The sequence below is a fragment of the Streptomyces sp. NPDC107765 genome (assembly GCF_055657085.1).
Genome location: NZ_JBVKBL010000028.1, coordinates 1 through 54,212 on the forward strand (window position 1 = coordinate 1; position 54,212 = coordinate 54,212).

The 54,212-nt window shown below is 69.4% G+C and carries 56 protein-coding genes and 5 pseudogenes (1 of these 61 running past the window's edge); 35 read left to right on the forward strand and 26 right to left on the reverse strand.

Annotated features, from left to right (window positions below):
- Positions 1 to 149 (reverse strand): annotated as a pseudogene (locus ACZ7MX_RS38700) (IS701 family transposase); the annotation flags it as partial.
- Positions 150 to 511: 362 nt separating this feature from the next.
- On the opposite strand from ACZ7MX_RS38700, the gene ACZ7MX_RS38705 reads away from it, so the two are divergent.
- Positions 512 to 784, forward strand: coding sequence for a hypothetical protein (locus ACZ7MX_RS38705; RefSeq protein WP_472139289.1), 273 nt, complete (start codon positions 512 to 514; stop codon positions 782 to 784).
- Between the two features lie 305 nt (positions 785 to 1,089).
- Complete coding sequence (locus ACZ7MX_RS38710; protein WP_472139290.1) at positions 1,090 to 1,563, forward strand: GbsR/MarR family transcriptional regulator; 474 nt, start codon at positions 1,090 to 1,092, stop codon at positions 1,561 to 1,563.
- A 45-nt stretch (positions 1,564 to 1,608) separates the two neighbouring features.
- Here ACZ7MX_RS38710 and ACZ7MX_RS38715 read toward each other — a convergent pair.
- Positions 1,609 to 1,877: pseudogene (locus ACZ7MX_RS38715) on the reverse strand (transposase); the annotation flags it as partial.
- Positions 1,878 to 1,917: 40 nt separating this feature from the next.
- Positions 1,918 to 2,133 carry a heavy-metal-associated domain-containing protein gene (locus ACZ7MX_RS38720; RefSeq protein ID WP_472139292.1) on the reverse strand — a complete coding sequence of 72 codons (216 nt, stop codon included), beginning with the start codon at positions 2,131 to 2,133 and terminating at the stop codon, positions 1,918 to 1,920.
- A gap of 414 nt (positions 2,134 to 2,547) precedes the next feature.
- Between ACZ7MX_RS38720 and ACZ7MX_RS38725 the strand changes: the two genes are divergently transcribed.
- Positions 2,548 to 3,183 carry a hypothetical protein gene (locus ACZ7MX_RS38725; RefSeq protein WP_472139294.1) on the forward strand — a complete coding sequence of 212 codons (636 nt, stop codon included), beginning with the start codon at positions 2,548 to 2,550 and terminating at the stop codon, positions 3,181 to 3,183.
- 401 nt (positions 3,184 to 3,584) lie between these two features.
- On the opposite strand, the gene ACZ7MX_RS38730 is transcribed toward ACZ7MX_RS38725, so the two are convergent.
- A complete protein-coding gene (locus tag ACZ7MX_RS38730; RefSeq protein WP_472139296.1) occupies positions 3,585 to 3,827 on the reverse strand; it encodes a zf-HC2 domain-containing protein in 243 nt (80 codons plus the stop codon).
- Here ACZ7MX_RS38730 and ACZ7MX_RS38735 point away from each other — a divergent pair.
- Genes ACZ7MX_RS38735 through ACZ7MX_RS38750 form a run of 4 tightly spaced genes read left to right on the forward strand, consistent with a single transcriptional unit; the run spans position 3,826 to position 6,861 of the window.
- The gene (locus ACZ7MX_RS38735) at positions 3,826 to 4,587 is read left to right on the forward strand and encodes a sigma-70 family RNA polymerase sigma factor (RefSeq protein WP_472139298.1); all 762 of its coding nucleotides are present in this window, start codon (positions 3,826 to 3,828) and stop codon (positions 4,585 to 4,587) included. The two genes, ACZ7MX_RS38730 and ACZ7MX_RS38735, sit on opposite strands and share 2 nt — an antisense overlap.
- Complete coding sequence (locus tag ACZ7MX_RS38740; RefSeq protein WP_472139299.1) at positions 4,587 to 5,225, forward strand: metal ABC transporter ATP-binding protein; 639 nt, start codon at positions 4,587 to 4,589, stop codon at positions 5,223 to 5,225. Before ACZ7MX_RS38735 ends, ACZ7MX_RS38740 begins: the two co-directional genes overlap by 1 nt.
- Positions 5,222 to 6,091 carry a metal ABC transporter permease gene (locus tag ACZ7MX_RS38745; protein WP_472139301.1) on the forward strand — a complete coding sequence of 290 codons (870 nt, stop codon included), beginning with the start codon at positions 5,222 to 5,224 and terminating at the stop codon, positions 6,089 to 6,091. The genes ACZ7MX_RS38740 and ACZ7MX_RS38745 overlap by 4 nt, the downstream gene beginning before the upstream one ends.
- The gene (locus tag ACZ7MX_RS38750) at positions 6,043 to 6,861 is read left to right on the forward strand and encodes a metal ABC transporter solute-binding protein, Zn/Mn family (protein WP_472139303.1); all 819 of its coding nucleotides are present in this window, start codon (positions 6,043 to 6,045) and stop codon (positions 6,859 to 6,861) included. The genes ACZ7MX_RS38745 and ACZ7MX_RS38750 overlap by 49 nt, the downstream gene beginning before the upstream one ends.
- A gap of 90 nt (positions 6,862 to 6,951) precedes the next feature.
- Here ACZ7MX_RS38750 and ACZ7MX_RS38755 read toward each other — a convergent pair whose 3' ends face one another.
- Positions 6,952 to 8,628, reverse strand: coding sequence for a class I adenylate-forming enzyme family protein (locus ACZ7MX_RS38755; RefSeq protein WP_472139393.1), 1,677 nt, complete (start codon positions 8,626 to 8,628; stop codon positions 6,952 to 6,954).
- A gap of 95 nt (positions 8,629 to 8,723) precedes the next feature.
- Positions 8,724 to 10,523: a CoA transferase gene (locus ACZ7MX_RS38760; RefSeq protein ID WP_472139305.1), complete on the reverse strand. Its 1,800-nt coding sequence runs from the start codon at positions 10,521 to 10,523 to the stop codon at positions 8,724 to 8,726.
- A 281-nt stretch (positions 10,524 to 10,804) separates the two neighbouring features.
- Between ACZ7MX_RS38760 and ACZ7MX_RS38765 the strand changes: the two genes are divergently transcribed.
- Complete coding sequence (locus tag ACZ7MX_RS38765) at positions 10,805 to 11,929, forward strand: acyl-CoA dehydrogenase family protein (protein ID WP_472139395.1); 1,125 nt, start codon at positions 10,805 to 10,807, stop codon at positions 11,927 to 11,929.
- Positions 11,930 to 11,974: 45 nt separating this feature from the next.
- Here the strand turns inward: ACZ7MX_RS38765 and ACZ7MX_RS38770 are convergent, their stop codons facing one another.
- The 3 genes from ACZ7MX_RS38770 to ACZ7MX_RS38780 form a co-directional block, all read right to left on the reverse strand.
- Entirely contained in the window at positions 11,975 to 13,066 is a 1,092-nt protein-coding gene (locus tag ACZ7MX_RS38770; protein WP_472139307.1) for a sugar ABC transporter permease, read from the reverse strand.
- A gap of 20 nt (positions 13,067 to 13,086) precedes the next feature.
- Positions 13,087 to 14,295 (reverse strand): MFS transporter, encoded by a 1,209-nt coding sequence (locus ACZ7MX_RS38775; RefSeq protein ID WP_472139397.1) that lies wholly within the window; start codon positions 14,293 to 14,295, stop codon positions 13,087 to 13,089.
- Between the two features lie 352 nt (positions 14,296 to 14,647).
- Complete coding sequence (locus ACZ7MX_RS38780) at positions 14,648 to 14,857, reverse strand: hypothetical protein (RefSeq protein WP_472139308.1); 210 nt, start codon at positions 14,855 to 14,857, stop codon at positions 14,648 to 14,650.
- 256 nt (positions 14,858 to 15,113) lie between these two features.
- Between ACZ7MX_RS38780 and ACZ7MX_RS38785 the strand changes: the two genes are divergently transcribed.
- The 4 genes from ACZ7MX_RS38785 to ACZ7MX_RS38800 all read left to right on the forward strand — a co-directional run bounded on the left by ACZ7MX_RS38785 (position 15,114) and on the right by ACZ7MX_RS38800 (position 19,015).
- Positions 15,114 to 17,198 carry a SpoIIE family protein phosphatase gene (locus ACZ7MX_RS38785; protein ID WP_472139310.1) on the forward strand — a complete coding sequence of 695 codons (2,085 nt, stop codon included), beginning with the start codon at positions 15,114 to 15,116 and terminating at the stop codon, positions 17,196 to 17,198.
- A gap of 18 nt (positions 17,199 to 17,216) precedes the next feature.
- Entirely contained in the window at positions 17,217 to 17,525 is a 309-nt protein-coding gene (locus ACZ7MX_RS38790; protein WP_472139312.1) for a hypothetical protein, read from the forward strand.
- 140 nt (positions 17,526 to 17,665) lie between these two features.
- The gene (rpmF, locus tag ACZ7MX_RS38795; RefSeq protein ID WP_006601600.1) at positions 17,666 to 17,836 is read left to right on the forward strand and encodes a 50S ribosomal protein L32; all 171 of its coding nucleotides are present in this window, start codon (positions 17,666 to 17,668) and stop codon (positions 17,834 to 17,836) included.
- Positions 17,837 to 17,845: 9 nt separating this feature from the next.
- A complete protein-coding gene (locus ACZ7MX_RS38800) occupies positions 17,846 to 19,015 on the forward strand; it encodes a GTP-binding protein (RefSeq protein WP_472139314.1) in 1,170 nt (389 codons plus the stop codon).
- Between the two features lie 158 nt (positions 19,016 to 19,173).
- Here the strand turns inward: ACZ7MX_RS38800 and ACZ7MX_RS38805 are convergent, their stop codons facing one another.
- The 4 genes from ACZ7MX_RS38805 to rpmB form a co-directional block, all read right to left on the reverse strand.
- On the reverse strand, positions 19,174 to 20,364 hold the full coding sequence (locus tag ACZ7MX_RS38805; protein ID WP_472139316.1) for a GTP-binding protein: 1,191 nt from the start codon (positions 20,362 to 20,364) through the stop codon (positions 19,174 to 19,176).
- An 11-nt stretch (positions 20,365 to 20,375) separates the two neighbouring features.
- Complete coding sequence (locus ACZ7MX_RS38810) at positions 20,376 to 20,756, reverse strand: hypothetical protein (protein ID WP_472139318.1); 381 nt, start codon at positions 20,754 to 20,756, stop codon at positions 20,376 to 20,378.
- Between the two features lie 94 nt (positions 20,757 to 20,850).
- Entirely contained in the window at positions 20,851 to 21,156 is a 306-nt protein-coding gene (gene rpsN / locus ACZ7MX_RS38815) for a 30S ribosomal protein S14 (protein ID WP_472139320.1), read from the reverse strand.
- On the reverse strand, positions 21,156 to 21,392 hold the full coding sequence (rpmB, locus tag ACZ7MX_RS38820) for a 50S ribosomal protein L28 (RefSeq protein ID WP_472139322.1): 237 nt from the start codon (positions 21,390 to 21,392) through the stop codon (positions 21,156 to 21,158). Before rpmB ends, rpsN begins: the two co-directional genes overlap by 1 nt.
- 67 nt (positions 21,393 to 21,459) lie before the next feature.
- Between rpmB and rpmG the strand changes: the two genes are divergently transcribed.
- The 4 genes and pseudogenes from rpmG to ACZ7MX_RS38840 all read left to right on the forward strand — a co-directional run.
- A complete protein-coding gene (gene rpmG, locus ACZ7MX_RS38825; protein ID WP_472139324.1) occupies positions 21,460 to 21,621 on the forward strand; it encodes a 50S ribosomal protein L33 in 162 nt (53 codons plus the stop codon).
- 34 nt (positions 21,622 to 21,655) lie between these two features.
- A complete protein-coding gene (locus ACZ7MX_RS38830) occupies positions 21,656 to 21,910 on the forward strand; it encodes a type B 50S ribosomal protein L31 (RefSeq protein WP_472139326.1) in 255 nt (84 codons plus the stop codon).
- Positions 21,910 to 22,038: pseudogene (locus ACZ7MX_RS38835) on the forward strand (cobalamin biosynthesis protein CobW); the annotation flags it as partial. The gene ACZ7MX_RS38830 and the pseudogene ACZ7MX_RS38835, both read left to right, overlap by 1 nt.
- Positions 22,039 to 22,245: pseudogene (locus ACZ7MX_RS38840) on the forward strand (DUF6445 family protein); the annotation flags it as partial. It abuts the pseudogene before it with no gap.
- 702 nt (positions 22,246 to 22,947) lie between these two features.
- Here the strand turns inward: ACZ7MX_RS38840 and ACZ7MX_RS38845 are convergent.
- Positions 22,948 to 23,112, reverse strand: coding sequence for a hypothetical protein (locus ACZ7MX_RS38845; RefSeq protein ID WP_472139327.1), 165 nt, complete (start codon positions 23,110 to 23,112; stop codon positions 22,948 to 22,950).
- Positions 23,113 to 23,259: 147 nt separating this feature from the next.
- Between ACZ7MX_RS38845 and ACZ7MX_RS38850 the strand changes: the two genes are divergently transcribed.
- The 6 genes from ACZ7MX_RS38850 (at position 23,260) to ACZ7MX_RS38875 (ending at position 28,187) form a co-directional block, all read left to right on the forward strand.
- Positions 23,260 to 24,441, forward strand: a complete 1,182-nt coding sequence (locus ACZ7MX_RS38850) for a helix-turn-helix domain-containing protein (protein ID WP_472139329.1) — start codon at positions 23,260 to 23,262, stop codon at positions 24,439 to 24,441.
- A gap of 110 nt (positions 24,442 to 24,551) precedes the next feature.
- Complete coding sequence (locus tag ACZ7MX_RS38855; RefSeq protein WP_472139331.1) at positions 24,552 to 24,932, forward strand: DUF6415 family natural product biosynthesis protein; 381 nt, start codon at positions 24,552 to 24,554, stop codon at positions 24,930 to 24,932.
- Positions 24,929 to 25,318, forward strand: coding sequence for a recombinase family protein (locus ACZ7MX_RS38860; protein ID WP_472139333.1), 390 nt, complete (start codon positions 24,929 to 24,931; stop codon positions 25,316 to 25,318). The genes ACZ7MX_RS38855 and ACZ7MX_RS38860 overlap by 4 nt, the downstream gene beginning before the upstream one ends.
- Before the next feature lie 991 nt (positions 25,319 to 26,309).
- Positions 26,310 to 26,582: a glycine-rich domain-containing protein gene (locus ACZ7MX_RS38865; protein ID WP_472139335.1), complete on the forward strand. Its 273-nt coding sequence runs from the start codon at positions 26,310 to 26,312 to the stop codon at positions 26,580 to 26,582.
- 43 nt (positions 26,583 to 26,625) lie between these two features.
- Positions 26,626 to 26,772, forward strand: a complete 147-nt coding sequence (locus ACZ7MX_RS38870) for a hypothetical protein (RefSeq protein ID WP_472139337.1) — start codon at positions 26,626 to 26,628, stop codon at positions 26,770 to 26,772.
- A gap of 311 nt (positions 26,773 to 27,083) precedes the next feature.
- A complete protein-coding gene (locus ACZ7MX_RS38875; RefSeq protein ID WP_472139339.1) occupies positions 27,084 to 28,187 on the forward strand; it encodes a methyltransferase domain-containing protein in 1,104 nt (367 codons plus the stop codon).
- Here the strand turns inward: ACZ7MX_RS38875 and ACZ7MX_RS38880 are convergent.
- Entirely contained in the window at positions 28,184 to 28,654 is a 471-nt protein-coding gene (locus ACZ7MX_RS38880; RefSeq protein WP_472139341.1) for a helix-turn-helix domain-containing protein, read from the reverse strand. The genes ACZ7MX_RS38875 and ACZ7MX_RS38880 overlap by 4 nt on opposite strands.
- A gap of 256 nt (positions 28,655 to 28,910) precedes the next feature.
- The gene (locus ACZ7MX_RS38885) at positions 28,911 to 29,930 is read right to left on the reverse strand and encodes an Lrp/AsnC family transcriptional regulator (protein WP_472139343.1); all 1,020 of its coding nucleotides are present in this window, start codon (positions 29,928 to 29,930) and stop codon (positions 28,911 to 28,913) included.
- A gap of 184 nt (positions 29,931 to 30,114) precedes the next feature.
- Here ACZ7MX_RS38885 and ACZ7MX_RS38890 point away from each other — a divergent pair, with 184 nt between their 5' ends.
- Positions 30,115 to 31,854: an MFS transporter gene (locus ACZ7MX_RS38890; RefSeq protein WP_472139345.1), complete on the forward strand. Its 1,740-nt coding sequence runs from the start codon at positions 30,115 to 30,117 to the stop codon at positions 31,852 to 31,854.
- 108 nt (positions 31,855 to 31,962) lie between these two features.
- A complete protein-coding gene (locus ACZ7MX_RS38895) occupies positions 31,963 to 32,718 on the forward strand; it encodes an alpha/beta hydrolase (RefSeq protein ID WP_472139347.1) in 756 nt (251 codons plus the stop codon).
- 412 nt (positions 32,719 to 33,130) lie between these two features.
- On the opposite strand, the gene ACZ7MX_RS38900 is transcribed toward ACZ7MX_RS38895, so the two are convergent.
- Complete coding sequence (locus ACZ7MX_RS38900; RefSeq protein WP_472139349.1) at positions 33,131 to 34,093, reverse strand: diacylglycerol/lipid kinase family protein; 963 nt, start codon at positions 34,091 to 34,093, stop codon at positions 33,131 to 33,133.
- A 50-nt stretch (positions 34,094 to 34,143) separates the two neighbouring features.
- Entirely contained in the window at positions 34,144 to 34,824 is a 681-nt protein-coding gene (locus tag ACZ7MX_RS38905; protein WP_472139351.1) for an HdeD family acid-resistance protein, read from the reverse strand.
- A gap of 692 nt (positions 34,825 to 35,516) precedes the next feature.
- Here ACZ7MX_RS38905 and ACZ7MX_RS38910 point away from each other — a divergent pair.
- The 4 genes from ACZ7MX_RS38910 to ACZ7MX_RS38925 are packed head-to-tail and all read left to right on the forward strand — an operon-like array spanning position 35,517 to position 39,477.
- Positions 35,517 to 35,735: a ferredoxin gene (locus ACZ7MX_RS38910; protein WP_472139352.1), complete on the forward strand. Its 219-nt coding sequence runs from the start codon at positions 35,517 to 35,519 to the stop codon at positions 35,733 to 35,735.
- Complete coding sequence (locus tag ACZ7MX_RS38915) at positions 35,732 to 37,132, forward strand: NAD(P)/FAD-dependent oxidoreductase (RefSeq protein ID WP_472139354.1); 1,401 nt, start codon at positions 35,732 to 35,734, stop codon at positions 37,130 to 37,132. The genes ACZ7MX_RS38910 and ACZ7MX_RS38915 overlap by 4 nt, the downstream gene beginning before the upstream one ends.
- 60 nt (positions 37,133 to 37,192) lie before the next feature.
- Positions 37,193 to 38,416: a cytochrome P450 gene (locus ACZ7MX_RS38920; protein WP_472139356.1), complete on the forward strand. Its 1,224-nt coding sequence runs from the start codon at positions 37,193 to 37,195 to the stop codon at positions 38,414 to 38,416.
- 23 nt (positions 38,417 to 38,439) lie between these two features.
- Complete coding sequence (locus tag ACZ7MX_RS38925; protein ID WP_472139358.1) at positions 38,440 to 39,477, forward strand: NAD(P)-dependent alcohol dehydrogenase; 1,038 nt, start codon at positions 38,440 to 38,442, stop codon at positions 39,475 to 39,477.
- 39 nt (positions 39,478 to 39,516) lie between these two features.
- On the opposite strand, the gene ACZ7MX_RS38930 is transcribed toward ACZ7MX_RS38925, so the two are convergent.
- Positions 39,517 to 41,340, reverse strand: a complete 1,824-nt coding sequence (locus ACZ7MX_RS38930; protein WP_472139360.1) for a glycoside hydrolase family 15 protein — start codon at positions 41,338 to 41,340, stop codon at positions 39,517 to 39,519.
- A gap of 595 nt (positions 41,341 to 41,935) precedes the next feature.
- Here ACZ7MX_RS38930 and ACZ7MX_RS38935 point away from each other — a divergent pair.
- From ACZ7MX_RS38935 to ACZ7MX_RS38955, 5 genes are all read left to right on the forward strand, one after another.
- Positions 41,936 to 42,184 carry a hypothetical protein gene (locus ACZ7MX_RS38935; RefSeq protein ID WP_472139361.1) on the forward strand — a complete coding sequence of 83 codons (249 nt, stop codon included), beginning with the start codon at positions 41,936 to 41,938 and terminating at the stop codon, positions 42,182 to 42,184.
- A gap of 91 nt (positions 42,185 to 42,275) precedes the next feature.
- Positions 42,276 to 42,644, forward strand: coding sequence for a hypothetical protein (locus tag ACZ7MX_RS38940; RefSeq protein WP_472139363.1), 369 nt, complete (start codon positions 42,276 to 42,278; stop codon positions 42,642 to 42,644).
- A 389-nt stretch (positions 42,645 to 43,033) separates the two neighbouring features.
- Positions 43,034 to 44,632, forward strand: coding sequence for an MDR family MFS transporter (locus tag ACZ7MX_RS38945; RefSeq protein ID WP_472139365.1), 1,599 nt, complete (start codon positions 43,034 to 43,036; stop codon positions 44,630 to 44,632).
- A gap of 68 nt (positions 44,633 to 44,700) precedes the next feature.
- Positions 44,701 to 45,549, forward strand: a complete 849-nt coding sequence (locus ACZ7MX_RS38950; protein WP_472139367.1) for an SDR family oxidoreductase — start codon at positions 44,701 to 44,703, stop codon at positions 45,547 to 45,549.
- Positions 45,550 to 45,806: 257 nt separating this feature from the next.
- Positions 45,807 to 45,986, forward strand: a complete 180-nt coding sequence (locus tag ACZ7MX_RS38955) for a hypothetical protein (RefSeq protein ID WP_472139369.1) — start codon at positions 45,807 to 45,809, stop codon at positions 45,984 to 45,986.
- Positions 45,987 to 46,147: 161 nt separating this feature from the next.
- Here the strand turns inward: ACZ7MX_RS38955 and ACZ7MX_RS38960 are convergent, their stop codons facing one another.
- Together ACZ7MX_RS38960 and ACZ7MX_RS38965 are read right to left on the reverse strand one after the other, a co-directional pair.
- Entirely contained in the window at positions 46,148 to 46,507 is a 360-nt protein-coding gene (locus ACZ7MX_RS38960; protein ID WP_472139371.1) for a nuclear transport factor 2-like protein, read from the reverse strand.
- Positions 46,508 to 46,532: 25 nt separating this feature from the next.
- The gene (locus ACZ7MX_RS38965; RefSeq protein ID WP_472139373.1) at positions 46,533 to 47,315 is read right to left on the reverse strand and encodes an SDR family oxidoreductase; all 783 of its coding nucleotides are present in this window, start codon (positions 47,313 to 47,315) and stop codon (positions 46,533 to 46,535) included.
- A gap of 160 nt (positions 47,316 to 47,475) precedes the next feature.
- Here ACZ7MX_RS38965 and ACZ7MX_RS38970 point away from each other — a divergent pair, with 160 nt between their 5' ends.
- Both ACZ7MX_RS38970 and ACZ7MX_RS38975 read left to right on the forward strand, forming a co-directional pair.
- A complete protein-coding gene (locus ACZ7MX_RS38970) occupies positions 47,476 to 47,931 on the forward strand; it encodes a winged helix-turn-helix transcriptional regulator (RefSeq protein WP_472139375.1) in 456 nt (151 codons plus the stop codon).
- A gap of 101 nt (positions 47,932 to 48,032) precedes the next feature.
- The gene (locus tag ACZ7MX_RS38975) at positions 48,033 to 48,161 is read left to right on the forward strand and encodes a hypothetical protein (RefSeq protein WP_472139377.1); all 129 of its coding nucleotides are present in this window, start codon (positions 48,033 to 48,035) and stop codon (positions 48,159 to 48,161) included.
- 366 nt (positions 48,162 to 48,527) lie between these two features.
- On the opposite strand, the pseudogene ACZ7MX_RS38980 reads toward ACZ7MX_RS38975, so the two are convergent.
- The 5 genes and pseudogenes from ACZ7MX_RS38980 to ACZ7MX_RS39000 all read right to left on the reverse strand — a co-directional run.
- Positions 48,528 to 49,624 (reverse strand): annotated as a pseudogene (locus ACZ7MX_RS38980) (IS110 family RNA-guided transposase).
- Between the two features lie 499 nt (positions 49,625 to 50,123).
- Positions 50,124 to 50,963, reverse strand: a complete 840-nt coding sequence (locus ACZ7MX_RS38985) for a hypothetical protein (RefSeq protein WP_472139379.1) — start codon at positions 50,961 to 50,963, stop codon at positions 50,124 to 50,126.
- 4 nt (positions 50,964 to 50,967) lie between these two features.
- Positions 50,968 to 51,498 (reverse strand): hypothetical protein, encoded by a 531-nt coding sequence (locus tag ACZ7MX_RS38990; protein WP_472139381.1) that lies wholly within the window; start codon positions 51,496 to 51,498, stop codon positions 50,968 to 50,970.
- Positions 51,499 to 51,542: 44 nt separating this feature from the next.
- Entirely contained in the window at positions 51,543 to 52,856 is a 1,314-nt protein-coding gene (locus ACZ7MX_RS38995; protein ID WP_472139383.1) for a hypothetical protein, read from the reverse strand.
- Positions 52,853 to 54,212, reverse strand: the 3' portion of a protein-coding gene (locus ACZ7MX_RS39000) for a polymer-forming cytoskeletal protein (RefSeq protein ID WP_472139385.1). The gene runs 80 nt beyond the window's last position; only the last 1,360 of its 1,440 coding nucleotides appear in the window; its start codon lies beyond the right edge, outside the window; the stop codon is at positions 52,853 to 52,855. The genes ACZ7MX_RS38995 and ACZ7MX_RS39000 overlap by 4 nt, the downstream gene beginning before the upstream one ends.

Here is a 54,212-nt window from a genome sequence, read left to right on the forward strand (position 1 = left end):
TGCATCGACTTACGTCGGCCCTCCAGCAGCAGCCCCCTCAGATACAGGGCGCCCTTCTCACGCTGATCCCGCCGCACCAACGGCGCGAACACCTCTCCAGCAAACTCCTCCAACCGGCCCCGACACGCAGCAAGTTCCCCAGCCCTCATACAACCAGCGAACTACCACACACTCACCGTGACAAGGCCACGTAACAAAGCACTACTAGGTGTGTCCGACGGGTCGGGCACCACAACCCTCGGTCGGGTGGTTTTGGAACCGACACTTCGCTGGGACGTAGAGCTGACCGGAAAGATCAGGTCTGCTGATGCCGTCGGGAGGGACGTCCGACTCGGCGGGACCAAGGGAGGAAAACGTGGTGGGAAGGAAATGGTCTGTCGCTCCATGGGGCGTGGGGCTGGCCCTGGTTGCCGTCATGGCATCTGCGGCAGCGCCAGCAGCTGCGCACAGCCAGACACCGCACCAAATGGCCGGGCGCGTTACTCTCACGAACGCGGACAATGGCAGGACCGTGGCCGCGCATACGGGCGACGACATCGAAGTCACTCTCACCGGCTCTCGCGAACACGGGCTCATCTACTCCTGGAGCGTCCCGGTGAGCGACGCCGCCGTGCTCCATCGGACCGCGGGCGGCACGACTCCTAAGGGGGATGCCACGGCGAGGTTCCATGCCGCGAGGGACGGCATCGCCGTTCTCAGCGCTCAGCGACACTGCCGCGCCGACCCCGGCCACCTCTGCCCTCTGGTCGTCACGCCCTGGAAAGTCAGGGTAGAGGTGAAGTGACCGATTAGCGGGGCCAATCTTCGTCGGCCACCCGACCCAGCAGACACGACCTAAGAACTCCTCACGCAACTTGAGTTGCTGTGACCTCGGGGGGAGTTCGGCGGTTGGTGGCGCTTCCACCCATCCGCGGCATGCGCGGTCGTCCCCGTCGGCGACGGAATGGGATCTATGTCGATCGCGGCTAAGACCACGACCGCTACCGTCACGTCCGGTTCACCATGGGCGGGGAGGCGGATCAAGGCGACATCGACGACTGAGACACCAACAATTTGTGATATCTCAGTCGTCTGTGTCATTGGGGGGGCATGGACGATCACACCCTGGCTTACACCGACCGCATGGCCGCCTTCTACGCTCGTGAATACGGCTTCCCGCCGGTCGCCGGGCGTGTGCTGGGCTACCTATTGGTCTGCCAGCCGCCGCAACAGACGATCGCGCAGCTCGCCGAAGGACTGCTGGCCAGCCGTAGTGCGATCGTCGGGGCCGTCGATCTGCTGGCTGGGCATCATGCGGTGCGGCGCACCCGTTCGGCCGGGCAGCGCGCCGACTACATCGGTCTCGACCCGCGTGCGCTGGAGCCGCCCGGGTTCGAGGGCGCGACCTACCGGCAACAGGCGGAGTTGGCCCGCGAGGCGCTGCGGCTGCTGGACGAGGGAGAAACCCAACGGCGCTCGATCATCGAGGAGGCCGCGGCCTTCTACGACTTCATGGCCGAGCGCATGCCCCGGCTACTCGACGAATGGCACGCCCAGCGCGTCCGACTGCGCGAGCACGATTGACCCCCTGAACCGCATCTGCACGGACGATGAGAGGTCCCACATCCCTCGCTGGCGGGGCCAACCTCGGTTGCCGCGGATAGGCGGAATCGCCGCCAATAGCGGCATGAGCTGGGTGACGTCATTGCGGTTGCCACCCGTTAGGGTCACGGCCAGCGGGATGCCGGTGGCTTCGCAGATCACATGGTGTTTGGAGCCCGGACGGCCTCGGTCGACCGGGCTCCGTCCGGTTTTGGGCCGCCCTTGAGCGCCCGGATATGGGAACTGTCGATCACCGCCTTAGAGAGGTCCAAGCGGCCTTTGGCCCGGGTGGGGGCGTCCGCCGTTGCCGGTGTGCGATGCGCCGGGCAGCTCAGGTCAGGCGGCGTCAAGATCGCCGACGCTGTAGCCGGCCTCGACGATCGCGGCGATCACCCGCTCGTCGTCCACGGAGGCTCCGCGTACGGTCACGGTGCCGGCAGAGAGGTCGACACTGACGTCGGAGACGCCGGGCACCTGGGACACCTCCTCGGTGACGCTGTTGACACAGTGCTGGCAGCTCATGCCGGTGACGGCGTACTGCTTTTCAGCCATGACGGCTCCCTGTCCTGGTGTGTCTGCGGCGGGCCGCGGTTGATCGGTCGGCTTGGGATACGTGTCGGGCGGCCCGCCCGTTCATCCGGCATCCGGTATCCGGTATCCGAAGCAGCTGACAACTGATGAGTCGGGGTGGCGGAGGGGGGAGTTCCGGCATGGGATGTGAGGTGGGTCACGGCGTTTGGTGGCTTGTGTTGCGCAGGCCGCCGTTGCCGTCGCAGAGGGGCCGTACGGGCTCATTCCCGCCCTGAGTGGCGGTGGTGGCAGGGCGCAGGCAGGAATGAGTGGCCTTCCACGGATGCCGGAAACCAGCGCATGGTTGCGTCAGTCGGGTCGGACGAGAAGGAAAGCTTCCGTCCGGTCGGATAAGTCCTGCCCGGCACCCCGGGCCGGATGGCAGCATGGCGGGCTGTGTCCGCCGAGTCGCTGTCGAGAGGGGTGCGCGCCGCGCTGTTCGCCGCGGTGTGCGTCGTGCTGTCAGCGATCGGCCATGTGTGGATGTCCGGCTCCGATATCGCCCCGTGGGCCCTGGCTGCTGCGTTCTTGATCACGGGGGCCGGTGCCTGGGTGGCTGCGCGTCGGGAGCGCGGCCCCGTGGCGATTGTGGGCGGGCTGCTGGTGGTGCAGGCAGTGCTGCACCATCTGTTCGTGGGGGCCCAGCAGCGGCCCATGTCGATGCAGATGCCGATGGGCATGGGGCATGGACCGGCGATGGGGAGCATGGGAACCGGCTCGCCCCCCATGGCGCATGGCGGGCACAGCGTCCTGGGGATGGCTGCCGCCCATGGACTGGCCGCCGTGGTGTGCGGGTTGTGGCTGTGGTGGGGCGAGAGCACCGTCTTCCGGCTGCTCCGCTGCCTGGGTGCGTTGGCCGTGCTGGCCGTAGGGGTGCTCAGGCTTCTGGTCATCGTCTGTTTCGTCCCCGTGGAGCGGCCGAGCCTGTGGTCCGTATCGCGTGGCGGGCGTCCCGTCGACCGGTTGCGGGCGCCGTTGCTGTGTCATGTGCTGTCGCGGCGCGGGCCGCCGCGGGGGTTGGCGTACTGCTGAGCGTCCATCGCGGGCTGCCGGGCTGACCTGGTGGTCCGGCGGTGACGGGTGTCCGTGCAACTCCCCTCCGGCCGCTGCCGGTCGGCGAGCTGCTGACACCTGCCCGAGTGTGATGGATGCCCGCCATGAACCACCGTCGCGGTGCCCGTGATCGAGGCGCGGCGGGAACTTCCCTCCTTACGGTCCTCGTCCCGGCCCGCCACCGGAGAGGTGGTGCTGACCGTCATCGGACGACGGCCGTCCATCCGCCGTGCTGGTGTCGTTGAGCACTGGCACGGCCGTGCACCGAGGACTGATCCCCGATGACACGAATACATCCTTGGCGTGCGCCCGAGCGCACCGCCGTTCGCCGGTCCAGAACCCCCCGATTCCCCTGTGGTTGCCTGCCCGAGCGCACGAACTCAGCGACTGCCTGGCCTCTCGCGGCGGGCGGCCAGCTCGGTCAGCAACCGGTCCGTCCATGGCAGGGCGAGGCCGAGCGCCGTACGACCGACCGCGCGCAGGCGCTCGGCGTCGGCGGCCCGGCGGCGGCAGTTGGCGCACCGGGCGAGATGGCGGTCGAGGGGCTCCGACGCGGGGTCGGCGGCGGCGAGTTCGCCGTCCAGGCGAGTGGAGAGCGCGGCGCGGTGGGGGGCGCACGTCATGACGCCATTGTCGCCCCGGAACAGCCCAGATGTGTCGCCTCGGACCGGCACCCGTCCTGTATCTGCCCGGACCCGGGAGCGCGCGGTGGACGATGAGCAGGTGACGGCCCTGGCGATGGCGGCACGGGACGGCGATCCATCGGCGGTGGAGGCGTTCATACGGGCCACCCAGCGGGAGGTGTGGCGGTTCGTCGCCCACCTGACGGAGCCGCAGTCGGCGGACGACCTCGCCCAGGAGACCTTTCTGCGTGCGCTGGGCGGCCTTTCCCGCTTCGCGGGCCGCTCCTCGGCCCGTACGTGGCTGCTGTCGATCGCTCGCAGGGTGGTCGTGGACCGGTACCGCGCCGCCTCGGCGCGGCCGAAGACGGCGGATCTGGCGGAGTGGGAGAAGGCCGCGGAGCGGTGCCAGCCGCGTGGCCTGCCGGGGTTCGAGGAGCGGGTCGCGCTGGACGAACTGCTTGCCGGCGTCCCGGTCGAGCGGCGGGAGGCGTTTGTGCTCACCCAGGTGGTGGGCCTGCCGTACGCGCAGGCCGCGCAGGTGGCCGGGTGTCCGGTGGGCACGGTGCGGTCGCGCGTCGCACGGGCCCGGGGCCAGCTGATCACCATGCTGCGGGCCGCCGAGGACGCCGCGGAACGTACCCCCGGGTCGATGGGGGAAGGGAGCCGGGAACCAAAGGCGTCCGGCGTCCGACAGCTCTCTTTGGCCGGGGCACGCACCTCCGGCCTTCGGCACGCAGCGACTGTGGGGAGGAGGGTCTGATGGAGGGGCTCGGCATACGCATGGCCGAGGTCTCCTGTCGTCACGGGCGGCAGGAGGTGGTCCACGAGGTGGATCTCGATATCGCCCCCGGCGAGCGGGTGGCGCTCACCGGAATCAATGGATCGGGCAAGACGACGCTGCTGCGCGCGGTGTTGGGCCTGCACCGCAACGTCGGCGGGCAGATCGCGGTGGGCGGCCGGCCGGCCAGGACGGCGGCCGAGTGGGCGTGGCGACGCCGGGCCTGCGCCTGGATTCCGCAGCGCCCGGCAGCGGGCCGCTTCCCGTTGCTGGTAAGGGAGTTGCTGGCCAGCAGCGGGGACGGGGAGGAGGCCGGGCAGGCGGCCGACCGGCTGGGCGTCGGCGAGCTGACCGACCGGCCGTTGCACACGCTGTCCGGCGGACAGCTCCAGCGGGTGCATCTGGCGCGGGCGGTCGGCTGTGTGGCGGCCGGTGCGGGGGTGCTGCTGGCCGACGAGCCGACGGCCGCGCTGGACTTCGACGGGCAGTCGGAGGCTGCAGAGGTGCTGACCGGGCTACCGGTAACGCTGGTCGTGGTGACGCACGACCGCGGGCTGGCGAAGCAGTGCGACCGGGTCCTGGAGATGGCCGCCGGGCGCGTGCGGGAGGTCGCCGCATGAACGAATGGACCCACCTCGGAGATCTGCTGAGCCTGGTCCCCGTGCAGCGTGCCGGGCTCGCTCTGCTGCTGGCGGCCGTCGGGCTGCCGGTCGTGGGCGTGGTGATCGTCGGGTTGGACATCATGCCGGTCCGCTTCGCGATGATGCACGTCGCCCTGCTGGGCATCGCCGTCGGGCTGCTGACCGGACTCGATCCCGCCGTCTGCGCGATCGTCGCCTGCGCGCTGGCCGGGGCCGGGATCAGCCCGCTGGCCCGTACCCCTGACGGGTTGTCCGGGGCGATGGGCCTGCTGATGAGCCTGGCCATCGCGGCTGCGCTGCTCGTACTGGCGGTCTCCGGGGTCAATGCCGCCGGGGCCTTCGCTCTGCTGTGGGGCTCGATCCTCTCGGTGGGTGACGGGGACGTGGCTGTCCTCGCCGCGCTGGCCGTGGTCGTCCCCGGGCTGTTCTGGTGGCGGCGGCGCCAGGTGGCGCTGTTGCTGCACGACCGCGAACTGGCGCTCTGCGCCGGGGTGCCGGTGCAGCGGCTCACCCTGGTGCTGCTGGTGCTCGTCGCGGTCGCGGTGGCGGGGGCCATCCGGCTCACCGGTGCGCTGCTGGTGGACGCCCTCACCCTGCTGCCCGCGCTGGCCGCCCGTCGGCTGGGCCGTTCCCTGGGCTCGATCGTGGCCTGGGCGGTCGGCATCGGCCTGGCCGTCAACCTCGTCGGCTTCATGGCGGCCCTGGCGCTGGATCTGCCGCCTGGTCCGATTCTCGTCCTCGTGGCCGGGGCGACCGCCCTGGCCGCTCATCTCATCCCCGAACGGAGAAACCGCTCATGGCACGCCTCCGCGTCCTCTTCCGCCTCGTCCCCGCCCTTGCACTGACCACGGGTCTGTCCCTGCTCACCGCCTGCTCGGGCGGCGGTACCGACGACTCCGCACACGCCGGGTCCCACGACAAGAAGGGCGGCGGTCCGGTGGTCGTGGCCACCACGACGTGGGAGGCGGCCTTCGCACGGGCCGCCGGGGCGAAGGACGTCAAGGTCATCGTCCCGCCGTCGGTGCAGCACGCGCCCGACTACGAGCCCAAGCCCTCCGACCTCGCCGCGGTCGCGGATGCCGACTATGTGCTGTACGCGTCGTTCGAGCCCTTCGCGGGCAAGATCAAGGAGGCCGCGGGCTCGGACGCCCAGCTCGTCGCGGTGAACCTGGACAACACCGCCGACAAGGCCATCGCCGAAGTGACGAAGCTGGGCAAGAAGTTCGGTACCGAGAAGACCGCCGCGGCCTGGACGAAGTCCTTCCATACCGAGTACGGCAAGCTCTCCGCCAAGGTGAAGAAGGCGTGGCCGGGCGGCCATCGGCCGACGGTGGTGGCCCAGGCGTTCTCCACCTGGGCCGCGAAGCTGGCGGGCGCGGAGGTGGTCGGTACGTACGGGCCGGACCCGGTGACCCCCAGCCAGGTGTCCAAGCTGTCGGCGAAGAAGCCGTCGCTGGTCCTCGACAACGTCCACATGTCCACCGGGACGGTCCTGCCGGACTCCGGTACCAAGCAGGTGGAGATCGCCAACTTCCCCGGCAAGGACCTGGATCTCCTGGCGGTGTACCGCACTGCGGCGAACGCGGTGGAGCAGGGGCTGGCCAAGAAGCAGTGACGCCGGGCCGGTACGGGCGGGCTCGGTAGCCGGCTGAAGGGCCGCGGCGACAACCGCCGTGGCCCTTCGCCGTTGCCCGGGCCGCATGGTCTACCCGGCGTTCGTGTGGTCGGCCTCGGCAAGCCGTTTGCGCATCGCCGCCCGGTCCGGCTTGCCCGCCGGGGTCAGCGGCAGCTCGTCCATGAGCAGCAGCGCCTCGGGGTGCTTGCGGCGCTCCAGGGCGCGCTCGTCCAGGTGGCGGCACAGTTCCTTCAGCGTCAGTGCCTGTCCCGGTAGATCCTGCCCTTGTCTCGGCACCACGCAGGCGGCCAGCCGTTCGCCCATCAGCCGGTCGGGTACGCCGACGCAGACCGCCTCCCGTATCTGCAGATGTGTCAGGAGGTGCTGCTCAACCTCGCTGGGGCTGATGTTGGCGCCGCCCCGGATCACGATGTCCTTCAACCGTCCCATGACGCGCAGCGTGCCGTCGCCGTCCAGCATGCCCAGGTCTCCGGTGCGCACCCAGCCGCCGGGAGCGCGATAGCGGGCGTCGAGTTCGGGGGCACCTACGTAGGACATCGGGGTCATCGGGCCGCGGGCGACGATCTCGCCCGTGACACCCACGGGTGCCTCCACGATGTCGTCGCGCGGGGCGTCCAGGTCGGCGATGCGGATGTCGGCCACCCGCGGATCCGGACGTCCGACCGCGATGCCGGGCCCGTCGTCGGGCTTCGGCTCCTCGGTGCCCGTATGGCAGTTGACTCCGTCGGCCGAGCCGTACAGGTTCACCACCGCGCAGCCGAAGGCGTGCCGGGCCTCGGCCGCGGTGCCCGGATCGAGGGGCGCGCCGCCCAGCACCATCGCGGTCAGTGACGAGGTGTCGGTGGGCGTCCGACCGAGGTGCTCAAGGAGCATGCGGACCATGGTCGGTACGGCGAAGAGGTGCGTGGGACGGTGTCGGCCGATCGCGGCGAGGGCGGCCTCGGCGTCGAAACGGTTGAGCAGCACCATGGCGCCGCCGTGGCGGGCCAGGGTGACGGCGGTGCCGCTGCTGCCGAACGCTGACGCCAGGGGCACCAGGTAAAGGTTGCGCGGCGGCCGGCCCTCGGCCAGCAGGGACGCCATGACGTTGCCGCGGCCTCCGGCCAGCGCGTTGTGCGAGTAGGCGACCATCTTGGGTTCGGCCTCGGAGCCGGAGGAGACCAGGATGCGGACCGCCGCATCGGGGTCCGGGCGGGCAGGGGTGAAGGCCGCGCCGTCGGCTCGCAGCAGCTCGTCGAAGGAGAGGCAGCCGTCCGGGGTGTGCCCGGGTCCGGCGGCAACTACCGTGCGGAGTGCGGGGAGTTCGGGGGACAGGGCGCGCAGGTTCTCGGCGTGGTGGTTGCCGCGGTGTTCGGTCGCGGCGATGACGGCGACCGCGCCGGAGCGGCCGAGCAGGGAGGCGGCCTCGCATCTGCCGCGGCCGACGGGGAAGGGCAGGACGACCGCGCCGAGGGCCGCCACGGCGAGGTCGGCGATGACTGCGTGACGTCCGCCGGGAAGTTGGACGCCGACCACGTCGCCGGGGCGAATGCCGGTCTCGGCGAGCCCGGCGGCCAGACATCGCGCCTGCCGGTCCAGTTCGGCGTAACTCACCTCTCCCCGCGGGTCAATGACAGCGGTCCGGTGGGGGTCGGCACAACGGCGGGCGCGGAAGAGTGCGTACAGGTCGAGGTCGGGGCAGCTGCCGTCGGCCGCCCAGTGGCGGCGCAGCGCGGCGGGCACCAGATCGCGGATCGGCTCGTGCACGTCGGTCACCTCGGCTTCGTAGGCTTCGCGGGAGGTATCGCGTACGTCGGTTGCGTGCGTCGCGGGTGCGTCGGTCGCATCGGTCACGGTCACGGTCACGAGAGGCTCCAGAGAGCCGGGACGGCGAGTGCGCCGTGGTCATCGCGGTTGAGGGCTCCGGCGAGCCGGGGGTCGTCCGGCAGGGCGGCGAGGTCGGTGGTGACGGCGGTGGCCACCAGCCCACGGGCGCGCAGCTCGGCGACGGCTTCGGCGGTGGGCAGCTCCCGTATGCGCTCCGCATGACCGGTAGCTTCGGCGGCGCAGACGTCGGCCGGTGCCAGCCAGCCGTCAGCGGTCCGCAGCGGATGGCGGAAGCCGACCGGGCGCCGCGGGTCGCGCCCCGCCGCGGCACGGCGCAGAGCGGGCGCGGTGAGTACATCGGCCGCGCCCAGCAGCGAGGAATCGACGCGGATGCCCCGCCCGGTGCGTTCGCGGGCGAGCAGACCGGCGAGGACGGCCTCCGCGCCCAGCAGTCCGCCGAGGACGTCCAGCAGCGTCATCAGGGAGGGGGCGGGCGGCTCATCGGCGGGCCGTGCGGCTTCGCCGACGCCCGTCCTGGCCTGCACCATGAAGTCGGTGCCCATCGGCGCACCGGGCAGCTCCCGGCCGGCGAAGCCGCTGGTGTAGGCGTAGACGAGGCCGGGGTTGGCGGCGGACAGCGCCTCGGTGTCCAGGCCGAGCTGCTCGGCCTTCCCAGGGGCCCAGTTGTGGAGGAAGACATCCGCCTCGGCGGCCATCTCCCGCAGCCGGCGGCGGTCGGCCGGGGACTTGATATCGATCTCGACAGCCTTCTTGCCGCGGTTGAGGGCCAGCCAGCGCGCGGAGAGACCCGAGCAGGTGGGCGGCATGCCGCGCAGCGGGTCGCCGCCCGGGGGCTCGACACGCATCACCTCCGCGCCGAGCAGCCCGAGCAGATGCGCGGCCAGCGGTGCCTGGATCCGGCGCCCGGCCTCCAGGACGACCATGCCCTCCAACGGGCGAGCGGACGGCGGCACCTGTACCGGGGCGGGGCGCGGCGACTCGGCACCCGGCGCCAGGGCCCAGGGCGCATCCGCCGCAGCGCCCTCCGCCACCCGCTCCGCGAGCGGGTGGAGCCGGCAGACGTCCGCCCCCGAGGTGTCCGCGGCGCGGCAGATGTCCGCCCAGCTGTTGGCGCGGGTGACGGCGTGCAACGCGTCGGGCAGCGGCGCACAGGCCGTCGCGTACCGGAACTGGAACGGCCGCCAGCCGGCCCGTATCGCCTCCTGCGGTGCACCCAGCGCACGCCAGAAACCGGCCCATATGGCAGGTTCCAGGGCCTCCAGCTCGAAGCGCGTGCCGTCGGCCGCGGTGAACGGCGGCCCGCCCGCACCCGTCGGCGCCGCCTCGCCCTCCTCGGCTCCGGCAGCGGCGACGTACTGGGAGACCGTCAGCAGCGCCGCCCGGTCGACCGCGGTGGACACCGAGGCCACCGCACCACCGCGCGCCTGGCCGATCAGCGCGGCGAGCATGCCCTGGACCGCGAGGACGCCGGCGGCGGTCGCCGCATAGTCGACGGCCAGTCCGCGCGGGCCTCCGTCGCGCTGCCCATGGACGGACATCACGCCGCAGACCGCCTGCGCGGTCACCTCGTCGCACACCTCCTGGGGTGAACACACGCCGGCCCAGGCCACCTGAGCCGGTACCGGCGCATGCCCCTGCCCGGCCAGCACGAGACGCACATCGCCGGCCGCGCCACCGTCCTCCTCCCGGGTGGGCCGAGCGCCGAGTGCCCGCAGATGGCCAACGGCCGTACCGGCCAGACCGGGTGTGCCCGAGACACTCAGCTCCAGCCCGTCGAGTGGCAGGACCGTCTTCGTCGTCGTGGTGTGTGCCATGGCTGCTGCTCTCTCTCCGGCGGCGCTGGCCGCCACGTCGGCACCGGACTCGTCGCGGGAACCCGAAGGCGGCCGGATCCGACTTCTCTCCCACGAGCCCAGCAGTCGGATGGCGGGACCACCTGGTTCCCGGGGAAGGACGGAGAATGGCGAGGGAGTTTCCGCGATCTGCTCACGCGGACGGAACGGAACCCTGCGGGGACGTCAGTCAGCCGCGACCGAAACAGGAATCCGTCACCGTGGCCGCGGTGCCGGCATGCCGCCCGGCATCAGGGGATGAGATTCGTGAACGCGTGACGGAGTTCGTCACCCACCGCGTGATCCCGAACGAGCCCGAGCTCGACGCCGGCGGCCCGGCGGCCGCCCGGATCCTTGCCGCGCTACAGGACGAGGCCAAGAAGGAAGGACTCTGGGCACTCCCCCTACCGGTCGAACTGGGCGGCCAAGGGCTGCCGCTGACCTCGTACGCCCCTATCGCCGAGGCGGAAGGCGCCAGCGACCACGGCCCCGCCGCACTCGGCTCGGCCACCCTCCTGGACGCCCGCATGCTCCACCGGTACGCCGCGCCCCGCGTCCGCGACCACTACCTGGAGCGGCTGACCACCGGGAGCATCCGTTCCGCGTATGCCATGACGGAGCCCGAAGTACCGGGCAGCGACCCGCTCCTGACCCAGACCCGTGCCGAGGCCGGGCCCGACGGCTCCTGGACGCTGTCCGGCCGCAAATGGTTCACCACCGCGGCCGCCGAAGCCGACCTCGTGACCGTCCTCGCCCGAACCGACGGCGAACCGGCAGACCGGCACGGACTGTCCCTGCTGCTGGTCCCCACCGACACCCCGGGCTTCCGCATCGTCCGGGAGCTGCCCGTCCTGGGCACCGGAGGCCAGTGGGAGATCGAACTCAACGACGTACGGATCCCCGCCGACCACCTCATCGGCGAACGCGGCAACGCCCTGACCATCGCCGCGCAACGACTGCAACTCGGCCGCACCCTGCGCTGCCTGCGCTGGCTCGGCCAGGCCGAACGGGCCTTCGCGCTCATGCGCGGCCGCGCCCGCGAGCGCACCCTGCGACGCGGGCCACTGGGCGACCAGCAGCTCGTCCAGCAGCACATCTTCGAGGCGCTGCTGACCATCCGCTCCACCCGCTCCCTCGTCCACGAAGCCGCCCGGCTCATCGAGGCGGGCGGTGACGCCCCTATCGAGGTCGGCCTGGCCAAGGTCGCGGCGGCGCGGATGCTGCAACAGGTCGCGGACTCGGCGATCCAGGTCCACGGCGCCGCCGGCCTCGGCCCGGACACCCCGCTCCCCGGCCTTTTCCGCATGGGCCGAATGGCCCGCCTTCTCGACGGGCCGGACGAGTTGCACATCACCTCCGTGGCGCGACGGGTGCTGAAGGACGGGTGAGGCGGTGCGAAGTCGGGTGAGGTGGCGTGGCGCCCACGGCGAAGGTCATACGTCGTGGGCGTCCACCAGCCCCGTGAGCAGCGCGAGCCCGAGGGCAAGGAAGAAGTCGCCCCACACCAACTCGTGCCGGACGGCGATGCCACGGTCGAGGTCGTAACAGCCCTCGAGCAGCATGCCGGGCGGCCGGCCTGCCCCCGGAACCGTCAGGTGCGTGGTGACCAGACGCTCCACGACCATGGCGGCCCGCCCCCGCAGCCGTTGCGCCTCGGGCGCAGTGGCGGCAGCCGCGAGCTTCAGCAGTGCGACCGCCTCGATCGCGGCTGCGGAGGTGTCCACGGGCCCTTCAGGTGCCCTCGCCTCAGCCGGCGGAACGAGCACGCCCGCTGCTCCTACGTCCCGCCCGAGCAGGCCCCGGGCCCTCTCCGCGTACGAACCGTCGCCCCACCACAGGACGGCGTCAGCGAGAGCCAGCAACAACCACGCCCGGCCCCGGCTCCAGCCCGGCGCCGGTTGCCGACAGCCTGCCCACCGGCCCTCCGTGGTCCATTCCCAGGCCGGGCGCAACGGATCCTCGCCGAGGCACAGTGCGAGATGCCGGTCGAGATGGGACCGGGCGGCACGCCGTCCGTCAGAACCCCCGGCCGTCGCGAGCAGCGGCACCATCCCTGGAACCCCGTCCACCCGCGCCACCAAACGGGGACCACCGAACGCGGCGCCCCACGGCACGATCCCCAACTCAGCATCAAAGGCGTCGTCCAGGCATCCGCGAGCTGCCTGGCCACGCAGGCCCATCGCGCCGGAATCCCCACCGGGCCCCGCCCCCAACGCCGTCCCGTACCAGAAGATCAGCCCACGGGTCGCCGTATCGGCATCCAGCCAACCGGCCAGCCGCCCAGTGCACTCGGCTGCTCCCGCCCGGTCCCCCACGTCGCCGGTGTGCAGGGCCCGCAGCCACCGCAGCCCCGCCCAGAAGCCCCCGGTCCAGGACCCGCGCGAGGTCGTGGTCCACCGCCCGGTGACCGGGTCGGCGTACAGCGGGAAGCGGTCGCCGACCTCCGCGGCCGTCGCGGCGACCCGGTCCAGTACCAGAGCGAGCGCATCGCCCGCCCAGTAGCCCGCTGTAGCGGTGTCCGTCATGGCATTCGTACGCTGCGGTTTCATCCCAGCTTCCCGCCGGAGCAGCGCCGCTCCCGCAACGCCCACGCGGCCGCGACAGCCCACGCAGCGGCGAACTCCACCGCCACCAGCAGCCATCCCCGGCCATACCCGGACGCCTCCACCACAGCACCGAACACCGGTGGCCCTACGGCGAAGCCGGCGAAGAAGCCCGCGGACACCAGCGCGGAGTCCTGCCCGGCGCGGCCCGGTGCCGCCCGCTGGATCACCAGCACCATCGAGACGGCATTGCCCGCGACCGCGAACACCCCGACCGCCACCGCCGAAACCCACACCAGCGCAGGGACCCGCAGCGCCGCGACGAGCACCAGACCAGCGACGACTGCGCCTCCCGCCAGAGTTGCGGGCAGCACCACCGCCCGGCCGGGACGCCCGGCGACCCTCGACCACCCCATCCGCCCGGCGATCCCGGCCAGTCCCAGCACGGCCACCAGCACACTCGCCGCTGTGTGAGCGAACCCGAGCCGCTGCACCCCGAACAGCGCCAGATACGTATTCACCGAAGCGATGCCCGCGCCAAGCAGCAGGGAGAACACCGACAGCCACCCGACCACAGACCCCGCGGGCGGGGCGGCCCCCTCATCCGCCTTCCCCGCCGCACGCTGAGCCGGACCGGCAGGCCCCACACCCGCATGCCCCACACCCGCATGCCCCCCATCCGCAGGCAACACCCGGGCCGCCCATGCCGCCGCGACCGCAGCCAGGGCCGCAGCCACCCACACCGCCCCGCGCCAGCCGACCCCACCCGCCAGCGCGGCCAGCGGCAGCCCGGCGGCAAAGGCCCCCAGTTGCACCCCCGACTGCTTCGCGCCGGTCACCGCACCACGCCGCGCCACCGGAACGGCAGCCACAATCACCTTGTTGGTAGCCGGATTGGCCAACGCCTGGGGAACTCCTCCCACCGCTACCGCCGCCAGCAACACCCCGTACCTCTGAGCCGAAGCGATCAGCCCAAGCGCCACACCGACGAGCAGCAGCAACGCGATCAGACAGCGCCGCGGTCCGGCCCGGTCCACCAGCCGCCCCGCCACCGGAGACAACGCGGCAGCGGCCCCGAACCCCGCCGTCGTCGTCAACCCCAACATGGCGCGGCTCATCTCCAGATCCGCCACCAGCCGCGGACCGAACGCCCCGACCAGAAACAGCTGCAGCATGGAAAGAGCCATCGCCGAGGTCAGCAACAGGGTCACCACCGGCCCCGCACCCCGCTCGGAGCCCGCACCACCCGTACTCCCGGCGGCCGATATCGAGGACGGCAGGGACGACCGATCTGCGTGCACGTGCACTCTCCCTCCATGCCGGACCACGCACCGCACGAGGCCCGCCGCAGAGAGTCGTACGAACACGCCCGTTGGTTCCCGCGCCCCGTCATCGTCCCGGGCCGCCCAGAACTACGTCTCGACTCACAACGAGGACCTTCGCGCCACGGCAAGAGGCGCCGCTCATGGCTTTGCCTTATGCGCTCAACCTGCTTTCGCCTCCGCTCGGGGTGGGGAGCACGCGCCGCTCGGTCGGAGCGTGCTCCCCACCCCGTCTCGTTGCTCAGCCGAAGAAGCGGCGCAGCGGAGCGAGCCGGCGGATCACCAGCCGGTCCAGCGTCAGGATCAGCAGCATGGAAATCCCGGCGAGGGGCATGGCCACCCCGAGGACCAGCATGATCAGCGCGACGCCGCGGGTCACGCGGGCGTCCTGGGCGCGGTCGGGTGCGCCCTTCGGGCCCTGCGGCAGGGTGACCGTGAAGGTGCCGGGCACCCGCGCGTGGTGGGCGAGGTGACGGCCCGCTCGATGGACAGGCCGGCGGGCGCGGCGCCGCTTCCACCCTGGCCACCCATGCTCACACGAATGATCAAGGGGGGAAAGGGGTGGGGACCATCCTGCTCCAGTGCGTGAGCGGTCGGCCGCTCCAAGGTGGACCATGGAAGCCAACGCACTCCATGGGTACGGAGCAAGGCCGCGGGCCGGCGCGAGCAGAGGCCCTTGTGGTCCGGCGTATGGAAGGAGTGCCCGTGTGAGCACAGCCGATGGGCGTCCGGCTGGCACCGGTCAGCCGGAGGGGCGATCCGCGCTGCCGAGTGGGCTGATGGACCTTCTCGGCCTTGCTGCGGTGCTGCTGGATGCCGAGGGGCGGATCGTCTTGTGGAGTCCGGAAGCCGAGGAGTTGTTCGGCTATACCGCTGAGGAGGCGCTCGGGCAGTACGCTGCGCCGCTGCTCGTTCACGAGCAGCACTGGGATCTGATGATCAAGGTGTTCGACGAGGTCATGGGTACCGGGGAGCGGTGGGCGGGGGCGTTCCCCGTCCGGCACAAGGACGGCAGCACTCGCTTGGTGGAGTTCCGCAACATGCGGTTGCTGGACGACCTCGGCGACTTCTACGCCCTTGGCCTGGCCACCGACAGGTCAAGGCTTCGGGAGGTCGAACGGGACCTCGCCCTGTCCACCCGGCTGATCTCCCAGTCCCCCATCGGGCTGGCGATCCTCGACGCCGATCTGCGGTACGTGGCCGTCAACCCCGCTCTGGAGCGGATGCACGGGATTCCCGCGGAAGATCATCTGGGCCGGCACTACCGCGAGATCATGACCTCGGCGAAGTTCGAGGGGCTGGAGGCCGGGATGCGGCAGGTCCTCAAGACCGGGGCTCCCCTGGTCGACGAGTACACCATCGTCGGCCACACCCCCGCCGACCCACACGTGCACGCCTGGTCGATCTCGCTGTACCGGCTGGACGATCCCCAGGGACGGGTTCTCGGCGTGGCTGACCTGGTGGTGGATGTCACCGACCGCTATCAGGCGGCCACGGAGGCCGCCGAGGCCCGCCGGCGTCTGGCGCTCATCGCCGACGGCTCCGCGCGCATCGGCACCACCCTGGAGGTGGAACAGACCGCCCGCGAGCTGGCCGGTGTCACCGTTCCCGAGCTCGCCGACATGGCCACGGTCGACGTCCTCGACTCCGTCCTCGACGAGCACCGGCCGCCCCTGGGTGAGGGCCCCGCGCTCTTCCGCGCCCTCGCGGTGCACGCCGCCTACGTCACCGAAGCCGTCCAGGCCACGGACCCGCCTGGCCAGATCGCTTCCTACGACGCCGACCGGCTCCCCACCGAATGCGTACGCACCGGCCGACCGATCCTGATCTCCCACATCGACGACGCCGCCCTGGCCCGCATCGCCCGCGACGACCGCGCCGCCACGCTGCTGGCCCGCGCCGGCGTGCACTCCTACATGCTGCTCCCGCTCACCGCCCGCGGTCAGATCCTCGGCTTCCTGGGGCTGAGCCGCGCCCGCAACCCGCAGCCGTTCAGCGAGGACGACCTCGCCCTCGCCGGTGAGCTGGCCTCCCGCGCCGCCGTGTGCATCGACAACGCCCGCTCGCACCAGACGGTGCGCAACGCCTCCGAGACCCTTCAGCGCAGCCTGCTCCCGGACCACCCGCCCCACCTCCCCGGCTTGGACGTCGCCTCCCGCTACCGGCCCGCACAAGCCGCCTACGAGGTCGGCGGCGACTGGTACGACGTCCTCCCGCTCGACGGCGACAAGACCGCACTGGTCGTGGGCGACGTCATGGGCAGCGGCATCGACGCCGCCGTCACCATGGGCCGCCTGCGCACCGGCACCAGCGACTTCGCCGACCTCGATCTCGACCCGGCCAAGGTCCTCCAACACCTCGACAAGATCACCTCAGGGCTTGAGCAGTACATAGCCACCTGCGTCTACGCCGTCTACGATCCCCACCGCGCCGAGTGCCACCTCGCCACCGCCGGCCATCTGCCCCCCGTCCTGGTCCGCAGCGGGCAGCACCCGGAACTGCTCGACCTGCCGACCGGCACCCCACTCGGAGTCGGCGGCATCCCCTTCGTGACCACCACCTTCCCCGTCGGCCCTGGTGATCGGCTGGTCCTGTACACCGACGGCCTCGTCGAAGTCCGTCATCACCCCATCGACGAACGCCTCAACACCCTCCTGCGCCTGCTTGACACACCCGACCCCACCCTGGAAGAGACCTGCGACCGGCTCCTTCACGAACTCCGGCTCCCCGCCGACCCGGACGATGTCGCCGTGCTCATCGCACGCATGCAGCCCTTCGCGACCGACTCTTGAAATACGGCCCGGTCGAGCTTGTCACCGAGCAGTTGGCCGGCACCGGCGAGATGGGCCGTCCTCCCCGTCTGTGCCTCGGCGCTGGCCTGGCAGCCCGGCGCGGGAGACCTGCTCGCGACCGCGGGGGCCGACTACACCGTCCGGCTGTGGCGCGCCGGACCCAACAGCCCGAAGAGCAGCGGCACCTCACTCGCCGCAGGGCATCTGACCAACCCCGCCACATCCCTTGCACGGATAGGGCGGCACATGCTCGCGGTGGCGGAACGGGGAGGACGTCTCACACTCCTGGACATCAGCGGTGACACCCCACCGCGGCTCGAAGGGTGACGGAGGAACGGACGGTGGCTGGGCAGGGAGCCGGGGTGCTTGAGCGGCCCGGCAGCCGCTCACGCACCCGCCAGTTTGGAAATGGGAGCCATTTTCAATTAGGCTGTTGCCCGTCACCTACTCGTGCAGGAGGTTCGGCCATGGCCGTACCCAAGCGGAAGATGTCCCGCAGCAACACCCGCCACCGCCGCGCCCAGTGGAAGGCGACCACACCGCAGCTCGTGCCCGTCACCGTCGACGGCACGCCCTACCTCGTACCGCAGCGACTGGCCAAGGCGTACGAACGCGGCCTGCTGCGCCCGGAGAGCTGAGACCACCGCATGACGCACAACCGACTGCCCGTCACCGTCCTGTCGGGCTTCCTCGGCGCCGGCAAGACCACTCTGCTCAATCACGTCCTGGGCAACCGGGAGGGCCTTCGGGTCGCGGTCATCGTCAATGACATGAGCGAGGTCAACATCGACGCGAGCCTGGTGCGTGGCGGCGAGGCCGCTCTCTCGCGTACCGAGGAACGCCTCGTCGAGATGACCAACGGCTGCATCTGCTGCACGCTGCGCGATGACCTGCTCGAAGAGGTCGACCGGCTGGCCCGCGAGGGCCGCTTCGACTACCTCCTCATCGAGTCCAGCGGCATCTCGGAACCGATGCCCGTCGCGGCCACCTTCGCCTTCCCGCGCGACGACGGAGCGACCCTGGGCGACCTCGCCCGGCTCGACACGATGGTCACCGTCGTCGACGCCGCCAACTTCCTTCCGGAGCTGGCCGGCGGCGACGGACTGGCAGAGCGGGGGCTGGACCAGTACGAGGACGACGAACGCACCGTCAGCGACCTACTGATGGACCAGATCGAGTTCGCCGATGTCATCGTCCTCAACAAGATCGACCTGGTCGATGCGGAGAACGCCGAACGGCTCGAAGCCACCCTCGCCCGCCTCAACCCGGCCGCCCGCATCGTGCCCGCACTGCACGGCCGGGTGAGCCCCGGCGAGATCCTGGGCACCGGACTGTTCGACCTGGAGCGGGCACAACAGGCCCCCGGCTGGGTGCGGGAGATCAACGGCGACCATGTCCCGGAGACCGAGGAGTACGGCATCTCCAGCACGGTCTTCCGTGCCGATGCGCCGTTCCACCCGGGCCGACTGTGGACCTTCGTCACAGAGGGGCTGGACAGCGGCGCCTACGGTCAGATCCTGCGTTCCAAGGGCTTCTTCTGGCTGGCCAGCCGCCCGAACGTCACGGGCTTGTGGTCGCAGGCCGGAGCGGTCGCCCGTTTCGAGCCTTCCGGTGCCCGCGCTGCCGACGACAGCCAGGGCCAGGAACTGGTCTTCATCGGCACCGGGTTGCGCGCCGGCCTGCTTCAAGCGGCCCTGGCCGACTGCCTCCTTGCCGACAGGGAACAGCTCTCCGACGACCCGTTCCCCGCCTGGGACACCTACGGCATCGACGACGCCTGCGAGCACGAGCACCCGGAGCTGGTGCCGCAGGCATGACAGGCTCCGGGTTGGGCGGTGGTCGCAGCCACGGCACCGCCCAACCCGGCAACTCACAAGGTGCGCACACCGGTGCCCCTGTGCTCATACGGAGCACAGGGGCACCGGTGCGTCCGACCTGCTGTGAGAGATGCGGCCGAGCCCGGGAGTGGCTCGGCTCAAAGCGGGACGTCGCCGAGCAGGGGATCAGGGAAAGCCGCCCATCCGTCCCAGCCCAGTGACAACTCCCTGTCGTCCAGCAGGGCCGCATCAAGGGCGGAGCGCAACCGGTCCCGGTCGAGGCCGACGCCGGTGAACGTGAGGGCGTTACGACGTTCGCCGTAGTAGTCGTGCCAGAACCACGAGGCCAGAGTGCGCCGTTGTGGGGATGCGCACCGCCAGGCGCTGTGGTCTCCGGGCTCCAGCCAGCGGTCCGTTTCTTGCAGTTCCATGTGTGGTCCGGCCGACCGCCAGGTCACGACAGATGCGGGCCGGCTGGACAGCCACAGATGGCCGCGGCTACGCAGCACGCCGGCCATGACGGTGGGCAGCGCGTCCGCGAGCCGCTCGGGGTGCAGCGGGCGCCGCGCCCGCCATACCACCGACGTCACGCCCAGGTCGGTAACGGGGCGTGAGGGCACCACGGTCACCGGTTCCAGCCGGGCCCGCCACTCCTCAACAGCGTCTGGTACGGGCCGCAGGAGCGAGGGCGGCAACGCCCCTGCGATTTGCGGCCGTTGTTCGACATGGACGAGCGTGGCGGAGGGGTTGAGGTGGTGCACCAGGGCGGCCACCCCGTCCGTTCGACGGTCGGTGGGGCTCGGCGGGGCCGGCACGATCACGCCGTGGGCGGCTTCCACTCTGCGGGCAGCTATCTCGGCCGGTGTCAGGGGGCTGGTGTGATCCGTACCGTCCCACAGTCGGACGGCCCGGTGGACGCATCCAAGCTCGGCCAGAAAGGCCGCTGGGTTGAGCCCGGCCACAACCGGGGCCGGGACGTAGTGGTCGCCCAGCGCGCTGGCGCCGGTCCGCTGTCGCCACAACTCCACCAGGAACGGCAGGAGATCCAGCTCGTCGGAGAGGGCGAGGACCACATGAGGGTTCCCCACGGTGCGCCGGATGGCCAGCAGGTCCTGCCGGAGGATCACCACCGGGTCGCCGGTGGCCACCCGCGACATGGGCTGCGAGACGGACTGCGATACTCCGGGACCGGTGACGAAGCGTTGCACGACGGGATAGCCCGTGTCCCGGCAGTGGATGGATGCAGCCAGCACCACGGCGCGGGGAGCGGCACCCACCAGCTGGTCCACCGCGAGCCCGCGGGCAGCCGGGGTGTTCCCGATCACGATGCTCAACAGCCCTTTGGGCACTGGGCTTCCTGTCAGTTGAGGTGGGCGATGTGGTGGGGCGCGGGTACCGCGCGCAGCCGGTGCGGAAGCGTGCCGTCGTCCGGCATGCCGGCCAGGAGCCATGCGCCGACCAGTTCCGCGGCGGCTTCGGTGACGATGGGGCCCAGGCGAGCGACGGGGCCGCTGGGAGTGCGATCCTTAGCGCACGGCTGTACTGCGGCGTGGAGCCCCGAAGCCGGGGTGCAGTGCAGCAGGCCGCCCAGGCATCCGGTGACGATGGGAATGCCGTGCGGGCAGGCACGGACGGCCTCGCGCAGCCGGTCCCTCACCGCTTCGCCGTCGGCGCTTGGACAGTTGGTACAGGCGACCAGCGTGAAGGGGCGACTCGGGCCGCCCGGTGTTGCGCGGTTCATCGGTACACCCTTCCGGAGGGTTTGGCCGGGACGGCGCCGCGGTCTGGGTGGTGACCCAGACCGCAGCTCCGTCCAGCGTGAAGGTCGCCGGATATCACCAGGACGACTTGGTGACTCCGGGGAGGAATCCGGCGTGCGCCTGCTCGCGCATGCGAACCCGGGACATGCCGAACTTGCGCAGGTGGCCTCGGGGGCGGCCGTCCACGCTGTCCCGGTTCCGTACCCGGGTCGCGCTGGCGTCGCGCGGCTGGCGCCGCAACTCCGCCTGGGCGGCGGCGCGTTCGTCGTCGGTGGAGGAAGGCCGCCGGATAACCTCCTTCAGCTCAGCGCGCCGGGCGGCGTACCGCTCGACGATCACCTTGCGCTGCTCGTTCTTCGCAATCTTGCTCTGCTTGGCCATCAGACCTTCACTCCTCGTGCGCGGATCCGTGCCACCGCGACCTCGACCCCGATCGAATCAACCGTCTTGATCCCCTTGGCGCTGAGCGTGAGCCGGACGTACCGGCCCTCGCTCGCCAGCCAGTAGCGCTTGCGCTGGATGTTCGGGTCGAACCGACGGGGCGTACGGCGGTGCGAGTGGGAGATGGTCTTGCCGAAGCCCGGCTTGGCGCCGGTCAGCTGGCAGTGGGCGGACATGGTGTGTGGGTCACCTCTCGTCGGAGACGTTATCGGCAATGGAAACCATTCCCATATAGTAGCGCCCATGGCACGCAACGAACTCCGCCCGGTCATCAAACTCCGCTCCACCGCGGGAACGGGCTACACCTACGTCACCCGCAAGAACCGGCGGAACGACCCCCGCCTGGTCCTGCGCAAGTACGACCCGGTGGTCGGCCGGCACGTCGAATTCCGCGAAGAACGCTGACTCACACGCCGACTTAGCAGACAGGAACACCGTCATGAAGCCTGGGATCCACCCCGCCTACGGCCCCGTCGTCTTCCGCGACCGGGCTGCCGACTTCGCCTTCCTCACCCGGTCGACCGCGACCAGCGACAAGACGATCGAGTGGGAGGACGGCAACACCTACCCCGTCATCGACGTGGAGATCTCGTCTCAGAGCCACCCCTTCTACACCGGCACGGCCCGGGTCCTCGACACGGCCGGCCGCGTCGAGCGCTTCGAGCGGCGCTACGGCCGGCGCGGGGTGCGGTGATGGCGGAGAACGGCAGGCTCCCCGTCGTCCTCGTCGGCGGGCTGCACACCGTGCGCGGCAGTGTCGCGCTCCACCACGACCTCTCCGCGGCAGCGGCCGGAACGGTACGCCGCACGGTGCGGGATGCCATGGTGACCGCGCCACACAACAACCTGGTCGACGCCCTCGGCACACGCTTCGTCCCGCCCGACTCCTTCACCGAGGACGTACGCGTACCGCACCGCCACAACCGGCTGCTGCTCTACGCCGCCAACATGCTCCACAGCGCTACCGGCTACTGGGGCAGCACACTGGAAGACAAACGGATGACCGCCGTCTTCTTCTGGATGGCCTGACAGCACGCCGGACCAAGCCAGGGACTCCTTGCCCGGAGCAATACCGATGAACACCAGCACCAGCACCTGCTGCTCGCCGTTGCGGATACCCACTGGCTCAAAGTAAGCGACATCACCGGCCTGGGAGCACAGCCCGGTGACGGTAGGCCCGGTGGCGGGCCTCGGTGGCCTCGGCCGTGATGATCGTGCAGTCCGTCCACCACGTCCGTGAGACGACGGGCCGCCGGGTAGCCGTGGCGATCCGGGCCGGGCCGTCCGTGGCCCGCGTGGTTCGCAGGGTGAGCCTGGTGAGCCGGGACCGAGTGGGCCGAGCGGCAAGGCTGGCGCCACCGGCAAGGGCGGCTCCGCGGGGAAGAACGGCCAGGCTGGCGAGGCCGGTCAGAACGGCAGGGATGGGGCCCCGGGGTCGTCCGGGAACGATGGAGCGGCCGGTGCCTCTGGCTCGCCCGGGCCGCAAGGGCCGCAGGGCGAGCCGGGCCCGGCCGGCCCTGCCGGAAAGGATGGCCGGGACGGGCAGGTCTGCCCGGACGGTTACAGCCTGCAGACCTCACCGTCCGACGAGGATGCGTTGGTGTGCCGCCGTGATGGTTCGCCGAGCCCGACCGCCAGCCCGCCGGTCATCCTCACCCCTGACCGGCGCAGATCGTGACAACGCCCCGCCCCTGCCGTGTGCAGGGGCGGGGCGCTTCGTCGTGTCCCGGGTCAGTTGGTCGGATGCTCTCGCAGCGCCGCGGCCCATGCGACGAGCAGCTGCTCGTACTCGTCCTGCTCCTCGGTGAAGAGCGGGCGTCCGGTGCGGGCGGCCATAAACTCGCGTATTGCGCGGTTGGCCTCGGCGGTGGCGTCAGGGACGCATGTGATCGCCATGTGCTGAACGGTACAGGTCTGCACCGACAAAGACTCATCTGTTCACAGCAGTCACGCGAACGGCCCCCGTCAATGCGGGGGCCGTTCGATCGCTCACCCCCGCTGCCGGGGGTACCGTTCTGGTGTCGAGTCAGAACGGAGTCCAGTATGCCTGCCATCCCGTCTGAGCACACCGGCGCGCGCGTCGCGCGTCTCCGGCAGATCCACCACCTCACCCAAGCGGGGCTTGCCCAACGTGCCCACCTCTCAACGTCCTTGGTCAGCAAGGTTGAGCAGGGGAAGGCGCCGGCCTCGCCCGCGTTCATCGGTGCCGTGGCGCGTGCCATGGGCCTGGCCACCGCGGACATCACCGGCCAGCCGTACATAGAGGAGCTGCGCGCCGACCAGCTGGACAACCTGATCCAGCCCATCCGCGAGGCGCTCGACGTCTACGACCTCGGCCCCGACCCGGAGATCCAGCCGCGCTCGCAACTCGCCCTGGACGCCGAGGCCGACCAGCTGTGCGCGATGGTGCGCGAGACCAACATCAAGAGTGCCGCCGCCGACTTGCCAGCGCTGATCCATGAGGCGACAACCGCGGCCTACCTCGCTCCGTCAGATGTCATGTGGCGCACGCTCGCAAGCCTGTACCGCACGAGCTATGACGTGGCCACGAAGTTGGGCTACGCCGACCTCGCCACGCTCGCGCTTGACCGGCTGGAGTGGGCGGCAACGCGGGCGTCTGACGCGGTGCTCGGCACGCTGCGGCAGTACCTGCGGGGACTGGCCTACCTGCGGGCCGCGCAGTACACCACCGGTAAGCGGCTGGTGGGTATGGGGCTGCGGACCGTCGAGCAGGCCGAGACCGGGCTGTTGCGGGACGTTGTGACGGGACAACTGCACCTCGGCGCGGCGATTCTGGCCGCCCGTGACGGACGCGAAGACGACGTTACGGGGCACCTCGATGAAGCGCAGCGGATTGCCGACGGTACGGGTCCGGTGGAACAGGCTCTCTGGGTCAGTTTCGGCCCCGCGAACGTAGCTCTTCACCGTGTGGCAGCGCTGGCCGAGATGGACCAGTACGCCGAGGCGGTGCAGGCTGCTCGCGGCGTGGACCTCAGCACGTTGCCGCCGTCCCGCGTCGGTCACCACTATGCGGACGTGGCTCGGGCGCAGATGTGGTCGGGCCGGCCGGATGATGCGTACGCGTCGCTGCGCCGGGCGCGGACGGTGGCGCCGCAGCAGACGCGCTACAGCCCGGTCGTGCGGCAGACGATGGAGGATCTGACGTCGCACTACCGGTCGGTGCCAGACTCGTTCTCCAACTTCGCGCACTGGATCGGTATGTAGCTGACGGCAAGTCAAGCTTTGGCCCCAACTATCAAACATCTTTGGTAGTTGGGGCCTTGGCATGTCGGCACTCTGAAGGTGTGAGGCAGACCACTCCCACCCGGGGGCCGATGATGCAGACACAGCCACCAGCGCCAGAGGCGCACGCCGAGGCGTGCCCGATCGACGTAGAGACGATCAGTGAGACGATCCGGCGCGCGCTGCGCCTCGGCAGCGGCCGGCCGGAGCGTGACGAACTGGTGGCTACTCAGGAGGAATTGCGGGGGCATATCGCGCTCCTCATTCCCCTCGCGTGGCAGGAAGTTCGCCTTCTGGAACGTCGTAGCCGGAGGACCGAGGCGTACCAGCTCGGGGCCCGTCTCAACCAGGCCGATCACCGGGCAGCGCAGGAACTCCGATGCGACATCTTGGCCGCTCACGTGCAGATCGGCCACCTTGCCCGCGACTGCCAGTACCTGCTGGCGATGCACACCGCGGCGGACTGGCGATGAGCCGGGCACCGCTGGCGTTCGTTTATGACCGGTGCACCAGCCGCGACCTGCGCGCCAAGAGCGAGCTGGACATGCGGATGACCGGCTGCCACACCTACGCGGACCGTATGGGGTGGGTGCTGGCGGGCCGCTGGCTTGACCTCGGCGAGTACGCCATGAGCACGCACCGCCCCCAGCTCGGCGCCCTGCTGGACGCCATGCGGGCCGAGGCGGGACGCCGGGAGGTGCTGTGCCTGATCCATACCTGGGGACGGCTGGCGAACGACGATACCCACCGGCAGATGCTCCAGAGCCGCATCGTCGAGGCCGGCGGCTACACCGTCACTACCTTCGGCGAAACTGACCGGCACAGCGCCCGCGCCGTGCTGGTGGGGAGGCTGTCGTGACGCCGCGCCAGCGCCGAATCGCGACGTACTGGATGGGCGTGGCTGTGATCGTGTTCGTGATCACGGTCGGCAGTGTGGGCGGCCGTCATGGATGACCTGGCTGCAGGACTGTTGCCCGAGTGTGGAGGTTGCGTCGACTGCGGGGCCTCCGCCGTGGCGCACTACGAAGCCCCTGACGCCACCGGACATCCAGAGGTGGCCCCGCTGTGCCTGCGCTGCGCCCTCCGCCGCCTACGCCCTGGCATGGACGACACCGAGGCGGACTACCTGGTTGCCGCCGCTGCGGAGAACATTGTGCGGCTGCGGGCGCTGCGTGAGTGCCGCATCTGTGGGGCTACCGAGGGTCTGCGAACTGCGCGTGTGGATTCGGAGTCTGGTCCCAGTCGGTTGGTCTGGTACTGCGGGATCTGCATCGACCTGCCGCCTGAACCCGACTTGGAGAGCCACGCCCTGGACCAGCTGGAGGCCCTGCTGCAGGGCGTCTGGAGCCTGGGCGAGCCGTGGCCACCCCGGCCCCGCCCGTTCCCTTGAGACTCCCGTGGTGCCCATCCCCCGAGGCGCCGCGGGAAGGCCGGCCGCCGCACATCCCACCCGGCGGCGGCCGGCCATACATCTGCCCAACCGAAGGGAATCCACATGCCGCCCAACCACTGCCCGCTCTGCAACGGGCCCTGCCGGTACCCAAAGCAGCACAGCCCCTGGAAGTAACAAGCCCCCGTCCCGGCCGAATCTCCTTGCCCGGACTACTCGGCCGGGACGGGTCCGAGCCTCCACAGCAAGGCATCACCTCACCGAATGGAGGCCCACATGGGCCAGTCTGCCCGATCGTTACTCAGCGAGGACCAGTTCGCCGCCGTCTGCTCCACCATCCGAACCGACAACCCCGACGTCGAACCCGACGACGCAGCCGCGATCCTGGCCGAGGCGCTGGCGTTCGTCGCCGCCTGCGCCCAGTTTCCGACGGCGCGCCTGGTTCCGTCCCGCGTGGTCGATGCTGGCTGGCACGCCCTCATTTCTGCACACCCAGACCTACGCCGAACTCTGGGCCCGTCTGGGGGACTTCATTCACCACCGGCCCGAGGCGCCCGACCTCAGCCGCTACAACGAAGGCGTCATCGACCGCACCACGGCCCTGATCGAGGAGGCCGGATACAGCGTCGACCTGGATCTGTGGGGTCCGCCGGACGGTGAACTGGTGGCGGTGGCCGCGAAGTGCCAACGTTCGGACGATAGCGGGCCGATCGTAACGATGCCCAAGCCCTAGTAGGGCTAGCCTCCCAAGTTCCACTGACGAGAGGACTGCCGCCATGGAGTGGATCCGCCCGGAGTACGCCGATGTTGTGGCGTCCATGAGGACAGCCGACGCAGCGATGGGGAGCGACGACCGGCCTCCGCTCCGGGGCTTCATCCTTCCTGCGACCCCTGACGGCGCGGAAGACGAGGAGGAGCTCTGACTCCTGCTCGCACGGCCACCAGCCGTGCGGGTCTCTCGCGCCGCGCAACCCCTACCCCTGAGCCCCCTGCGGTGCCCCGTCCCTCAGCCGCGGGACGGCCGATCGTTTGCCTATCTCGACGGCGGCCACAGCACCATCGGCTATACCTGCTGGAGCAGGGCAGTACAGCTGAAATCTCGACCACACGGAGGAGATCATGAGCACTCTGCAGTTGGCGGACGACGGCAAGCACGGCGGCCAGCCGTCGGACAAACCCTGGACGCCGCCGACCCCGAGCCCCGACGGCCAACGCCCCAAGGTGGCATGAGCTGATGACCGACCCCCAACAGGGGCACGCCGCGCTCGTCCAGCTGCTGGACGAGCGCGGCCTATTGACCCCCGAGTGGCGCGCGGTGTGGGAGCGTACTCCGCGTGCGGCGTACCTGCCCGAGCAGATCTGGCGGCAGGACCGCGACCGGTGCCGCCCGATCACAACCGCCGAGGAGCGGGCCGCCCTGGTCGCGTCAGATGAGCCCGTGGTTACGCAGGTTGACGACGGTGTTGCGGACGGTCCCGGCATCGCAACCTCGTCCAACAGCATGCCGTCCATGGTCGCGCGGATGCTGAACCTGCTCGACGTGCACGACGGTCAGAATGTGCTGGAGATCGGTACAGCCACCGGATACGTCGCTGCCCTGCTGTCGGCGCGGCTGGGCGAGCAGTACGTCGCCAGCGTAGAGATCGACGCTTCTCTGTCAGCGCAGGCGAAGCGATTCTTGTCGGCCGCTGGGTACCGGCCGCGGCTGCTCGTCTCCGACGGAGAACACGGCTGGAAGGCAGGGGCCCCCTACGATCGGATCATCGCGACCTGTGCCGTGCGGCAGGTGCCACACGAGTTGGTCACGCAACTCCGCCCGGGCGGAGTACTGGTGACCCCCAGGGTGGGCGATTTCTGGTGCGGCGCCGTGGTCCGCCTGACAGCCGCGGAGGATGGAACGGCGTCGGGCACCTTCGCCGGGACGGCAACCTACATGCCCATGCGCTCCCATCGTGTCACTGGTGGCCAGACCCCGGATACCTCCTCACCGCACTCTCGGGACAGCAAGGTTTCGCCGAAGGAGACGATCACCCCCGGGTTCGCGCTGTACGCGGGCGCCCGATTGCCGGGCGTCACGCTCACCGAAGGGCGGCACGGTGACGACCTGAGGGTCTGGGTGCACGACGGATGTGGCTCGGGTGCCATTGCGGACGCCGACGGCACTGTCACCGAGTTCGGGCAACACAGCCTGTGGAGTGATGTGGAATCTGTGTGGCTGGAGTGGGACGAGTTGGAACGTCCGGCTCACGGCGACATGGGGCTGACGGTCACCACGGCAGGCGAGCACGTCTGGGTTCGGTCGCCTGCCGAGGTCGTGGTCCCCTTGCCGCGGCCCTAATCCCGGACCAAGGCGGCCAGGGGTACACCGAGCGCGTCGGCGATCAGCAGCAGGTGATCGAGGCTTGCCGAGGTGTGCCCCTGCTCAATGCGGTTGACCGTTTTTCGGTCGAGGCCGGCGCGCTCCGCCAACTTCTCCTGGGTGAAGTTGCGGTGGAGCCGTGCAGATCTGATGCGGTCCCCGATGGCCCGACGGCGGATGGGTACCCAGTCGGGCAAGGGATGATCAGTTGGCACCCGTAAACGCTCACCCGCATCGACGGCATCCGCCACCTCCACGACCTCTTGCCCGGCACAAGCCCAGGCTCCCACGGCAGCCGCTGCTTCATGCCTGACCAGCGAAAACCTCACACGAGGTTCGGAAAGAGAACGACCTCTGAACATCTCAAGTTGGGCTGAAAGCATATACAGGCAGGCAAGTTGAGCCTCGGCAAGCGCCAGGCCCTCGGCGGCATCCTCACGACTCACTGAGGCCCCGGTGAAGTGAACGCCCTGGTTGCCAAGAACCTCCGTCCCCTCCCTGGCCGGAGTCCTCTTCCACCATCAGGAAGGGGTTGCTGCAGTTGCCGCACTCAGCCAGCTCCAGGAGGTACGGCGGTTCGTAGTCACCGCCGCCCTTGGCCTTGCTGGTCACCGTGGCCAGCGTGAGCTTCTCACAGTGGACAAACCAAGAAAGCCGAGGCCGCCTTCTACAGTCCCCGGGGCGACGAATGCCGGTCGTCGTTCACGCCGTCGTCGGGAGGTAGGGGCCGGGTCCTTTGAGGGTGCGTTGGATGGGGGCGGTCGCTGTGTGGCGGAGGCCGGGGAGGGTCGCGACCGACTCGGTGAGGTAGCGGTAGAAGAGCTGGGCGGTCGCCACGTCGATGCTGGCGTAGAGGTTCGCCGTGCCCGTCGTGGCGGTGGCGTAGGCGACTTCGGGGTGTGCGGCGAGTGCCGATCCCGCCTCGGCGAGGCGGGACGGGTCGATCTCCAGCCAGAGGCCGGCCCGGAAGTTCTGCTGGAGGATGTCCGGGTGGTACTCGACGTCGAAGTACAGGGCGCCGGCCGATCTGAGTTCGGTGATGCGCCGGCGCACGGTGGAGGGGGACAGGCCGGTCGCGGCGGCCAGGTCTCCCGTTGCGGCCCTCCCGTCCCGGGCCAGCAGGTCGAGTAGGTGCCGGTCGCTGTCGTCCAGCGGCACCGGTGGGGTGGCGACCGTGGCCCGGTCCGGTGTGTCAGGGGGCGTGAGCGCCGCGACCTGCGCGGCCGTCAGCGGGCCGCGCTTGTTGATCGGGCCGAGGTCGTGGCCGAAGAAGACGTGCAGTGAGCAGTGCGCGGACAGGTCCACCACCTGTGGTGTGCGCGGCAGCTTCTGCAGGAGCGGGGACTCCTCCGGCCCGGGGCTGCGGGTGCGTACCGAGCAGGAGATCTCGGTGCCGCCCGAGTCCAGGTTGACCCAGGTGGTGTCCGTACGCCGTGCCATCGCCTTCCCGAGGGAGGACGCGGCATCCGGCGTGCACCGTACACGTACGAGCCAGACTGAGTCCCCCAGCCGTAGGGGATCGGTCAGGCCGAGGACCCGAAGCTTCCCGGCGGACCGCAGCCGTGCCCAGCGGCGCGCGGCGGTCTGGTCGGAGATTCCGAGGACGTCGGCGATCTCCCGGAACGAGGCCCGCCCGTTGATCTGCAGCGCGTGCACGAGCTCCATGTCCTCTTCCGACAGACTGCGGCACACATGGCCCGGGGTGTCGAGATAGGTCGTCATGGACCCCATTCTGTCGGATCCGCGCATGACGAGCGCTCTGGCTCACGATATCGCCCGTGAGAGCTCCAAGCTGTTTCACGGGATCACCCGCCGGCCTGCTCGGCCCGCCACAGTTCGCCCCAGCCCCCTCACGGGTCGGGGCTCGGTCCCGCAACACCTGCTCAATGCGAACGGAGAATCCCACATGCGCAAATGGTGGCCCCTGACGGCGGTCTGCTTGGGCGCCTTCATCCTGCTGGTGGATGTGACGATCGTGAACGTCGCACTGCCCAGCATGGCTGCCGACCTCGGCGCTTCCTTCACCTCTCTGCAATGGGTGATCGACGGCTATGCCCTGGCGCTCGCCGCCCTGCTGCTGGCCTCCGGTTCCCTCGCGGACCGCTTCGGCCACCGGCGTTCCTACGTCTGCGGTCTGGGCGTCTTCGGCCTGGCCTCGCTGGCATGCGGCCTCGCCCCCAACGCAGAAATGCTGATTGCGGCCCGCGTGGTGCAGGGCATCGGCGGCGCCGCGATGTTCGCCACCGCTCCCGCCCTGCTGCTCACTTCCTACCAGGGCAGGGACCGGGGTACGGCCTTCGGCGTGTGGGGCGCGGCCAACGGGGCCGCCGCAGCCGCGGGGCCTCTGCTCGGCGGGCTGCTCACCGAGCACTTCAGCTGGCCGACGATCTTCTGGGTCAACCTTCCGATCGCCGCTGTCGCCATCGCCACGACGCTGCGGGTGGTGCGTGCCGACCGGCCCGCCGACCAGCCCGTCGGGGCCTCCGGCCACGGTGCGCGGCTCAGCGGAACCCGGGCCCGTGTCGACATCCCCGGCGCGACGGCCTTCACCATCGCCGTGGCCACGCTCACCTATGGGCTCATCCGTGGCGGGGAGGTGGGTTGGGCCTCGGTCGAGACCCTGACGACCTTCGCCGTCACCGCCTCAGCGCTCATCGCGTTCGTGGTGATCGAGCACCGTACGGCGCGACGCGGGGGCGTCCCGATGATGGACCTCGTGCTGCTTCGCCGCCCCTCGTTCGCGGCGTTGATGAGCGGTGCGTTGCTGCTGCAGGGCGGTGCCTTCGGCTGCCTGGTCCTGGTCTCGCTGTGGCTGCAGTCGATGCTGGGCCTCAGCCCGGTCGGGGCGGGCCTCGCCCTGACGCCGCTGGCCGGTGCTTCGTTCCTCGTGGCTGCCGTGGCCGGCCGTCACCTCCAGCGGCTCGCGCCGCACCTCCCGATCGGCATCGGACTCCTGGCCGTCGCGGCAGGCATGCTGGTGCTGCGTGCGGGTATGACGGCCGACGCAGGGCAGACCGCACTCATGGGAGGGCTCGCGGTCACCGGGATCGGCGTCGGCCTGGCCACGCCGGTGCTGGTCTCGGCTGCCACCTCCTCCGTGCCGCCGCAGCAGGCAGGGATGGCCGGCGGGGCTGTCAACACGTTCCGTCAGCTGGGCATGACCTTGGCCATCGCCGTCTTCGGCACGGTCTTCACCAGCCGGGCGGCCGCCGTGCTCGCCGGGCCCGGCACGGTGCCGGATCCGCAGAAGGGTGCCTCGGCGCTGGCCGCGGGGCAGGCCCGGCGCCTGGTGGACGCGGCACCCGCCGCCGACCGGGGCGCGGTGCACCAGTTGGTGCACACGGCGTTCGCCACCGGCCTGGATCGGGTGTTCTTGACCTCGGCACTGGCGGCGGCGATCGGCGGACTGATCGTCCTGATCTTCGTACGGCCGTCGCACAGGGCCGCCGCAGTCCCCGCCGCGGGGCACGCCACGGCCCGCGAGCAGGGCACGCCGAAAGATGATGTCGGTCAGAACGCGAAAGACGGCCGGCAAGGCGCGGGGGACGCCGGGGGCCTGGAAACCGGCCGAGGCGCAGGGTCCGGCGACGGCAGGGAGCACGACGGCGGTCCCCGGCAGGAGGCGAGCGTGGCGCAGCAAAGCTAGAGCCCGTCTCCGCGAGCCGCCGACGCGGCCGAACCGCCGACGGCTGCACCGCACATCCAGCCCACCGCTCCCGGCATGCGTTTCACCGAACACTTCCGGAGTCTCCTCATGTCCACCGATGCAACGGCCCCTGCCGACACCTTCCCCACCACCGCACCGCGCCCCTCGTTCCTCCTGGTCCACGGGGCCTGGCACCGGTCAGAGTGCTGGGACCTCGTACGGAAGGCCCGTGCGGCCGATGGCTGGAGGGCCCGGACGGTCGACCTGCCCAGTGCCGGACCGCAGCGCACACCGGCCGCCGGGATGTACGACGACGCCGACGCGATAGCCGCTCATCTGCGGCAGGCGGACGGTCCGGTGATCGTCGTCGGGCATTCCTACGGCGGCCTCCCGGTTACCCAGGCCGCCGCCGGCCTCGCCGCTCATCTCGTCTACCTGGCGGCGTATCTGCCCGAGGAGGGAGAGTCCCTCCTCAGCGTGCACGGTCACGGCGGCGACACGGCCGAGGACCTGTGCGGCACAGCCCCCGTCGTCTTCGACGACCCCCGCACCGCGCTGTTCGGGGACCTGCCCGACGAGCAGGCCGCGGACGCCGTCAGCCGGCTCGTCACGCAGAGCCGGCGCTCCTTCCAGCAACGGGTGACCCGGACAGCGTGGCGGACGGTGCCCTCCACCTATGTGCTCTGCGAGGATGACAGAGCGCTCCCGCCCGCATTGCAGGAGCGGATGTCCACCCGCGCCACACAGGTCGAGCGGCTGAACACCGGCCACTCCCCCTTCCTGTCCGCGCCCACCGAACTGGCCGCACTCCTGGGCCGGATCGGCTCCAAAGCGGTCACGTCCATGTCGTCCCGCAAGAGCTGACCGGCTGTTCTCCCTCCGTGTGTGTGGTCGGCCGGGCCTCGAACAGGGTGCCGGATCGGGTGAGTTGTCGGGTGCACGGACATGGAGGAAGGGCCTCTTGGTAGCGCGCGGATGTCGAGTCCGGCGAGGAGCAAGAGGCCCTGTTGTCGAGTGTCGAGTGGTCCAAGACCGCTTGGCGCCACGAAATTCCCGGCAACCTGTCCCACCGCACTGACAGCAGACCATCTGACCAGCGACGCATAGCGACTGACGCACCGTCAGGACGAGCGTCACGAGTGTCATTCCAGCATCCCGTCAAGATATCGCCCGTAACGCCCACACCGCACATCAGGCGCACGCGCAAAACCGCAGATCAGACGCCCTTAGTCGCCTTCTCCAGCACCACCACGCACTCCACATGATGCGTCTGTCCTCAGGGGCCACGCGGTGCTCGCTGGAGCCCGAGCACCGGCTCCGATGGGATTCCTGGTCGGTCTCTCGGCAGCAGCACTTGCAGTCCACCTGGCCAGGTTTCGCACGTGACCGGAAGAGGCAGTGTGACGGCTTCGCCATCGATCCCTGCATCCAGTTGCCGCCCCCGGCCGCGCAACGTGATGCTGGCCGCCCTCCAGGCGCTCGCTGCATCACCTGCCGTACCTGGACCGGGCTGCTGCCGCAGCAGCTCACTACGCAGGTGTCGGAGGAGGTCTGGTGGGGTGTCGGTCGGACGCTTCAGCACGATGGCGCCGAGCAGCCCTGAGGTGAGCGTGAAGCGACGCCCCAGGTAGCGGGGAGTGGCGATGTGGTAGGGGTTGTTGGAGACCAGCACCACTTGCGGGAAGTGGACGGCTCCCCGCGGGGTGTCCACGTCGGCTTCGACGCATTGCCTTCCCGTGAGGTAATCGGGTGTGACCGAAGCGAGGGCGCGCACCTTGTCCTCCCGGTACCCAGGCTCCAGCAAGGCGTCGGCGTAGGGGCCGAAAGAGACGTTGTTGATGAAGACGCGCGGGCCTACCAAGCCGAGATCCACACGTGTGGGCACGCCATCGATCAGGGCGCTCAGCGAGGACACCGGGTTGCGGATGTCGAGGCCAAGATCCCGGGCGAAGTGGTTGCGCGTGCCTGCCGGGAGCACCAGCAACGGCCGATCCGTGTCGGCGGCCACCGCGGCCACAGCCGATATCGTTCCATCTCCGCCCGCCACTCCCAGTACCTCAGCCCCCTCCCGGACGGCGAGCCTGGCGAGTGACGCCGCGTCGTCATCGACACTGGTCGACCAGACCCGCGCTCCCATGCCCTCGATCCGGTTGGCCAGGTCGAAACGAGCAGGACTGCCGCCGCCCGAGCGTGGATTCATCACGACCACTACCCGGGTACGCGCCTCAGCTCCAGCCATCACCACACCCACTTTTGCCGCACTCAGCGGAGCACGGCAGTCGCAAGAAATCAGTGCTGGGGGTGCGGCCGGGAGTGGAACAGCGGCCGTCGCTCGGCAGTAGTGCCGGGAGCGAGGCGGCCGACGTCGGCCCGCATCCTTATGGCGTGGAATACCTCAACCACCCCGAGGACTATGGCCATGATGCTCACCGTCAGGGTGAGCGCGGCGATCGAGGTGAACGGCGCGACGATCAGCACGGTGCCCGCCAGCAAGCCGATGATTCCGGAGCACAGCATCCAGCCTCGTGCCGGCATGTCCCGGGGAGCGGAGGCAGCCGTTGCTGTCACCATGATGCCGCGCACCAGCCAACCGAAGCCGATCCACAGGGCGAGCAGCAGAATCGACTCCAGCGTGCCCCGGAAGCAGATCAGACCGAGGAGGACGGAGAGCGCACCGGCGAGGAAATGCAGCGCCCGAAGATGCCGGGGGACATGCGTGCCGAAGGCGGCGGCCAGCTGGAAGACACCGATGACCAGCAGATAGACGCCGAAGAGCACGCCAACGACCCGCAGCGTCTCCTTTGGCCAGGCAAGGACCACGACACCCAGTGCGATGGCAGCCAGGCCCATGGTGAGAAGGGCCTGCCAGGCCATGTTGGCCAAGCCACCCAGGCCTTCGGTGCCGGAGGCGTCCTGTGGCTCGGTGCCGCGCGGAGGTCCGGCACCTGAGGAATCGAAGGGAGATGTCATTCCCTCTGCTCCTCTCAGGAACAGCATGGTCAGATCAGTCCACCTCCATCGTCCCCCCGTCGGCTCTGTATCGCCCGGCGGAAATGGAGGGTTCGTCGATCGAAAGTCCCACGAGTACGGAACAGCCCCCTGACCAGGTGGGACCACGTGGACGCCGGCGGCCAGCTGTCGCTCGACCGCGCCCCTGGCCAGTGCCATCACCCGGTCCGCGCTGTCGCTGATCGTCTGCGCGATCACGATCCCGCTCGCCATGCACCTGCCTCTCCTGGGCGGACGCACGTCATGGTCGCTGCACCGCCGTGACCGCGAACGCCGCCCGTTGCGGGCTGGAATATGCGGCATCAGGCATATTTCCCCTGGCAGTAGCTGATTTGTGATCACGGTGTATGAGGCGAACAATCTGTTTTATAAGGGATGCTCCTGTATCGCCTTGACGCCCAGGCCGTCGTGTGTGGACCGCGGCCCTGAGGCTGTGACCCCCACCGGCTGTAAGGGTCGTGCGAAGGAACCGCCGGGGCGAACAAGATCGGACACGCGGGCGCTCAGCCGGGTTGCCCGGCCGGGGCAACGGGTCGGCTGTGCATCCGGGTTACCTGACCGAAAGGGCCTGAGGGTCCTGATGACTGCGGCGGAGACGAATGACCGCGTCGATGGTCACTGTGGGGCCGGAGACAGGACGGAGGGAGTCCGCCATGCGGATCGTCGTGGACCTGAATCGCTGCCAGGGATACGCACAGTGCGTGTTTCTGGCCCACGAGGTCTTCAGGCTGAGTGGTGACGAGACGCTCACCTACGAGCCGAACCCGGATGACGAGCAGCGCCTGCAGGTTCTGCGGGCCGCTGCCGCCTGCCCGGTGCAAGCGATCGTGATCGACCGGCTGGAAGGCGCTGAGCGGAGGGGGACGCCATGACCGTGCCCGCAATGGTCGCGGAGGTGGTGCGCAACTTCAGGGCCAGCGGCCGGATCGTCATCGTCGGCGCCTCCCTGGCGGGACTGCGGGCCGCTGAAGCCTTGCGCGAGGAAGGCTTCAGCGGGCCTCTGACCATCATCGGGGACGAGCCACATGAACCCTACGACCGTCCCCCACTGTCCAAGCAGGTACTCAAAGGATGGGTGCCGGCCGACCACACCAAGCTGCCCCGCTTGCGAGAAGTGGATGCGCAGTGGCGGCTGGGGGTGGCAGCCACCGGGCTGGACCGGGCAACCAAGCAGGTACGCCTGGACGACGGCGAGCAGGTCCCGTACGACCGGGTGCTGATCGCCACTGGCACCCGCGCGCGCCAGTGGCCCAACCCGGCCGAAGCCGCCCTGGAGGGCGTGTACACGCTGCGCTCGTGTGATGATGCCGCGCGACTTCAACAGGCGCTGGCCGCACGGCCGTCACGGGTCCTGATCATCGGTGGCGGGTTCATCGGCTCGGAGATGGCCTCTGTCTGCCGGGAGCTCGACCTCGCGGTGACCGTCGCCGAGCGGGGCCCGGCGCCGCTGGTCGGCGCGCTCGGCGGAGTGATCGGCGAGATCGCGGCGGAGATGCAGCGCGACCACGGCGTGGACCTGCGCTGCGGGGTGGGCGTGTCGTCGCTGGAGGGTGACGCCGACGGGCACGTGCGGCGTGCTCGGTTCTCGGACGGGACCACCGTTGACGCCGACGTGGTGGTGGCCTCGCTGGGGTCGATCCGCAATGTGGAGTGGCTGGAGGGCTCCGGGCTGGCGTCCGGATTCTGGGGCGTCGGCTGCGACGCCGGTGGCCGGGCCTTCGATATCAACGGCGTGGTGACCGACAGCGTGTATGTGGCAGGGGATGTGGCGCGCGCGCCCCACGTGCTGTACGAGTACCAGTTCCTCGCGATGGAGCACTGGGACAACGCCGTCCTCGGCGCCCAGGCCGCGGCGCACAACATGGTGAACCTCGAGCCCCACTACCGCCCGCACCTGTTGCTGCCCGGCTTCTGGTCCGGCCAGTTCGGCGTCAACATCAAGTCCGTCGGCGTGCCGTCCTTCGGCGACGAGATCATCTTCACGCAAGGATCGGTCGAGGAGCGCCGCTTCGCCGCCGCCTACGGCCGCCGGGGCCGCATCGTCGCCGCCGTCACCTTCAATCACGGCAAGTGGCTGGAGCACTACGGGCAGCTGATCGAGGAATCGGGTCCGTTTCCGCCCCCGCCACCGGGCTGGGACCGGCCTGACGACGCCAAGCCGATACCCGCCCAGTTCCCGGAACTGGGCGTCCCGACGGCGATACCCGAAGTCGTCCTGACCGGCCACGACCCGAGCGAGCGCAAGGCCGTGTTCCGGCCCCGACGCTGAAGCGCCCCTTCGCGACGAAGCGACCCACCGGACCGCGCACCCAGGAAGAAGAACACCATCATGGCCGAGGAAACGCCCTGGCAGCAGTCGCTCCGCTACGCCAACCGCGCCAATCCGTACCCCTTCTACGAAGAGCTGCGCAAGACCCCGGTGGCGCGCCAGCCGGACGGCTCGTACGTCGTCAGCACCTATCGAGAGGTCGTCCAGTTGCTGCACGACCTGCGCGTCACCTCGGATCCGAGGAAACGCCCCGCGCAGCACCAGCCCGTCCGCCCCTTCGAGGGATCGATCATCACTGTGGACCCGCCCCAGCACGACGTGGATCGCCGCCGGATGACGCGGCACTTCGGCCCGCCCGAGTGCCCCCACATGGTCGCCGACTTCGAGCCCGAGATCCGCCGCCTCACCGCCGAGCTGCTGGACCAGATGAAGGGCAAGACCCGGATCGACCTCGTCGACGAGTTCGCCTTCCCGCTGCCCGCGACCATGATCTGCAAGGTCCTGGGCATACCGCTGGAAGCCATACCGCGTTTCCACGACTGGATCGAGACCGCCCTGGACGGGCTCGATTTCGGCCCGGAGGCGAACGACCCCGAGCAGCAGCGCCGGGCGCAGCGCGTCCCCGATGCGGTGACCGGGATCCGGCAGTTCCTTGCCGACCTGCTTCACCAGTACGCCGAGCAGCCCGGCCCGGGCATGTTCTCGGCGATGGTCAACGACGACGGCCCCGAGGGGCGCTTGCCCCAGGATGTGATCATCAGCGATGCCCTGCTGCTGCTCTTCGCCGGGCACGAGACCTCGGTCAACCTGATCGCCCACAGCGTTCTCACCATGCTGCGCCACCCCCACGTCTACGAGCAACTGCGCCACCAGCCGGAGCTGCTCGTGCCCGGGATCGAGGAGTTCCTGCGCCTGGAGTCGTCGGTCCAGATCTGGCACACCCGGGCAGCGCTCGCGGACATCGACATCGCCGGCACCACCATTCCGCAGGGCGCGCCCATCTTCATCGCCTACGGCTCGGCGAACCGCGACCCCGAACGATTCGAGAACCCCGACGAGCCACAGATCGAACGCCCCGACAACCAGCACGTCGGCTTCAGCCAGAGCATCCACTACTGCTTCGGCGCGCCGCTCGCGCGGCTCGAGGTCCAGATCGCGCTCGGCGAGTTCCTCCGCCGCGTGGAGAACCCGCGGCTCGTCGAGGATCCGCCGCCGTACCGCCGCAACCAGATCTTCCGAGGCCCACGCCACCTCCTGCTCGACATCGACGGCATCCGCGACTGACCAGCTCGCGCAAAGGGATCGCCATGAGGGCATTTCAACTGGTCGAGTGGCAACAACCACCCGAGCTGCGCGAGGCACCGGTGCCCGAGCCCGGGGCGGGGCAGGTCCTGGTGAAGGTCGGGGGCGCCGGCGCCTGCCACTCCGATCTGCACATCATGCAGGCACCCGCACCTGGAGACGACACGAGGCTGCCCTTCACACTCGGCCATGAGAATGCGGGGTGGGTGGAGACGCTGGGACCGGGCGCCATCGGCTTCGCGCCCGGAGACCCGGTGATCGTCTACGGACCCTGGGGCTGCGGACTGTGCGCCAACTGCCGGGAGGGCCGGGAGAACTACTGCCAGCAGACCGCCGGTCTGGGCGGGGGCCTGGCCGGCCACGACGGCGGAATGGCCGAGTACCTGCTGGTCCCGGCGTCGCGATTCCTGATCCCGCTGGGCAGCCTCGATCCCCGCGAGGCAGCCCCGCTCAGCGACGCGGGGCTGACCAGCTATCACGCCGTCAAGCGGTCGCTGCATCTGCTGGGGCCGGGCTCGACCGCGGTGGTGATCGGGGCGGGTGGTCTGGGCCAGATGGCCATCCAGATTCTGCGAGCGCTCAGCGCGGCGACCACCGTCGTCGCCGTGGACACCGACGCCGGCAAGCTGGAGACCGCCAAGCGCATGGGTGCTGACGAGGCGCTGCTCTCGGGCGAACAGGCGGTGACGCGCATCAAGGACATGACGCGGGGGCAGGGCGCTCAGCTCGTGCTGGACATGGTCGGCGTGGACCCGACTCTGCGGATGGCCGCTCAGGTGGCCCGGGTGCTTGGCCACCTGGCCATCGTCGGTCTCGGCGGCGGGGCACTCCCCGTCGACTTCTCGAGTCCCCCGCACGAATGCTCGGTCGCTTCCCCCTACTGGGGCTTCATCCCCGAACTCATCGAAGTGATCACCCTTGCCCAGCAGCAAAAGATCAAGATGCTGGTCGAGCACTTCCCCCTGGAACGTGCCGGTGAGGCATACCAGCTCCTGCACGACGGCAAGATCCAAGGACGCGCCGTCATCACCCCCCAGGCGTGAGTACCGGGGCGTGAGTACCGGGCGCGGAGCAGGTGGTGGTCAGCCCAGGGCACGGTCGAGGTTGAAGGCGGCGCTGATGAGCGCGAGGTGGGTGAATGCCTGGGGAAAGTTGCCCAGTTGTTCTCCGGTGTGGCTGATCTCCTCGGCGTACAAGCCGAGATGGTTGGCGTAGGTGAGCATCTTCTCGAAGGCCAGGCGCGCTTCGTCCAGGCGTCCGGCGCGGGTGAGGGCCTCCACGTACCAGAAGGAGCAAATGGAGAAGGTGCCTTCGTCGCCTTCCAGACCGTCGGGACTGGCCTCGGGGTCGTAGCGCCAGACCAGGGAGTCGGACACCAGCTCCTCGCCGAGGGCGTCGAGGGTGGACAGCCATACCGGGTCGGTGGGCGAGACGAACTTGGTCAGCGGCATCATCAGTACCGCGGCGTCGAGTACGTCGCCGTCGTCGTACTGGACGAACGCCTGCCGGGCAGGCGACCAGCCCTTGTCCATGATCCGCCAGTAGATCGCGTCCCGGACCGGGCCCCAGTGGCCGAGTTTGGCGGGCAGGCTGCGGCGTTGGGCGATGCGGATGGCGCGATCGATGGCCACCCAGCACATCAGGCGCGAGTAGAGGAATTTCTTACGCCCGCCACGGGTCTCCCACACGCCCTCGTCCGGCTGGTCCCAGTTCTCGCAGACCCAGTCCGCCAGGGCGCACACCGCGCGCCAGTGGCTGCTGGAGATGGGCCGGCACCACTTGTCGTACAGGTAGACCGAGTCGAGCAGGGCTCCGTAGATGTCCAGCTGGAGCTGGGTGGCGGCACCGTTGCCGACCCGCACGGGCCCCGAGCCCCGGTATCCCTCCAGGTGGGGCAGCTCGCGTTCGGGCAACTCGGCGCGTCCGTCGATGCCGTACATGACCTGCAGCGGCCCGGACGGCCCTTGGCCGCGCCGGTCGGTGTACCGGGTGAGGAAGCTCATGAACGCCTCGGCCTCCTCGGCGAAGCCGAGCCTGAGCAGGGCGTAGACGGCGAAGGCGGCGTCGCGCACCCATACGTAGCGGTAGTCCCAGTTGCGGCCGCCGCCGATCTGCTCGGGCAGGCTGGTGGTGGGGGCCGCCACGATCGCGCCGGTGGGGGCGTGGGTGAGCAGCTTGAGGGTGAGGGCGGAGCGGTGCACCATCTCCCGCCATCGGCCCCGGTAGCGGGACTGGTGCAGCCAGCGCCGCCAGAAGGCGACCGTGGCGGTGAACTCCTGCTCGGCCTCAGCCTGCGGGCAGCGCCACGGCGGAGCCTCGCTGCCGACCCGTTCCAGGGCGAAGACGGCGGAGTCGCCCTGAGAGAGTCCGAACTCCGTCCACACGTCCTTTTCGTCGCATTCCAGTGGCACGGTCGCGGTCAGCGCCAGCGACAGCCCCTCGGAGGCGAACAGGGCGGTCCGGTCCAGCAGCCGCACGGTGTGCGGCTCGGCGCCGTACCCGAACCGGGGGGCCACCCGTGCCCGGAACGGGATCGTGCCCCGCACGCACACCACCCGCCGGATCAACCGGTGGCCGTCGGATGCGCCGGTGTCCGCTACGGGCATGAAGTCCTGGATCTCCCCCAGCCCGTCCTCGGTGAAGAACCGGGTGATCAGCACATTGGTGTCCGGGAAGTAGAACTGCTTGGTACTGGCCGGCACGGTGGCGGCCAGCTCGAACGCCCCGCCCCGGTCCGCGTCCAGGATGGCGGCAAAGACGCTCGGGGAGTCGAAGGCGGGACTGCAGTACCAGTCGATGGTGCCGTCGGTGCCCACCAGCGCCACCGTGCGCAGATTCCCGATCAAGCCGTGCTCGGCGATCGGCAGATACCGGCCGGCCTTGCCCTGTGCCGGTCCTCCGGACATCCGACACCCTCCTTCACCCCCGCCTCGCCTGATCGAACCGATTCCTTCCTCATCGCAACCGGTCTGTCCTCGACCGCGGACACCGTCACGGAGTGACGGCCAGCCTCCAGGGAATCGGCTGCGGCCCCGTCTTCGGCACCTCGGACTGAAGATCGCGGGGCTGGGCCCCCACACTCCCAGTGTCCGGTATAGCCAGACTCGGGGCGATATCTATCAGTCGCGAGACCTCCTCTCGCAGCCATGGCCCGACACGGACTCCCGAGAGAAGGGTTCCGTGCAGCTGCAACGGCCGCCTCATGCGCTGACACCGAGGACGGCACGATGGCAGACCGAAGGCCGAGGAGCGACCCGATCAGACCCGGGGACGCCCCGTGCCCCATCCGTACCCTTCAGCAGGGTGAGCAGCAGTCATTACCGCCGGCCAGGCCGTACATGCCCGCTTCGGGCCCCGTGATTCCCAAGTTCGGAGCGCGGGTTCGATTCCCGTCACCCGCTCCCTGCAGAAGCCCCAGTTCAGCGGCATGGGGGCCGGTTCCTTTTTCAGACCTTTCGAGGTCGGCATGCCCTCCGCGTGCCCCATCTCGCGCTGGCCCGCGTGGGACGAGCATCCCGGGACGTCGCCTTGGGCAACCAGGGCCATAAGCCGCACAACGGGGAGCCGCAGAACTGCGGCTCCCTCATGACCCACCACGACGCACTGCTCCCTGGTTGCAGTTGTGGTTGCATGCGCCGGCTCGACGGGCAGCGAACTCCGCCGGACAGGGCCTCGATGCGGTCGGCACCCATCCGCGACGAGATCAAGGCTCTGGTCGAGGGGCAGGTCGCCGACATCGCACCGCGATAGCGTCGGGGATATCCGAAGCCCCCGCCTGATACGGCCTGCCGCAGAGGCCCATCGACCAAGTGCGCTACGGGCAGAAGGCGTTCTGACCAACATGCCGCGGTCCGACTTCGAACGCCGGGTAGCAGTCTCGGAGCCGTACTGGGACGCTCTCGCCGAGGCCGCCTTCCAACGACGCTTCCACCGTCCGCGCAGCTACCGCCACCCGCGGACCAGCAGCCCGGACCACTACCACCGCCTCCTGACGGCACTGTTGCGCCGACGCAGGGCGATCACCAGCACACTCCTGGCGGAGCCGCTGGGCGTCACTCGCACCAACCCCTCAAACCAGTTCCAGGACGGACACCGGCTCCTGGACCTGCACCGCGTCGCCGTCACACCACTTCCTGGATCGCCCGCCCGCACCCTCGAACAGCTTCGGGTTCGCTTGCCTGACGAGGACCACCAGGCAGATCAAACCTGACAGTTATTCGGTGACAAGCCCCAGCGATGTACAGCGACTGACGCTTCGATCACCTCCAGCCGGCAAGGTCGTCCAGGTCGCCTGACACGCCGGGGTCGCCGCGATCAAGGTTGCACGGTTCGCGAACCCTCCGCTACCGTGCTCGGCATCTGTAATCGACACGGAGGAGTGGCGAGAAGCTAAGCGACTTGCGAAGGACCGCGATCAACAAGTCCGTGAGGACTGATCGACGGTTGAGAGGGCCGAGGAAGGCCGGAGTCGGACACAGGATCCGACCACCCCATCTCCGCTGCTGAACCAAGCAGCGTTCTTCACCGAGTTCGTTATGCGCACTCCCACTCCGGGCGATGCTCCGCCGTGGCATCGCTCCTCGATTACAAGGATTCCCCATGCTTTCCCGCTCATCCGAGCCTGCCATCGGCACCCCCACGGGACCGGCCGCGCCAGCCAAGACCAACACGGTCGTCCTCACCATGATGGTGGCGGTCTTCCTTTCCTTGCTGGACTCCCAGATCGTCGCCACCGTGCTGCCCCGCGTGATCAGCGATGTGGGTGGTTTCGACCAGTTCGCCTGGGTCACCACCGGTTACCTCATCGGCGGCAGCGCCGCCGCCCCCGTGTACGGAAAGCTTGGCGACCTCTTCGGACGCAAGCGCGTCTTCATGGCCTCCATCATCGTCTTCCTGCTCGGATCCGCCCTCTGCGGTCTCGCGCAGACGATGGGCCAGCTCATCGCCTACCGCGTGCTCCAGGGCATCGGCAGCGGCGGCCTGTTCATCTGTGTGCTCGCGATCATCGGCGAGATGTTCTCCCCGCGCGAAGGCGCCCGCTACTACGGCTGGTTCTCTCTCACCTTCGGCGCCGCCTCCCTCGCCGGCCCCACCCTCGGCGGCATCCTCGCCGAACTCGCCAACTGGCGCTGGGTGTTCTTCATCAACCTGCCCATCGGCACAGTCGTCCTGCTGATCGTCTCTTCGATGCTCGACCTGCCCACCCGCCGCCGCAAGGCTCACATCGACTACGTCGGAGTGGTCCTCCTCGTCCTCGCCGTCGTCGGCCTCAACCTGCTGACCGGCTGGGCCGGCATCACATACGCCTGGAACTCCCCGGTCATCGTCGGCCTCATCGCCGGATCCGCCATCGTCGTGGTGCTCTTCATCCTTTCGCAGCGCCGCGCCACCGAGCCCGTGATCCCTCTCCGGCTGTTCACCGACAAGACTTTCACCCTCGTCGTCGTCCTCGGCTTCATCTCGGGATTCGTCGGCCTCGGCCTCGTCAACTACCTGGTGCTGTGGCTGCAGACCGTGCTCACCCTCGACGTCCAGCAATCCGGCTTCGTCCTCACTGCGATGATGCTCGCCGTCGTACTGACCTCCTACATCAGCACCAAGGTCATCGGCCACACCGGCTCGTACCGCTGGTTCCCGGCCCTCAGCATGGTCGTCTTCGCCCTCGCCGCGACGCTGTTCTCCACGGCAGGACCCTCCACCAGCATCCTGCTCGCCGTCGTCTACATGCTGCTGTTCGGCACCGCCGGCGGCCTCAACTCGCAAGCCCTCAGCCTCGCCGCCCGCAACACTGCGAGCACACACGACATCGGCGCCGTCCAGGGCACCGCGACCCTCACGCGCCAGCTCGGCACCGCGCTCGGAGCCTCCTTCTTCGCCGCCATCATGACCAGCCGACTCAGCACCGGACTCCACCACAACCTCGACACGTCCGGTGTCGACATCGGCAAGGAAGGTTCCCTCTCCCCCGAGATCATCGGCAAGCTGCCCGCCCCCCTCCGGCTCGAACTCGCCGGCGTCTACGCGGACTCGCTCCGCGTCATCTTCTACGCGGTCATTCCCATCGTCCTGGTCGGACTCGTGGCCTCGTTCTTCCTCAGGGACGTCAAGCTCGCCGATGCGCACGCGCCGGCCGAGCCGGAAACGTCCTCCGCCGACGAGAGTGCCGACTCCGGCTCGGCCCCTCACAGCAATTCCTGACTCACCACTCGACGAGTGGCTTCCTGCGCGGCGTCCGCCGTGCGGCACATCACAGAGGAGAAACACGCATGATCCTGGTTACTGGCGCCACCGGCAATGTCGGCAGCGAACTCGTCGCCCGGCTAGCCGCCGAAGGCGTACCCGTGCGGGCCATGACCCGTTCGCCCCAGAAGGCGAACTTCCCCGCCGGCGTCGAGGTCGTCGCCGGCGACTTCGACAAGCCGGACACCCTGCCCGCCGCCCTCGCCGGCATCGAGCGCGTCTTCGTCGTCCCGCCGGGCTACGGCCCCGAGGGCCCCGTTCAGGAGACCACACTCGTCGCCGCCGCCCACAAGGCCGGTGTCGAGCATCTGGTCAAGCTCTCCACCAGCGGCGTCGGCTTCGGCGCCACCGACCCGCTCACTTCCGGCCACCGAGCCGGCGAGCAGGTCATCAAAGAGTCCGGCCTGGCGTGGACCATCCTGCGTCCCGGCACCTTCATGGTCTACCTCTACGGCTATGCCGACACCATCAGCAAGGAGCGGACCATGTACGTCACCGAAGGTGACCCGGTCTCCGCCATGATCCACCCGCGCGACATCGCGTCCGTCGCCGCCAACGTCCTCACCACCTCCGACCACGAAGGCCATGCCTACACCCTGACCGGCAGCGAGGCTCTCAGCCCACAGCGGCAGAGCGAGATCATCGGTGAGGCCCTCGGCCAGGAGGTCAAGGTCGTCGAACGCACCACTGCCGAAGCCCAGGCGGAGTTCGACCGCCTCGGCTGGGGCGGCTCGCGCCTTGAGGCCCTGCTTGAGCTCAAGCGCCAATCGGCCGCCTGGGACTGGCAGATCTCCGACTCCGTCGAGAAGATCACTGGCACAACGCCGCTGACCCTGCGCACCTGGGTCGACGAGAACATCCATATTTTCGGCTGAGCCGACCGCGTACGGCAGGGCAAAGATGCAGTCGGGGCCGGCGTGCCGGCCCCACGCCGCACCCGCAGCACGGCACAACCTGCGCAGGCTGCGCTGCGCTCCTGACAAACTCCACCTGCCGGGGTCGCCGGGGTCACGAGGTGCGTGTCCCCGGCGAGGCGGAGCCGCTCCGGGGTGCCCGCGGAGCCGACGGGGCGTGATGCGGCAAGAAAACACCGGGCCGCAAACGCGGCCCGGCCGTCGACGTGCTGGGCCTGATGATCACGATCGTGATCAGCAAGGTGACGGGCCCTGTCCGGCCCGATGCCCACCGAGGCGAGCAACTGCGGGAAATGGCAATTCACGTGCCGGGCCAGATGGTCTTCCGGTTCACGGATCTGCCCGGTCAGCTGGTTTGGTGGGGATATTTGAATCTCCTCACCCTGCACCGAGGATGACCTCGGAGTTACTCACCTTGATTCCTCAGGCGTGCACGTGCTGATCCCAAACTGGAGGGCTGGCACAGTGGTTGAGTGGCTGGGCACAACGGCCTGGAACGACGGTCCGGGGCGAGCGGGGCTTCTCGCAGGTGGCGGCAGAGTGTGGCGTGGGTGGGGACTCAGGGCTCGATGACGAGGCGTTCGATGAGGCCGTCGCGGAGTGTGAACTGGTAGCGCAGATCGATGGTCCCGCCGGGGAAGTTGCCCTCGAGGTGGTGGGTGGCGATGTAGCGGGTTGCGTCGGTCTGCTGGGCGCCGGTGAGGTGGATGGTGTAGTTGAATTCGGTGGCGGATCGGTCGAGCCATTCCCCGATCGCCTCGGTGCCCTCGTAGGTGTTGCCGTCGTCGATCACTGTGGCTGCGCAGGTGAACGCCGTGATGGCGGTTGCGGTGTCGTGGGCGCGGTGCGCTTTCAGGTAGCGGGTGATCACCTCGGGCAGGGCGTCCGGGGTGCTGGTTCGGGGCGGGTTGTCGTGCATGACGCTCCCTGGGGTGGTGGCAGGTTCAGACGGTGGGGGTGGTGCCGCCGTCGATGACGTGTTCGGCACCGACGATGGCCGAGGCGCGGTCGGAGACGAGGAAGGCGACGAGCTCGGCGACTTCCTCAGGCCGGTTGGGACGGCCCAGCGGGATGCCGCCCAGGGAGTCCATGAGCCGGCCCAGCGCCGCTTCCTGGGTGATGTCTGCGTCGTGGGCGATCCGGGCGACAAGGTTGTCGGCGGCCGAGGTCTGCACGAAGCCGGGCGAGACGGTGTTGACGCGGACGCCGTGCGGGGCGACCTCGTTGGCCAGGCCCTTGCTGTAGGTGGTCAGGGCGGCCTTGGCGGCGGCGTAGGCCAGGGTTCCGTTCCACAGCGGCATGCGGCGCTGGATCGAGGTGACGTGCACGATCACGCCCTTGCCCGTGGCGATCATGTGCGGCAGGAGTGCGCGGTCCAGGCGGACAGCGGCCAGCAGGTTCGTGTTCAGCTCCCTGGCCCAGTCGTCCTCGCCGAGCGCTGCGAACCCTCCAGCCGGCGACTCGGACCCGCCGAGGGTGTTGACCAGGATGTCGACGCCTCCCACGCGGGCGTCCACCTCGGCGGCGACGTGGGCTGCGCCCTGGGCGGTGGACAGGTCGGCGGTGATGAACGCATTCTCCTCGACGTCGTCAGGGCGGCTGCGGGCGGTGACCAGTACGTTTGCGCCGGCCTGGGCGAGACGTCGGGCGATGGCGGCTCCGGTGCCCTTGGTGCCGCCGGTGACCAGAGCGCATCGGCCTTCGAGGGATTCGCTGAGGGAGGTCACGGTGTGCTCCGTTCCCGGGTGCGGACACAGAAGGCACCGCTCCCGTTCATTACTGCTAAAATAGCACCCACTAACTTCGACTTTAGCAGTAACTGAGGGGGTGGCCGCCGTGGCAAGCCGAATCAGGCTGTCGGACCGAGAGTGCCCGCTGTCTACGACGGTGGAACACGTAGGCGAGTGGTGGACGCTGCTGATCCTCCACGACGCCTTTGACGGCTACACCCGCTTCGACCAGTTCCAGGAGAGCCTGGGCATCTCCTCCAGCATGCTCACCACCCGGCTGAAAACCCTCGTCGCGGACGGGCTACTGGAACGCCGGCCCTACCAGTCCAACCCCGTGCGCCACGAGTACGTCCTCACCGAACTCGGGCACTCCCTACGACCGGTGATCGTCGCCCTGGCCGCATGGGGCAACTCCCGCCTCACATCGGCCGAACGCAGCATGATCCTCATCGACGCGCACAGCGGCGAGGAAGTCGAGCCCGTCGTCGTCGACGCCAAGACCGGCCGCCGACTCGACGACAGCGCCACCTACATCTTCACCGCAGGCCCCGCGGCCAGCGACGCCATGCGCCACCGCTACGCGACACGACCGGCCACCCCCGCGGAGGCGTAAGGCTGGTCCGGACATGCACCGAAAAACGGCCTTGAGCAGGGCCGGGACGCACAGGTCGTACCTGATCGACCAGGCAACACCGGCTCGCCGCAGCATCACGCATGCCAGTCATCCCGAGCCGTGCCCACCCCCTGACCCACATCAGCAGTTCGCGATATCCCGCCGCGGTGGCGGGGAAGCTCCCGGTCCCGATCACCTCCCCCAGCGAGGAGACCACCGCGGCGGCATGAACATCCCGGTAGGTGTCCACACCGAGGACGACCTCCCCACCCGGCGGACGCCGGCCGGTGCGTGGGGTGCTTGAACATTCGCCTCCCGACCACATGGCGCTTCCAAGTGGCCGACAAGTTGCCCATGAGTTTACGGGCGATCTCGATCAACTGGCGGGTACACAAGCCAAGTTCCCCTGACCGTCCGATGCCGAACGCTCACGGCCCCTCACTCCAGGTCCGGTCTTGATGCAACAGTCGTGGTCGAACGGCAGAGCCGGAGCACAGCAAGACCGTGCCGAACACCTCACCAGGCCGTCCCCGAACGCAGGAACCCGCCGGCAAGCCGACGGGGGTTCCTCACAGCCCCTATAACGGGGGCCAGGGCTATACGGGCCTGACCAGGTGGAAGACCTCCCGGGCGGCGTAGCGTTTGAGGCATCGGACGATTTCGCGTCGGGTCTTCCCCTCCTTGATGCGGCGTTCGCAGTAGACCTGGGTGCGGGGGTCGAAGCGCAGACGGGTCTGCACGATCCGGTGGAGGGCGGCGTTGGCTTGCCGGTCGCCTCCGCGGTTGAGGCGACGGTACTGCCGACTGCCTGAGGAGCGTTCTACGGGGCTGACCCCACAAAGCGCGGCGAAGGATGCTTCGCTGCTCAGACGTTCCGGGTTGTCCCCCACCGTGATCAGCAAAGTGGCGGCCGTGTCCGGACCGATACCCACCACTGCGAGCAGCTGCGGGGCGTGGCGTTCCGCGAGGCGGGCCAGGCGATCTTCCAAGTCCCGGATCTGGTCGGTGAGCTGCCCGATCCGGTGAGCCAGCAGGCTCAGGGTGATCCGAGTGGCGTGCAGCACCGGGGCTTCACCGTCCTCGTCCTTCTGGCGCACGTCGGCGAGCCGTGCGCAGGTGCGGAGGAGTTCCGCATTGTTCAGCCCGGCCATTTCTTCCGCAGGTTGGGGTCGGCAGTAAGGAGGACGGCCTTGAGCTGGTTGATGGCCTGAGTGCGGGCTTTGACGGCCGATCCCTTGGCCAGTTTGTATAGCCGGGCGATCTGCACGGGTCCGTCGCCTGACTTGGCCCTGGCGCGGGCTCGCCCGCTCAGCACCGCCCGGGCCGCGTTCCCGGCATCGAGCGGATCTGTCTTGCCGCGCCGACGGCGATCTGCCCGGTCCATCCGGTTCACGTCGAACACGTCCACGCCCTGGGACAGCAGATAGCGGGACAGAGCCGCTCCGAAGGAGCCGGTCCCTTCAATCCCGGCCCGCCTCACCACGCCCAGGCCCCTCGCCCACTTCAGCAGGTCGCGGTATCCAGCCGCGGTGGCCGGGAACTCGCCAGTAGCGAGCACTGCCCCTACCAAGGAGAGCACCGCAGCCACATGAGCATCCCGGTGCGTGTCCACTCCCAGCACCACCTCCCCCGTGGGGCGGCGACGGCGCCTACGCGGGGCGGGCGACGTACTGGACGTGCTCGTTGGGGACATGCTCGTTCCCTTCCGGTCCGATGGCATCGCGCCGCCGGCACCGGGTCGCGTGGGGCGGTCAGAATCGTGATGACGCCTCATGGATCGGCAGGCCCCGATCGTGACACACCCCACCAGCCCGGTACCGACAACGCACCCTCCCCGGCCAACGGCCGACACTGTGAGAAAAGGACATCGCGGTCAGAGATCTCATGAGTCAGACTCCGGGCCGGGGAAAGCACCCACCCAGCCTCCCGCTCCTCACGACATGTGGACCCCCGTTGTTCAAACTCGACCGTCAGTCGGGACCATTCGACAGCTGGCGCCCACTGACGACAGCGAGTGGACCGAACAAGGAGCCCCACAGCATTGTCATTGTCGAGACCATGCCCGGGCGCTGAAGTGGTCGTCGAGTGGCAGCGCCTTGCCGCCGCCGTGGACCTGGCCGATGCCGACCCGGACAGCGGTGGCCCTGCCCGCCGGCATGAGCGGCCGGTGTGGCCCTGGCCTGGGCCCTGGGCTACGAGCCGGTTGAGAACCGAATCAAGTAGTAGAGGGCGTCGGATGCGGTGCTGCTCAGCGGGTCGCCTTGGTGGACCGGCAGTGCCGCCAGTGCTGTGCCAGGGCCGTAATCGCGGGCGGCGGCGCTGATGCCCGAGATGGTGGCGGTGAACTGGACTTCGGAGGGAAAGGCGTCGGGATCGGATGTGGTGACGAGGAAACCATCGCCCGGAGCGGGGTTGTAGGGGTCGATCTCGGTACCGCTGCGGATGTCCTTGTCGAAGATCTCGACGGCGCTGCCCCGAATGCTGAGCGACTCGTCGCTCTGGAGGGTGCCCTTCACGGTGAGTTCGCCATCCGTGCTCAGCCGCGACGTGCTGTCAACGCCGGTGGCGGTGGCACTGACGGTCAGGACCTTGGTCTCCACGGGTCCTGAAGCCACCACCGCGGTGGCGGAGCAGGTACCGGTGAGGTCGGTCTCGCCATCGACGGTCAGGGGGCCGTTGATCGTGAGTGGGGCCGTGATGGTGAGGGCGGGGCCGCTGACGAGTTCGCCGACTTCGATGCCGGGCAGTACGGGCCGGTCGACGGTGACCGTGAGCGAGTCGTAGCGCATCATCCCGCTGGCGGCGCTCTTCAGGGTGAACACGCAGTCGCGGGTGAGCGGTTGGGTGATGTACGGAAAGGTGACGCGCCTGCCCGATGGTTCGTCCTCGGTGTACAGAGTGTGTTCCCCGGCCGGTCCGCTCCACTGGAGGACGATCGTGTCGCCCGGACGAACCAGGGTTGCCGGGGTGGGGTGGGGCGGGTCTCCAGGGAGGTTGAGATGAGCGGTGAAGTTGGCAGCCGTCGATGCCATGGGGTCAGACCTCCTCGGCAAGGCCCGCGGTGGCGAGTCCGAGCCCTCGCTTGATGATCTCGAAGGTGTGGGTGCGTCCTGACGGTGGCTCGTCGGGGGTGGTGGCAGCGGATTCGACGAGCTCGACGACTGCGGTGCCCGGCTCACGGCTGATCCGGAGCCCCTTGAGTTCGATGGCCAGGCTCGGCGTCACCGTCTGCCGCGGCGCATGTTCGGAGGGGGTGAACCTGGCTGTGCCGTCCTGCGGTACGGCGATCAGCACGTCTTCCTGCAACGCCGCGACCGACCACGTGGCGGGTGTGGCGAGAGGGGTGATCCCGCTACCGGATACCAGGAGTTGCCGGGCCCCGGCGCCGACGGGCAGTCGGATCGTGAGAAGCGGGCAGTACACGGGCTCGGTCTGGTGGTTGGTCACGTTGATCCGCAAGTCGCACAAGGAGAGTTCGCCGTCCGGAGGACTCGCGTACACCTGCTCCGGGACCGTTACACAGGTGTAGGTGAGCAGCGTCTGTTCGTCTGCCGGGCTGGAATTCATGGCTGCCCTTCGCGATGGAGGCTGGGAGAAGTCCGTGCACGCGGTTACACGCCGAATGCGAACCAGTAGAACTCGACTTGACGGGGTTCAGGAGTGCCTTCAACGGCCCAGGTGACCTGGCTGCCGGCGCGGACGGGGACCGTGAGATTGCCCAGTCCACTGACGGTGGTGGTCTGGAATTCGCCGACTTTCAAAGTCAGTTCGCCGCTCCCCCCATAGGCGCTGGCCACCACCACCCCGTCCGTGGTCATGGTCCGCGTGCCTCCGTTGGCGGACAGCTCCTCCACGGCTTTGAGGATGCGTACGGTCCCGGTCGCGGTGAGTCCCTGCCTGCTGGTGACCCTGGACGCGGTGAGATCCGTCGCGAGGTTTATCTGTGTGGCGTTCACGGTTCCCGAGAAGCGCAGACGGTCGGCTTCGACCGACGGCGTGCAGAGTGTGGCCTGCGTCTTCAGCTCTCCGGTGACCAGGGCGCTCGGCGCGGTGAGCGACTCCGTGATCGTGAGCTGTCCGTCGATGTGCATGGGGGTGGACGGGCCAGGCGTACCCACCTCACCGGGCACCGTGATCTTCTCGTAGGAGGGCACGTCGACTGCCACGGTCACCGAGTCGTACCGGTTCGTGGTCTCGCCTTCGGCCTGGGAGACGGTCTGGAGGGTGAATGTCGTGTCCCGGAGAAGTGGGCCGCACACCAGGCTGCCCGCACCGTCCGCGAGCTCGGTTCCCGTGTCACTGTCCTGCCAGTGCAGGATGCGGGCCAGGCCGGGCGCGGGTTTCCAGGCGATGGTGACCTTGCTGCCGCGAGCGACCCGGACCAGCGGCAGGGCCGCCTCGGTGTGTTGCTCCGGGAAGACCGCGAGGTTGGTACCCGTGACCGCGCCGCCGCGGACCCCGACCGGGAACTTGGGCAGCCTGAGGGTGACGGGCCGCGACTCCGGTTGCTGGTCTTCAGTGGCAGTTACCTCGGTGACCTCGGGGTAGGACACGCCCACGGTGCTGTTGACGGCCATGGGGAAGAAGTCGAACCGAAGCGACTTGTCCGTGATGACCGTGGAGCCTCCGGACGGGGTGAAAGTAAAGCGTACGAACCTGTTGGTCCGGATCGGGTCCTCCGCCTCCCAGCCTTCCGGCACCGATGTCACATTCACGTTCTGGGAGCTTGCGGCCAGGTCCCGGGCGCGTTGGCCAACAGGGAAGGTGACGGTGATGCCGGTACACCGCACGGGGCTAAAGCCTCCGTTGGTGACCAGCAGGGTGACCTCCGCTTCGGTGGGACCTGAAGGGTCGGATTCCAGCGGATCGGGATCGGTGTAGAAGCGATGGGTGAGCAGGGGTGTGGCAGCGGCCTCGGTGGTCATGTCTGCCTTTCTCCAGGGCGGTGCGCATCGGGGTGGACGCTGTTCGCCGGTCCCCCGAACGGCATCCACACCACCAGGGTGGTGGGGCCGCCCGGCACGAGCCCGCTGAGTGTGAGTGTCTCGCCACGCAGCATGGGCATGAAGACGGCTTGGCTGGGTCGCCTACTGCTGGCGTGAGCGCGCATCGGCCGCTGGTCGCCGTTCACGTGCAGGGAGAAGTTCGAAGTGATGTTCCCGCCGATGTAGAACGCATGGGCCACGCACAGGCCGTCGGATTCGGCGGTCAGGGAATCGCCTGCTAAGCCCAGGCGGCGCGTGCCGCCGAGCATTTTGACGGTCTTCTTCGCGGTGAGGTTCCTGGTGGTGACGTGCTGCACTTCGACGTCGCCGGGTACCTCGATGGAGCCGTCCACCTGGAGCGGGCCGTCGACGGTCGCGCCGGCTTCCGCGGTCAGGGTGTCCGTCACGGTGACGGCGGTGGACGCGTGGAACGCGCCGGATGCTTCGAGTCCTTGTTGTGCGACGAGCGTTCCCGCCACGGTCACCGGTACGGCGAGGGTGAGCGTGCGGTTGTGCCCGCTCAGGGGACCCGTGAGGGTGAGCCCCGCCAGGGTGGGCGAATCGACCTGCACCGTTACCGTGTCGTAGGTCGTGTCGCCGGTTTCCTGGTCGCGGGTGCGGAGGGTGAAGGTGGTCGTGCGTTGGAGCGGTTCGGTGTCGAAGCGGCTGAGGTCGGAGACGTCGATTCCGGGCGCCGAGTAGTCCGCGGACAGGTACTGCCCGAACAGGTGGCGTTCGACGCCCTGCCGGTATTGCCAGCGGAGGGTGACGGTGGACCCGGCTTTGACGAGGGTGGCGGGGGCGGTGTCGGCGCCGCTGCCCGAGTAGCGGTGCACGGAGAACCGGTTGGGGGATCCGGATTCGAGCTCCGGGCGGTAGGGCACCTTCGCGACGTCCAGGGGCACCGGTTGCCTGGTGGTGTTCTGTTGCAGCGGTTCGTTGTCCTCGAACACCTTGATGCGTGCATTGCCGTGTTCGCGGTTGATGCCAAGGCCACGCAGCCCGACCGTCAGGCCGTCCTCGTCGAAGATGAATCCGTCGTCCTTGGCGGTCAACAGGCAACGGACCGCGGTGTCGGTGGTCTCCAGCGACCAGCTCCAGAAGTCGTCCAACAGGGCGATGCTGATGCCGTCGGCGGACTCCACCAGGGACTGGGCGGTCGTCCCCATCGGCAGTTCGATCACCAGGCCCCGGCACAGCACGTCCTCGCCGGGGGCCGCCGAAATGACGATGTCCAGGTCGGCACGGTTCAGTGGTGCGGTGGCGTGGCTGGCTTGCAGGGGAAAGGGGGCGGAG

What these genes read in the sequence shown, in the direction of transcription:
- ACZ7MX_RS38710 (WP_472139290.1), top strand. Translation starts at nt 1,090, where the DNA reads ATGGACGATCACACCCTGGCTTACACCGACCGCATGGCCGCCTTCTAC.
- ACZ7MX_RS38720 (WP_472139292.1), bottom strand. Translation starts at nt 2,133, where the DNA reads ATGGCTGAAAAGCAGTACGCCGTCACCGGCATGAGCTGCCAGCACTGT.
- ACZ7MX_RS38735 (WP_472139298.1), top strand. Translation starts at nt 3,826, where the DNA reads ATGACGCCATTGTCGCCCCGGAACAGCCCAGATGTGTCGCCTCGGACC.
- ACZ7MX_RS38730 (WP_472139296.1), bottom strand. Translation starts at nt 3,827, where the DNA reads ATGACGTGCGCCCCCCACCGCGCCGCGCTCTCCACTCGCCTGGACGGC.
- ACZ7MX_RS38740 (WP_472139299.1), top strand. Translation starts at nt 4,587, where the DNA reads ATGGAGGGGCTCGGCATACGCATGGCCGAGGTCTCCTGTCGTCACGGG.
- ACZ7MX_RS38745 (WP_472139301.1), top strand. Translation starts at nt 5,222, where the DNA reads ATGAACGAATGGACCCACCTCGGAGATCTGCTGAGCCTGGTCCCCGTG.
- ACZ7MX_RS38750 (WP_472139303.1), top strand. Translation starts at nt 6,043, where the DNA reads ATGGCACGCCTCCGCGTCCTCTTCCGCCTCGTCCCCGCCCTTGCACTG.
- ACZ7MX_RS38760 (WP_472139305.1), bottom strand. Translation starts at nt 10,523, where the DNA reads ATGGCACACACCACGACGACGAAGACGGTCCTGCCACTCGACGGGCTG.
- ACZ7MX_RS38770 (WP_472139307.1), bottom strand. Translation starts at nt 13,066, where the DNA reads ATGACGGACACCGCTACAGCGGGCTACTGGGCGGGCGATGCGCTCGCT.
- rpmF (WP_006601600.1), top strand. Translation starts at nt 17,666, where the DNA reads ATGGCCGTACCCAAGCGGAAGATGTCCCGCAGCAACACCCGCCACCGC.
- ACZ7MX_RS38800 (WP_472139314.1), top strand. Translation starts at nt 17,846, where the DNA reads ATGACGCACAACCGACTGCCCGTCACCGTCCTGTCGGGCTTCCTCGGC.
- ACZ7MX_RS38810 (WP_472139318.1), bottom strand. Translation starts at nt 20,756, where the DNA reads ATGAACCGCGCAACACCGGGCGGCCCGAGTCGCCCCTTCACGCTGGTC.
- rpsN (WP_472139320.1), bottom strand. Translation starts at nt 21,156, where the DNA reads ATGGCCAAGCAGAGCAAGATTGCGAAGAACGAGCAGCGCAAGGTGATC.
- rpmB (WP_472139322.1), bottom strand. Translation starts at nt 21,392, where the DNA reads ATGTCCGCCCACTGCCAGCTGACCGGCGCCAAGCCGGGCTTCGGCAAG.
- rpmG (WP_472139324.1), top strand. Translation starts at nt 21,460, where the DNA reads ATGGCACGCAACGAACTCCGCCCGGTCATCAAACTCCGCTCCACCGCG.
- ACZ7MX_RS38830 (WP_472139326.1), top strand. Translation starts at nt 21,656, where the DNA reads ATGAAGCCTGGGATCCACCCCGCCTACGGCCCCGTCGTCTTCCGCGAC.
- ACZ7MX_RS38845 (WP_472139327.1), bottom strand. Translation starts at nt 23,112, where the DNA reads ATGGCGATCACATGCGTCCCTGACGCCACCGCCGAGGCCAACCGCGCA.
- ACZ7MX_RS38850 (WP_472139329.1), top strand. Translation starts at nt 23,260, where the DNA reads ATGCCTGCCATCCCGTCTGAGCACACCGGCGCGCGCGTCGCGCGTCTC.
- ACZ7MX_RS38855 (WP_472139331.1), top strand. Translation starts at nt 24,552, where the DNA reads ATGATGCAGACACAGCCACCAGCGCCAGAGGCGCACGCCGAGGCGTGC.
- ACZ7MX_RS38860 (WP_472139333.1), top strand. Translation starts at nt 24,929, where the DNA reads ATGAGCCGGGCACCGCTGGCGTTCGTTTATGACCGGTGCACCAGCCGC.
- ACZ7MX_RS38865 (WP_472139335.1), top strand. Translation starts at nt 26,310, where the DNA reads ATGCTGGCTGGCACGCCCTCATTTCTGCACACCCAGACCTACGCCGAA.
- ACZ7MX_RS38870 (WP_472139337.1), top strand. Translation starts at nt 26,626, where the DNA reads ATGGAGTGGATCCGCCCGGAGTACGCCGATGTTGTGGCGTCCATGAGG.
- ACZ7MX_RS38875 (WP_472139339.1), top strand. Translation starts at nt 27,084, where the DNA reads ATGACCGACCCCCAACAGGGGCACGCCGCGCTCGTCCAGCTGCTGGAC.
- ACZ7MX_RS38885 (WP_472139343.1), bottom strand. Translation starts at nt 29,930, where the DNA reads ATGACGACCTATCTCGACACCCCGGGCCATGTGTGCCGCAGTCTGTCG.
- ACZ7MX_RS38890 (WP_472139345.1), top strand. Translation starts at nt 30,115, where the DNA reads ATGCGCAAATGGTGGCCCCTGACGGCGGTCTGCTTGGGCGCCTTCATC.
- ACZ7MX_RS38895 (WP_472139347.1), top strand. Translation starts at nt 31,963, where the DNA reads ATGTCCACCGATGCAACGGCCCCTGCCGACACCTTCCCCACCACCGCA.
- ACZ7MX_RS38900 (WP_472139349.1), bottom strand. Translation starts at nt 34,093, where the DNA reads ATGGCTGGAGCTGAGGCGCGTACCCGGGTAGTGGTCGTGATGAATCCA.
- ACZ7MX_RS38905 (WP_472139351.1), bottom strand. Translation starts at nt 34,824, where the DNA reads ATGACATCTCCCTTCGATTCCTCAGGTGCCGGACCTCCGCGCGGCACC.
- ACZ7MX_RS38910 (WP_472139352.1), top strand. Translation starts at nt 35,517, where the DNA reads ATGCGGATCGTCGTGGACCTGAATCGCTGCCAGGGATACGCACAGTGC.
- ACZ7MX_RS38915 (WP_472139354.1), top strand. Translation starts at nt 35,732, where the DNA reads ATGACCGTGCCCGCAATGGTCGCGGAGGTGGTGCGCAACTTCAGGGCC.
- ACZ7MX_RS38920 (WP_472139356.1), top strand. Translation starts at nt 37,193, where the DNA reads ATGGCCGAGGAAACGCCCTGGCAGCAGTCGCTCCGCTACGCCAACCGC.
- ACZ7MX_RS38925 (WP_472139358.1), top strand. Translation starts at nt 38,440, where the DNA reads ATGAGGGCATTTCAACTGGTCGAGTGGCAACAACCACCCGAGCTGCGC.
- ACZ7MX_RS38930 (WP_472139360.1), bottom strand. Translation starts at nt 41,340, where the DNA reads ATGTCCGGAGGACCGGCACAGGGCAAGGCCGGCCGGTATCTGCCGATC.
- ACZ7MX_RS38940 (WP_472139363.1), top strand. Translation starts at nt 42,276, where the DNA reads ATGCCGCGGTCCGACTTCGAACGCCGGGTAGCAGTCTCGGAGCCGTAC.
- ACZ7MX_RS38945 (WP_472139365.1), top strand. Translation starts at nt 43,034, where the DNA reads ATGCTTTCCCGCTCATCCGAGCCTGCCATCGGCACCCCCACGGGACCG.
- ACZ7MX_RS38950 (WP_472139367.1), top strand. Translation starts at nt 44,701, where the DNA reads ATGATCCTGGTTACTGGCGCCACCGGCAATGTCGGCAGCGAACTCGTC.
- ACZ7MX_RS38955 (WP_472139369.1), top strand. Translation starts at nt 45,807, where the DNA reads ATGATCACGATCGTGATCAGCAAGGTGACGGGCCCTGTCCGGCCCGAT.
- ACZ7MX_RS38960 (WP_472139371.1), bottom strand. Translation starts at nt 46,507, where the DNA reads ATGCACGACAACCCGCCCCGAACCAGCACCCCGGACGCCCTGCCCGAG.
- ACZ7MX_RS38975 (WP_472139377.1), top strand. Translation starts at nt 48,033, where the DNA reads ATGCCAGTCATCCCGAGCCGTGCCCACCCCCTGACCCACATCAGCAGT.
- ACZ7MX_RS38985 (WP_472139379.1), bottom strand. Translation starts at nt 50,963, where the DNA reads ATGGCATCGACGGCTGCCAACTTCACCGCTCATCTCAACCTCCCTGGA.
- ACZ7MX_RS38990 (WP_472139381.1), bottom strand. Translation starts at nt 51,498, where the DNA reads ATGAATTCCAGCCCGGCAGACGAACAGACGCTGCTCACCTACACCTGT.
- ACZ7MX_RS38995 (WP_472139383.1), bottom strand. Translation starts at nt 52,856, where the DNA reads ATGACCACCGAGGCCGCTGCCACACCCCTGCTCACCCATCGCTTCTAC.